The organism is Salipaludibacillus aurantiacus (genome assembly GCF_900111295.1).
In the GTDB taxonomy this organism is placed as follows: domain Bacteria; phylum Bacillota; class Bacilli; order Bacillales; family Salisediminibacteriaceae; genus Salipaludibacillus; species Salipaludibacillus aurantiacus.
Map to the genome: position 1 here is coordinate 286,510 of NZ_FOGT01000003.1, position 57,671 is coordinate 344,180.

The window sequence follows — 57,671 nt, forward strand, 5'->3', positions numbered from 1 at the left end:
TTATCATCCATTTTTGATTGCCATACTCCCATGTTAATCATCGGCTCGATCGTAATGGCCATTCCTTCTTTCAGCCTTTTTCCTCTCCCAGGCTGTCCGAAATGCGGAATATTTGGTTCTTCATGAATGGTCGGCCCGATCCCGTGGCCTGCAAAATCCCTGACAATTCCATAGCCATAAGGCTCCACATATGACTGGATGGCGGCTCCAATATCCCCCACCCGGTTTCCTGATTTAGCCGCTTCAATACCTTTATATAACGCTTCTTTTGTCACGCGGTTTAATTGTTTAATCTCTTCAGATACTTCCCCAACAGGATAGGTCCAGGCTGAATCAGCTAACCCCCCATTCAAGTCAACTACAAAATCCATCGTGAGAAGATCCCCTTCTTTTAGCGGCTTTTTACGGGGGAAGCCGTGGCAAATTTCATCATTAACAGAGGCGCATGTGGCGTATTCATAACCGTGATAACCCTTTTGTGCAGCGGTAGCCCCGAATTCTTTTAAAGTCTTCTCCACAAACTCATCCAGTTCCATTGTGGTTATTCCAGGCTGAACCATGGTCGCCAGCTTCCGATGCAGGCTAGCCACAAGTTTGCCAGCTTCTTTCATCAGTTCAATTTCACGTTCGGATTTACGTTGAATCATTACAAGGTCTCCTTTTTATAAAATATGTTTTTACTGTTTATTCCTATTAAGCATCCCAATTTCTCACAGAATAAACTATTCTTGAACAGACCGTCCTGTGAACCTCAGTCAGTTGATAAACTGCTTTACCAAGACTTATCATACCAATATCGGCTTACCCACTTCAACACTTAGATGTACACTTATAAAATGCTGTCATTCGCCCAGTTGATAACCCCTGGGAATTAATGGGGGGACAGCCCCCCCATTATTTGGTTTATAATTAATTGGACACACTTTAGTTTTTGAAAGTCAATTTAATCGGCAAGATATACAATGTTATTATTTTACAATTACTGAAAAACAGGGGGACCTATGATCAAGCTTATACCATTTACTGAAAATCATTTTCCTTTACTTAAAAATTGGCTCAACTGTACATCGCCCGAGTTTCTTCTGAAATGGGGAGGGGTGACTTTTGAGTTTCCTATAACGGATGAACAATTAAAGCAATATATACAAAAAGCTAACTTTCCAGGGAGCCCGGACTTTATTTTTACGGTAGAAGATCAGAACACCGGACGGGCTATTGGCCACATTGCGTTAAGAAAAACAGATTATCATCACAGGTCTGCCCGTCTGGGAAAAGTCCTCATTGGAGAGGCGGCCTCCCGTAATAAAGGCTTTACACCTTATATCCTTCATGAACTGCTCCGGTTTGCTTTTGAAGAGCTTCTGTTACATCGTGTGTCATTAGGTGTCTTTGACAATAACCTTCATGCTAAAAAAATTTATTCTAAATATGGATTTAAAACAGAAGGATACTTTAGAGATTACAGAAGAATTGGGGATAGTTACTGGGGAATGTACGAAATGAGTATACTCGACAGTGAGTGGCACCAAATTAACGAAGAATTGTTGGTGAATAATGAGAAATTCTCTAATAAATGACAGGGAGATTGCAGACATTGACAAGTGTTTTGCAAAAGATTAAATAACATGGAAAACCCTTGAACCTTCATGTGCGTGTTGATACGATAGGCATCGTTGAAGAAGAAAGAATCACATGAAGGAGGTTTTCTTTCTATGAAAACGAATAAGACAATCCGGTCTTTTCAAAGACTGGGAATTACTGCAGTAGCAGCAGGTGCCGTTTTATTTTCAGGTGCCCAGGTTGATGCCGCTGGAGGAGATGGGAAAGAGTTTGGCGAAAAGTTACTATATACTGGTCAATCCAACGAGCATGTTCTGGAGCTTAAAGATTTACTCTCTGAGAATGGCATTTATGGAGAACCGGAAACAGGTGCATGGAGCAGCGTTTATACTTCCGCTACTGAAAATGCCGTTAAACAATTCCAGCAAAAATACGGTCTGTTAGTCGATGGAGTTGCTGGGAATCAGACAGTTGGAGCGCTTTCCGGACTTGAAAAAGGAGACGAAGGCGAACTTGTTATCAACCTTCAGGAAGACCTTGAAACACTTGGGTATTATGACTTTGGTGTAGACGGTATTTTTGGTCCGGTAACTGAACAAGCAGTTATTGACTTGCAGGACGATGAAGGTGTTCAAGACGACGAAGGTGTAGCCGGTCCTTATACTTACGCTGCTTTATATGAACAGCTTGGAAAATATGGCTCTGCCAGTCAAGGAACAGAATCTGCAGAATCAGCCGAAGCAGAAACTTCCGAAACAGTTGAAGAATCTACTGAAGTAACTGAAACAGAAGCAACTGAAGAAGAAACATCCGAACCAGTTGAAGAATCTACTGAAGAATCTACTGAAGAAGCCACAGAAGAAACAACTGAGGAATCTACAGAAGAAGCAACTGAAGAAGCAACTGAAGAATCCACTGTGGATGTAACTGAAACAGAAGCTGCTGAAGAGGCTGCTGCTGAATCCGCCGAAGCATCAACTGAAACAGCTGATGCAGGATCAACTGAAGAAGCCACAGAAGAGACTTCTGAAGAAGCAATTGAAGAAGCTGAACAGACTGAACAGTCCACAGAAGAAACTGCCTCTGAAGGAACTGACGGAGAAACACTTACAATGGAAGCAACTGCTTACACTGCTTTCTGTGAAGGCTGCACAGGTATCACTTATACAGGTCAGGACCTAAGAAATAATCCTGATAAAAAAGTAGTAGCAGTAGACCCTAATGTTATTCCTTTAGGATCTATCGTAGAAGTTGAAGGATATGGCCAGGCTGTAGCCGGCGACATTGGAGGAGCTATCCAGGGTAACCGTATTGACCTCCACGTGGCTACTAAAGAAGAAGCATATGAATTTGGCCGTCGTGACGTAGAAGTAACTATTGTAGAAACACCATAAAACTAACATTAAACAAAAAAAGTATCCCGTTGTATTGACGGGATACTTTTTTTATGTCTGTACTTCAAGTTTTCAACGACTCTCTTTATAGTAGCCCGCTTTGTTATTGAAGGTTTTTTTCATACACTTTTAAATGCTGATAGATTAAACGCAATAAAGGCGTTTCCACTCCGGTTCGTTCAGCCAGCAACAATAAATAACCTTGTAAATGATCAGCCTCAATATGTAAGCCCTTTTCGATATCTCTCAGCATGGAAGATTTCATATTGTAACCTAACTTTTCTGTTAATCCCATTTGTTTTTCAACAATTCCTTCCGCTAAAGGAGCCCCGTTTTCAACCATAGTCAAACGTACTTCTTCAAACAGCTGCTGAAGATACGTTCTTCCCTCCAAAGTATCCAGGACAGGGCCAATTGAAGAGCGCATAAGTGAGGTCATTCCGGATAGAGTGGTGATAAATAAATATTTCTGCCACATATCCTGTTCAATAGTGTCACTAAGCCGGAAAGACGCTTCTGTGCCTGAAAAAGTCTCAGATAATTTCTTTACCCGATCCGTTTCCCTGCCGGACCATTCTCCATAAGCAAGTTCGTGCGTCTCACTCGTCTGTATTATATGGCCTTTCTCGTTTAAAGTTGATTCTATAAAACATAAGCCCCCTATAACCTGATCCTTTGAAAAGAACCGCCTCATTTCATCAAGGTGCTCAATCCCATTTAATAAAGGTATGACCGTAGTATATTCCCGCACAAAAGGTTCTACTGCTTCTAATGCTTCTTTCAAGTGGTAGGCTTTTGTCGCAATGAATACAACATCAAATGGTTCATCCCCGCTTCCTGCTCTTATTGTGCGGGGCCTCAAATGGGCATCTCCGTGCTTACTCTTTATTACAAGTCCTTCTTCTTTCAGCTGGTTCTCTCTTTTTTCTCTTACTAGAAAAGTAACGTCTTCTCCCTTTTCAAGAAGTCTTCCTCCAAAATAGCCTCCTGTAGCACCTGCACCTAATACTAAAACTTTCATTCTACTCCTCCTCATCAATTCTGTTTTACACTCATTCCACAAAGAAAGAGAAAACTCCTTTTTTGAGTTTCCTCTTCTTCAACTCATCTTATAAAGGTAGGATCTAGTCCTTTAAGACAACAGAGGCTACCTTGAGCCGCTCTCTTTTAAGCACAATAAACAAAACAATCATAAATGAAAAACCGGCAGCTATGTAAAACAGGCTGCCGCCCTGCAAATCGTAAAGGAAGGCGAACAGGAGAGGTCCAAGTATCCTCCCCATACTGTCTGCTGAAAACTGAAGACCAGACGCATAGCCTGACCGCTCGCCGCTTGCCCTTGTGATTAAGGACAGAGACAAGGTTCTGATTACGGCATTTCCTACTACAAATAAAATTAAATAAACCGCTGCGAGCACAAGGTTAAAGACAAGAGCCATAAAGAGGAAAGCTAAGCCTGAAGCCGCCTGCCCCAGAATAATCCATCTGTATTCTGTACCTGTCTTTACTTTCCGCAATAAACCTCCCTGAACCCCTGCCAGAATAATTCCGCTGATAAGAAAGAGCATTCCCATTTCTGCAGGAGTCATGTTGATCATATCAATCCCATAAATCTGAAAGACACTTTCCAGTCCGGCCAATAAAAAGGAAGCACTAAAACTCATGAGCAGTAAAAGTTTAAGCAGATTGGCGGAAGGCAGTTTTAGAGAAGGAAGCCATTTCTGCTCCGGCTCTGCTTCAACCTTCACCCAGCTGGCATCATCTAAATTTGTCCAGGCCACCGGTATAAGCAGAAGCAGGATCCCCCCTGCTAAAAAGAAAGGCACCCCATACCCGAATACACTGAGAAGTCCCCCTGAGGCAGGTCCGATAATAAACCCCACACCAATAGCCATTCCTACTAAACCCAGATTACGGTTTCTCGTTTTATCATCAGATATATCTGAAATAGTCGACATAGCTGCTGCATAAAGAGCTCCAGCAAACACCCCGCTCAGGACACGCGAAAGATACATCATCAGCAGAGAATCGAGGTATAACCCAAACAGAAAAAAACCGGCTGAATAACCTGCCAGACCTGTGATGAGAATCCGCCGCCTGCCATGGCGGTCAGCCAAATGCCCCCATGCTGGTGAAGTTAAAAATGAAGCCAGGGAATACACAGCCAGCACTCCCCCAATATGTCCGGCCCTCCCGCTCACCCCGGCAACCACTTCAGGCAAAACCGGAATGACCATTCCGAAGCCGGCATATACTAAAAATTGAATAATAAGGACCATTACTAATGTTTTCTTCATCTTCTTCCCTGTCTCCCCCTAAACTAATAAAAGTTATTACTATTACCACAGTTGAATCATATCATACTCTGTTTTTGTAACGTACGATGAATTATCTTTAAGTGATTGTGTCATTTATTTAGACCTTTCAAAAAATATATATTATCCTTAAAGATATGGATAATTATTTTCTAAGGAGGAAAAATATGACAAAATTCTATAAAGAGAAGCTGGATTTTCAGGACGTTGAATCTATCGAATCCTCTTTTCAGCAGCTTTTGAATGAGAAAACAGACTCAGCGGAAGCCTTGGAAGATTGGCTTAAAAGACAATCTTTTTTATTTGATGCGCTGGAAGAAGGTTTGACAGGCCATTACATAGACTTCCAATGCCACAGTAACTCTGAGAAAGCTAAAAAGGCATTTGAACATGACCAGCAAGTAATTGAACCTTTAGTCAAGCGGTATGAAGCCCTTCTTGATGAAAAAATTCTCTCACAACCTTCATTAGAAGCTCTTGACAAGCACTATTACGAACAGTTTATCAAGAGTAAGAAAAACGCTAAGGAATTATTCCGGGAAGAAAATATTAAGTTGGAAGTGAAAGAGGACCGCCTTGCTACCAGCTATTTTGAACATACCGGAAACCTGACGGTAAACTGGGACGGCGAAGAAAAAACGCTGAGCGAAATTTCACCTTTCACCCAGGTTTCTGACAGACCTACGAGAAAAAAAGCAGTTGAAAAGGCTGCTGAAGCATTTATTTCTATCGAACCGAAATTACAAAACATAATGGATGAGTTGGTTCAACTCCGACAGAAAAAAGCGGAAAACGCAAACCTGGATAACTATAGAGATTACATGTTTAAGAAATATGAGCGCTTCGATTATACGCCTGACGACTGCAAAAAGTTGGCTGAAGCAGTGAGAAAACATGTTACTCCTCTGAAAGAAAAGATTCAGAAAGCCCATCAGCAGGAACTAGGGACAGACATATACAGACCATGGGATACGAAAGGCGTTCCTAAAGGATTGGATCCGCTGAATCCATTTGAGAAAAGAGATGAACTGGTGGAAAAAACCGCTTCTATCTTTTCCAATATGGATAAACGTTTTGAGGAGCTGCTAACTGAAATGGATAGTCGGGGCATGCTTGATTTAACGACACGCAAAGGAAAATCACCAGGTGGTTTTTGCGCTCCTTTGCCAGTTTCAGAACTCTCTTTTATCTTTATGAATGCATCGCGGACCCACGATGATATGATTACTCTTCTTCATGAAATGGGGCATTGCATCCATAACGATTTTAAGAAAGACATTCCACTTAGCAAATACAGGGACACCCCTATGGAATCATCTGAGCTGGCAAGTATGACGATGGAACTTTTAACGATGGATCAGTGGGAACTGTTTTATAATAATAAAGAAGACCTTATAAGGGCGAAAGAAGAACAATTGAAGGGAATAATTGAATTTTTGCCTATGGGAATGGTAGTCGATCAGTTCCAGCACTGGATGTACGAAAACCCTTCCCACTCGGCAGAAGAACGCAACAGAAAATTCTTTGAACTTCAGCAGAGCCTGAATTCATCTGTCGTTGACTGGAGCGGCTATGAAAAGTGGGCGGAAACTTCCTGGCTTCGTATTCTTCATATCTTTGAAGTACCTTTTTACTTCATTGAATATGTGATCGCTCAGCTCGGAGCAGTCCAGATGTATAAACAATATCGTGAAAACCCTGAACAGACTCTGAAAAATTATAAGAATGCTTTATCTCTTGGGGCTTCTAAATCTTTAATTGATATTTATAAAGAAGCAGGCATCCGCTTCGATTTTTCAGAAGAAATGATTAAAGAACTAATGGCTTTTGTCGAAAAAGAATTACATGACCTGCGTCCATAAATCAAATAAACCGGTCAGCCTACTTGGGCGAGACCGGTTTAACTTTGTTAGTTTTCCTCTCTTTTTCTCTTTAAAATTTCCTTCTCAAGCGATTTAAAAGCTTGAATAAACTCCTCCGGATTTTTTTTTACCATATAAGAAAACACGCCCTGGCTCGTATGAATAAATAATAATCCTTCCCCTTTCGGGAGTTTACGGAAAGACATATCAAATATTTTATCCGCAGGGAATTCACGGTGCTTTGTCATTAGTTTATCTTCATATAGATATAATGTCCGTTCATCTTCTATATTCTTTTGTTCTATACTGTTTACTTCTCTTTGAACCTTAAAATAAGGCTGAGTGGCGATCAATTTCATCATTAACCTCCTTTTTTACTTGATCTGTTAATCAGGACAGGTATAAGTTGAGTTTCAAATATGTGTGTGAGGGAAAACTAATAATGCGAAAATAATCGAAATTTTTTCTATAAAAAAATATTAAAAACCTCTTCACAAATTCAGTTATATATATTAAAATGCCGATATAATGAGATATACAACGATATATCAGTTTAATCTTCCTAAACGCAATTATATGAGGTTTATTCCTGCTTTTCGACTGTTTATCGCATCACACCCATTCCCTAAGGAGGTCTTCAGAATGAGACAGACATTTTTTGGCATGAGCGTCGTCTTCTTCTTCGCAGTGGTGGGCCATTTCTTCAGTTAATTTGCCCTCCCTGCCCTTTTAGCACCCTTAATCGGGTGCTTTTTTTTTTGGTTTGTTAATTTTATTGTCATTTTAAATATTCCGGGACGCCTGCAGCAAAACCTGCAAGCTGAACTTCTCGATACACAATCTGTTTTAAAAGTCCTTTTTCACTGGGGACAAGAAGGTGAAATAAACTCCTGACATAAGTCCCTACCCGACAATCGGGGAAATGACACGTGAAAGGAACAGAAGTTTTGCTCCCTGGGTGAGACAAATTTCCCCTTTATAGATCACGATATCCTGTCATTAAACATTATTTTTCCGGCATCAGAAGTCTTGCTATTCTCCAGTCTCCTAAGCCTGTAAAACTTGAAAGTTGAGCGTGAGTAGAGAAAATCTCCCGTAAACTTGTTATAATATTTGTGTACAGCAGACTCTTATGAAAGGCTGTGATTCTGTATGGATATATTTACAGTGCCTGATCCATCAGACAGCGGAATGGGCTATGCCTATATTATTATGATCTTTGTCTTTATCGCTGCATCTTTTACAGTATATAAATTAAAAAAATCTGCACAAAAAAATAAAAAGCAGGAAGTGCCAAAAGCTTACGAAATGTATGAAGCGGAAGACAAAAAACAGTAACTCCGAATATAGCTAAAGCACGGGAAGTTTATTCAAACCCGTGCTTATTTTATTTTCTATACGTGCAGAGTTTTATTATGAAAGGAGCAGGACAGTGATGAACGAACCTTTTAAACACCACAGCAATTCCCGCTTAATTTTAAAAGAATGGTCAGAACTTTCGCCAGGTCTGATAGCTGGATTCACGACAAAGAACGGCGGGATAAGCGGCGGCCCCTTCCACACTAACAATTTAGGTTTACATGTAAATGATAATTCTGAAGACGTGGCAGCTAACCGGAGGCAGTTAGCTGAAGAATTAGGATTCCCGCTTTCTAAATGGGCTTGTGCTGACCAGATTCATCAAGACCAGATCGTTAAAGTTACAGAAGAACTTACCGGATTCGGCACAACGAATTATGATGACAGCATAAAAGGAACGGATGCCTTTTATACGAATAAAAAAAATATATTACTGACGTTGTGTTACGCTGACTGTGTACCTGTATATTTTTATGCTCCTGAGCAGGGGTTTGCAGGGATTGCACATGCCGGATGGAAAGGGACAGTCAAGAATATTGCAGGTAAAATGGTGCAGCTATGGGAAATGACTGAGAATATCCCTGCCGCTTCCATTCATGCAGCAATTGGCCCTTCCATTGACAGCTGCTGCTATATCGTTGATGACCGGGTGGTCACTCAAGTTGATGAGGCACTTGAAAACTGTCCAGCAACAAGTACGGCTCCATACGAAAAAATCAGTGAAGGGCAGTACCGCCTTGATTTAAAAACTGTAAACAAATTGCTCCTTCTTCAGGCCGGGGTACGTGAAGAAAATATTCATGTATCAACCTACTGCACCAGCTGCCAGAATGACCTTTTCTTTTCACACCGGAGAGACAAAGGAAAGACAGGCAGAATGCTCAGTTTTATTGGTGTAAAAGACGAGCAGTAATGCCCAGGCCCTCCCGTCTGCTTGATGGGGATTAGCCATAAGCCTTACCACCGCCATTCAGGGCGGTCACTTAGCACCAATGTTACTTTACTATTAATTATTAAGAAGCAAGTTGATTTTCCTGCTGACCAATGGTAATCTGGAAATAACTTCATACAAGATCCACTAGGGGTGCCTGTAAAGGCTGAGACAAGAAAGGAATCTTGATCCCTTTGAACCTGATCTAGTTTATACTAGCGTAGGGAAGTGGTGCAGCAGCTCGTGATGTTTTTAATCATGACTACCAGTTAATACATCCGTGTCCGTTACGCCATTCCTTTCCGGGAATGGCTTTTTAGTTTATAACGGCACGTCTCTTTCTCCCCGTTTTCCTGTGGATCTTGGAAATAAAAAGGAGGATATTGTTATGACTTTTACTGAAGACTTGCGTCATGAAACAGAGGAATTGTTTAAAGCCTGCTATGATCATCCGTTTGTTCAAGGTATTGGGAAAGGGGAACTCCGGAAAGAGCAGCTGCTTCATTATGTGAGACAGGACTATGAATATTTAAATGCAATGATCCAGACGCGGGCTTTAACTATGGCTAAATGCACGACACGTGAAGATATGGCTCTATTAAACGAAGGGATCTCTTTTATCTTAAATGACGAAACCCATCCCCATAATAATTTTTGTGAACAGGCAGGGGTAAAATATGAGGACCTTCAAGGAGAATCCCTTGCTCCTGCTGCCCATCATTACAGCCAGTTTATGCTCCAGGCAGCATCAAACGGGACTTTAGGTGAAGCCTTGGCAGTTGCTTTGCCTTGCCCTTGGATCTATTTGTATATTGGAGAGAAACTTATGGAAGACTTTCAGCCGGATGAAAACCACCCGTTCTATCCATGGATTTCTTTCTACGGCGCTCAGGAAATGCCCCGCATCCAAAAAACAATCGACCGCTTAGATGAACTTGCTGTAAATGCTTCAGAAAAGGAAATGGCGGATATGAAAAAACATTTTTATACAGCTTGCCGAATGGAATACATGTTTTTTGATATGGCTTATACTGTACAGAAATGGCCGGTATAGGGCCTATAAAGAAGCTGTCCCGAAAGTCAGGCTTTCGGGACAGCTTCTTATCAATCCTTACCGGAACAGCGAGACATATTTAGCCATAACTTTTGACAGCCCGCTCTCAAACAGTTTTTCACGCCAGTATAAATCCCCTGCATTTTTAACGATTTCCCCTCTTGATGGATAAGGATAGACGCTGTTTGAAACCTTACTGAAAGAATCGTCATTAGTTTTCATATAGATCAGCTGCTGCATCCAGTCACTTGCATGTCCTCCTGCCGCGTGCGCCCCCAGGATTTTCCCTTTCTTATCAGTGATTACTTTTACGACTGACAGCTTGTCCTGTTCGGCAATCATCCGGTCAACACGGCTGCAGTCCATTGAATAGACACGATAGTCACGGCCTTTTTCTTTACGAACTTCCTTTTCTGTTTTACCAAGATGAAAGATTTCAGGATCAGTATAAAAAGCCCAGGGGACATTCTCGTAAGACACTTTTCTTTTCAGTCCGAACACCGCATTTGCCACAATGGTTTTTCCTTCATGTCCGGCAGCGTGTGTAAATGGAAATGCTCCGTTAACGTCACCAGCTGCATAAATATTGGCCTGGGACGTCTGTAACGTTTCTTTTACTATTATTTCACCTTTCTTATTCACTTCCACTCCGGCTTTTTCCAATGCCAGACCTTCTGTGTTGGGCTTTCTGCCTGCAGCTATGAAAAGCGTATCGGCTTCTAATTCCTGCGAGTGTTCCCCTCTAATAACAACGAACGTTTTCCCTTCTTTTTTTATGACTTTTTCCACTGTAGAGGAAGTAAGCACAGTCATTTCTAATTTTAATTGTTCTCTTACAGGCTTGGAAATGTCCTCGTCCTCTTTCTGCAGAATTTCGGAAGCTGAATCAACAATTGTGACGTGCACCCCCAGTCTGCTGAGCGCCTGCGAAAGTTCCAGTCCTACCGGTCCTCCGCCAACCATAACCATTCGTTCCGGCAGATTTTCCATATCAAACACCGTTTCATTTGTTGCTACTTTAAGATGCTCTATCCCTTCAATAGGAGGAATCACAGGGCTGGAACCTGTGGCAATAACTATTCGCTTTCCTTTAATAATCGAACCCGAAGATAATTGAATATGATGGTTATCTCTAAAGCGTGCTCCCGCAAAAATTACGTCGATACCGAGACCACGAAACCTCTCTTCACTGTCATGCTCCTGAATAGACGCTACCGCTTCCTTTACTTTTTCTTTAGCTGTCTGCCATCCAGGTTTACCATGTACAGTTAAACCAAATCTCTTTGCTGATTTATAAAGCTGATGAACCTCTTTTGCTGCTGCAATAAGAGCTTTAGAAGGAACACAGCCGTAATGGAGACAATCTCCTCCCAATGTGTTCTTTTTTTCTATTAAAGCGACTTCAGCACCAAACTGGGCGGCTCCTGCTGCCACAGTTAATCCTGCTGAACCGCCTCCTATTACTACTATATCGTAGGTTTTCATAGTCTTCCCCCTTTTCGGCCGCCTCTCTTGCAGGCTCTGTTAAAGGTTTTTTTCCAGTACGGTATTCCCCGAATCCACGGAAAGTAGTCGGAAAAGCGGTTCAGTCTTAACAGCGCCACTTACAAATGGTTTAACCTTTTTTTTAATAATAAAGGAACTAAGCTTACGACAAGAAATAAGGACAATGCAAAAATAATGACTGTCATGTCCCCCGACGCAAAACTGGAACCAAGAAAACTGTAAGCAAAAGTAGCAGGCACTATTCCAATAATCGTTCCAATCAGAAAATGCCGAAATGAGATTTTAGAAATACCTGAAAGATAACTGATAAGATCGAAATTTAAAACAGGTATCAGACGCAGGCTTAAAATATATATAAATCCGTTTCTTTCAAGCTGCTTTTGTATTTTTTCAGCTTTGCCTGTCCAATTTTTTGCTGCAATACTTTTTCCGAGTTTTCTTGCAATCCAGAAAGAAAGGGTCGCTCCTCCGGCTGCACCTGTAATAATTAGGGCCATTCCAAGAAACGGACCAAATATTAAACCTCCTGCCAGAGATAAAATTGAAGCGGGAAACAGGACGAGGGGGCGAAAAATATAAACCGTAACAAATACTATTGGCCCGGCCCAACCGAATTCGTGAAAGACCGTTTTTATATCTTCAGGCCCCAGATTTACATAGCGCCAGTTAAACCAAAAAAGAAAACCTATAATGAAAAGAACACTGGTTATTTTTATTATCGAAACAGGTTTTATATTATACATAAACTTTAGCCCCTCTCGTAACAGGAATATAGTAAACATACCATATCCCCTCACACTAATCATTTATAATTATTCAGAATTAAACAAGGAAATTTTTACTCATACCGTCATGCATTAGCTGAAGACAAGCCCCTGGCAAGCGTCCGACTGGCGAACTGAATTCACTGCAATTACTATTTATCAGAGTAAGTACAAAAGCGAAAAACCGAACAAAAATCATATGATTTGTTCGGTTTTCTTTACTATTCTTTTGTCCCAGCCACTTAAGTCCTACACATACCTTTTCGATATCTTTTTTCCGTCATAGCAGAAAACGATTTTTCTGTCTGCCAGCACCGTTTCCATATGAACCGGCCTTCCCCAGAGCTGGTGCAGATATGGAAGAGTTTTTTCCAGATATTTTGTATCAAGCTCTACCCCTTCAAATTCATGAGTTAAATACAGCTCTCCAGCTTTTAAATAATCCCCGTTTTTTACAGTTATAAATGGGAAACCTCCGTTCACCCTGCTTGTTATAAGCTGTTCACGAACTTCTTCCCAATCTTTATCCACAATTTTATAATCTCTTCCATGTTTTTGAAATAAATACATATCTTCCTGAGCCGCTAAATCTTTTGTTAAATAATTTCTAATAAAAGAGATATCAGATTCTATTTCTCTGACTTCAAAGATTTTTTCTCTCCCGCTGCCAGGTTTGACCCCTTGCCGCTCCCTCATTTCTTCAGTCGGATTGTCATATCTTTTTTCTATGTCTTCAAATATTTTCAATCCAAGGTAATAAGGATTAATTTGGGTTTGGGAAGGCTGGACCACCCCCGCATTAAGCTTTGCGAACTCAATCGATTCATCTGATGTGAGATCCATCTCTCTGATAATCCTCTGATGCCAGTAGCTGGCCCATCCTTCATTCATAATTTTTGTTTCAAGCTGAGGCCAGAAGTAGAGCATTTCTTCGCGCATCATTGTTAATATATCTCTTTGCCAGCCTTCAAGCTCGTTACTGTAGTGCTCAATAAATAATAAAAGGTCTTTTTCCGGCTCAGGGGGAAACGCCTTTTTCTTCCTTGCAGGAAACGGCTTGTTTGTCTTTTCTTTCTGGTCTAAATTCCATAAATCATCGTACGGGCTTTCTTTCTTCTGGTCTTCTTCTTCATCAACCTCTACCCAGACATCCTCCATGGACCAGCTTAACTTGGAGCGCTGGAGCCCTGGATCAATATGTTCCTGAATAGCCAGGACCGCATCAAGAAATTTTTCTACTTCTTCTTTACCGTGTACCGTCTCATAATGGTGGACTCTTTCAGCGGTGGCCGTCATGCTTTCAACCATATCTCTTCGGGTATTTGAAAACCGGGCGTTATTCTTAAAGAAATCACAGTGGGCGAGTACGTGAGCTATTATCAGCTTATTTTGTATTAATGAGTTCGTGTCAAGTAAAAAAGCATAACAAGGATCAGAGTTAATGACTAATTCATAAATTTTACTTAAACCTAAATCATATTGAAGTTTCATTTTATGAAACTGTTTTCCAAAGCTCCAGTGATTAAAACGCGTCGGCATACCGTAGGCACCAAACGTATAAATAATATCCGCGGGACACACTTCATATCTCATCGGGTAAAAGTCAAGCCCGAAACTTTCCGCTATTTCAGTAATTTCTTCAATGGCACGGCCCAGTTCCAGTTGTCCGCTCATTTAGCTTCCTCCTTGTTTTCCGGTTATTACAACTTATGTGTGAGGCAGCTAAATGATGAGAGATTTGCCTAATCAATCACCCATTAGAATAACTTCTTCTCTCTCAAACCTTACAGGGATAACCGCCTTGAGGGTTTAAAACGTTTACCTCGCTGACTGACATCCGTTCTTATAATAAAAAAACATCCGAATCACATTCATTAAAAGATTGGTTCGGATGTCTATAAGATTGCTATTCTGTTGTCTCAGCCTTTAAGTCTTTTTCTATAATATCAACCGGGAATTTCACAAAAAATACTGTCCCGTCATCACCAGTTTCAAAATCTATTTCAGCATTGTTCCGTCTTGCAATACTGTAACAAACAGAAAGCCCCATCCCCTGATGGCCGGGTTTTGTAGATAAAAACGGCCTTCCTAATTCTTCAATTATACTGTCTGAAATGCCTGGTCCTTCATCTTTGACTGACAACACAACTTGGTCATTTTCAACCTCAGTTTTTATAGTAAGAGACTTATTACTTTCCATTGATTCCAGTGCATTGGCCGCCAAATTTAGAATGAGCTGCCGGATTTCTATTTCATCTATCAGAGTATCAGGAAGTACAGAAGCCATTTCTATTATAAGTTTTTTTTCATCCACGGCCGACTGAGCCATGATTACCGGTTTTATTTTTTGAATACAGTCATTTAAATTGTATCTATTAATTTCATTTCTTTTGTTATCAGCCAGAGTTAAAAAGTCTTTTATAATTTCATCCGTATAGTCCAACTCCGACAGCATAAGCTCAATGCTGTCAAGGTGCCCCTTAAACTCCTCTCTCATTTGAAAAACTTGCAAAAATCCTTTTACCGTCGTTAGCGGATTACGGATTTCATGTGCAAATCCGACAGCTATATCTCCAACCAGCTTAAGTTTATCTATTCTGTCTTTCTGCTTCAGCATTCGTTTGTGTTCGGATATTTCTTCCTGAAGTTTCCGGTTTTGAGCCTGGATCTCATTTGTTTTCTCTTCGACAAGATTATTCAGATAACGTTTATGTATGTCGAGTTCCCATTCTATTTTATTTTCATCAGTAATATCAGAAATAGTAAGAATTGCCCCTTTGACGTTTCCTGTATCGTCAAACAACGGAATAGCAGAATTAAGGATTGTTGCTTTCTTTCCGTCCAGCCTGATAATTTCAATGACTTCACCGAAGGTTGACTCTGCTTTTTCTACAGCTTTCACTACCGCCCATTCTCCAACAGCTATTTTTTTGCCGGTGTTTTTGTAGTATCCTTCATAATTGTCATAAATAGAATGGCGGGTCAGTTTAGAAGGGTCTCCCCCCCATATTTCAATAATTTTTGTGTTCATATGCTTAAACTCGCCCTTAGCATTTGCAACTAATACACCAAAAGGCAGGGCATTAATAATCATGTCAACATTTAAGTCTAAGTCGATGTTTCCATCCAGAAAATTACCAAACTTTCCATCCATTATTAATCCTTCCTTTACATTAACTGTCTAAGTCTATTTAAACAGTAAGCTGTTCTTTGAAGCAATACATTTTCTAATAAATTATTAAACTGTTCTTCCGGAGAAAATTACTAAACACCCCTTTTCGTGAGCAGCGACTGTTTTGCTCGGCTGAGACCCGAAAATTGAAAGCGCTTTAAAAAAATTTACAATTTATCAGAAAATTTAATTTATTTAGCTCAACTGCAAGGATGTAAGCGGTTACTATATGACTGATAGTTTTGAAATGTTAGAATTTTTAACAAATAGCTGTTGACCTTCACTGTTTTTGGCTGTATTATTGGCGTCAATATCATATTTGTTGGCCATAAGTTACACACTTGAAAGACTTAAATTTTCCCGCAACGGCCTTTTTTCATTTTTAAAATTTGGAGAGTAAAAACTCTGAAATTAGAATGAACGGAAGGCTAATATTAGTCCTTATAATTTTAACACGTTACAGCGTCTAAACTTTAAAGAAAGGAGTGGATCGGTATGAGCAGCCAGTGGATTTTTCTTGGAGGCAAATTTGTTAAAAAGGAAGAAGCCGTCGTTTCTGTTTATGATCATGGATTTCTATATGGTGACGGGGTGTTTGAAGGCATTAGGGTTTACAGCGGAAATGTTTTTAAACTGGATGAACACCTTCAGCGCCTCTTTGAATCTGCACAATCAATAATGCTAAGCATTCCATACGAGAAGGAGGAATTGGAGCAGATTATTGTAGACACGGTCAGAAAAAATAAACTGGATAGTGCTTATATCCGAGTAGTCATCTCCAGAGGACGGGGAAACTTAGGACTCGATCCTTCCTCCTGTTCTGAGCCCCAAGTTATTGTGATTGCTGAGGCGCTCGCGCTTTTCCCTAAAGAATTATATCAGCGCGGCCTGCGAGTCGGCTCAGTAGCCAGCCGGAGAAACAGGCCGGATGTACTCAGTCCTCAAGTTAAGTCGCTGAACTATTTAAATAATATACTTGTAAAATTGGAAGCTAACCAGGCCGGTGTAGATGAAGCCCTAATGCTGAATGATCAAGGGTACGTTACTGAAGGCTCTGCTGATAATATCTTTTTAGTAAAAAACAACACTATTTATACACCTCCTGTTTATCTTGGAGCACTTGAAGGAATCACCCGGAATGTTATTATTGATCTTGCTGAAAAGCATGGGTACGAAATGAAGGAAACACCGTTTACACGGCATGATGTTTATGTTGCCGATGAAGTTTTCCTTACAGGCACAGCTGTCGAAGTTATTGCTGTCGTTGAAGTAGATGGGCGAAAGATTCAGGACGGCAAACCTGGTAAAGTAACAAATCATCTATTATCAGAATTCAGAAAAGTCGTCAGAACGGACGGTGTTGCTTGCTACGAATCTTCTTCAACCGGTAAGGCTATCGTCAGCTAGTCTGAATTAAAAATTTAATATCTTTAAATCGATGATGGGAAAAAAGGTTTAAGGGACTGTATTCACAGAGAACCGGGGTCGCTGGAAGCCCGGTAATACAGCTTAATCCGACATCCTCCCCGAGTGTTATGCTGAACAAGTCAATTTAGTAGGCATAATCAGGTGTATGAACGCACCTGTTACCAAAAGAAGCAGCAGATAATCTGTCCTGCTTCATGAGACAATATTCGCGAGAGTATTGTAAAAACGGGTGGTACCGAGAAAAGTAAAGGCCTTTTCTCCCCGCTGAACATTTAAACCTGCAGAGCAGGCTCTGAATGTCACGGGAGAAACAGGCCTTTTTATATTGGACATAAATTGGACGCCTTGTCCAACTTACACTATAAGCCTATATTTTCAGGAGGGAAGATAAAGTGAAGGTAGATACTAAGCCAAAAACAAAGCCCGAAGCCGCAGTGAAAACAGGTGCAGATATTCTCGTAGAGTCATTGCTTGAACAGAAAGTGGAAACAATTTTCGGTTACCCTGGAGGGGCCGTCCTCCCTATTTATGACGCTTTATACCGGTCAGACGGGGATTTCGAGCATATCCTTACCCGCCATGAACAGGGAGCGATCCATGCCGCGGAAGGTTATGCGAGGGTAGCAGGAAAACCGGGTGTCGTTATTGCTACCTCAGGACCAGGAGCTACTAACCTGGTTACAGGAATAGCAGATGCCATGATGGACTCTCTCCCACTCGTCGTTATTACAGGGCAGGTTGCCACCTCTGTCACAGGGACAGATGCTTTTCAGGAAGCAGATGTGATGGGAATCACGACACCTATTACAAAACACAATTATCAGGTGCAATCCAGTTATGAACTTCCAAAAGTCATAAAAGAAGCATTTCATATTGCTTCCACTGGCAGACCAGGACCTGTAGTGGTTGATATTCCTAAAGATATTTCAGCAAACTTGTGTACAGAAACAGACCAGTCGGCATTTCACCTGCCTGGGTATCAGCCGACAATAAAGCCTAATCCGCTTCAGATCAAAAAACTGACAGAAGCAATTAAAAAATCGAAGAAACCATTAATTCTAACCGGTGCAGGCGTTATTCACGGGCACGCCTCCGATATTTTATTAGAAATTGCTGAAGAATACAGCATTCCTGTGACATCCACCCTGCTGGGTCTCGGGGCGTTCCCGGGTCAGCACGACTTGTTCCTCGGTATGGCTGGCATGCATGGAACGTATACAGCAAACATGGCGATCGCCGAATGTGATTTACTCATCAATATCGGTGCAAGGTTTGATGACCGTTTAACAGGGAACCTAAATTACTTTGCCAAAAATGCAACTGTCGCTCATGTAGATATTGATCCTGCAGAAATAGGCAAAAACGTACCGACTGATATTCCGATCGTATCTGATTCAAAAGCTGCGTTAGCAGAGCTTAAGAAACAGTTAAAAGAAGGGCCGGACCACGAGGAATGGATGGATCAGCTTAACCAGAATAAGATGGCTTATCCGCTTTGGTATAACAACCCTCCTGAAGAGATGGTTCCTCAGTGGCTCATGAAATCCCTCTACCACGCTACAAGAGGTGAAGCGATTGTGACCACGGATGTGGGGCAGCATCAAATGTGGGCGGCACAGTATTATTCTTTCGGACGCCCAAACCGCTGGGTCACATCAGGAGGGCTTGGCACTATGGGATTCGGCTTCCCTGCAGCTATCGGTGCCCAGCTTGCAAAACCAAAAGATCCTGTTGTCGCTATTGTAGGTGACGGTGGTTTTCAAATGACTTTACAGGAATTATCAGTCCTTCAGGAAAGAGGCCTTCCTGTTAAAATCATTATCGTTAATAACGGCGCACTAGGGATGGTAAGGCAGTGGCAGGAAGCGTTCTATGATAAACGTTATTCTGAATCGATTGTCGGGGTGCAGCCGGATTTCGTGAAGCTGGCTGAAAGCTATAACATCCGCGGCATGAAAATAGAGACACAGAAGGAATTTACAGATATTATTCATGAGGTCATGGCTTACGACGGCCCTGTACTCATGGACTGCCGGGTACTGCAGCAGGAAAATGTCTATCCAATGATTGCTCCCGGTAAAGGAATTCACGAAATGGTAGGTGTGAAACCATGAAACGAATCATCACAGCAGTCGTTCAAAATAGAAGCGGAGTGCTAAACCGTGTTACAGGACTCATGCATAAACGGCAATTTAATATTGAAAGCATCTCCGTAGGCCGAACAGAAACTGAAGGAATTTCGAAAATGACCTTTGTGGTTCACGTAGAAGACCACCAAAAGCTTGAACAGCTGACAAAACAATTAAACAAGCAGATTGACGTCCTGAAGGTCACCGACCTGTCAGATAAAGCTATTGTAGCGAGGGAACTTGCCCTGATTAAAGTAGTCAGCAACGCCCACCACCGGAATGAAATCCAAGGCATGATTGAACCGTTCCGGGCTTCCATTATTGACGTGAGTAAAGACAGCCTGTCCATTCAGGTAACCGGGAAACCGGATAAGATCGAGGCGCTCATTGATTTGCTCCGGCCATACGGCATTAAAGACATTGCACGTACAGGCCTTACAGCATTCGCTCGCGGGCACCAGCCGCAAGTGGCGGAAATGACGTCCTACTCTCTTCTTAAATAAGACATTTTTACAGGACAGTAAAAATTCTTAGAAATATATTAATAAATTTAAAAATTTCAAATTTCAAATTTCAAATTCGAAAGGATGTATTCAAATGACAAAAGTACTTTACAATCACAATATTCAAGACGAGGTTCTAAAAGCTAAAAAAATCGCCATTATCGGTTACGGCTCCCAAGGCCATGCACATGCTTTAAATCTTAAAGAAAGCGGATTTGACGTCGTAGTAGGTCTTCGAAAAGGAAAGTCATGGGATAAAGCTGTTGAAGACGGAGTTCAGGTAGAAACTGTTCCGGATGCCGTCAAACAAGCCGACGTCGTAATGGTTCTTCTTCCTGATGAACGCCAGCCGAAAATCTATGAAGAACAAATTAAACCGAACCTTGAAGCAGGAAATGCGCTTGCTTTTGCCCACGGGTTTAATATCCATTTCAGTCAGGTAGAGCCTCCGGAAGACGTCGACGTTTTCCTTGTCGCTCCTAAAGGACCAGGCCACCTTGTCCGCAGAACGTTTGAAGACGGTGCAGGCGTACCGGCCTTATACGGTGTTTACCAGGATGCAACCGGCCAGGCTGCTGAAGTAGCTCTCGCTTATGCAAAAGGTGTCGGAGCCGGTCGCGCCGGAATTCTTGAAACGTCATTCCAGGAAGAGACAGAAACAGACTTGTTCGGTGAGCAGGCAGTTCTCTGCGGCGGAATTACAAGCCTGATTAAAGCAGGCTTTGAAACTTTAACTGAAGCAGGCTATCAGCCTGAAGTCGCTTACTTCGAGTGTCTGCACGAAACAAAGCTGATCGTTGACCTTCTCTATGAAGGAGGACTTGCCGGAATGCGTTACTCTATTTCTGACACTGCCCAGTGGGGAGATTTCGTATCAGGCCCGCGTGTCGTTAATGAAGACACAAAAGCGCGTATGAAAGATGTGCTGACAGATATCCAGACAGGTAAATTTGCAAAAGACTGGATTCTTGAAAACCAGGCAAACCGGCCTCAGTTTAAAGCAATTAATACAAAAGAAAACCAGCACCAGATCGAAAAAGTTGGACGTGAGCTTCGCGAACTGATGCCATTTGTCAAGCAGCAGTCTAAAAAGAAAAAGGATGTGGTCACCCATGGCTCACGTTAACGTCTTCGATACAACTCTTCGGGACGGTGAACAATCGCCAGGCGTTAACCTTAACCAATTAGAAAAACTTGAAATTGCAAAACAATTGGAAAGGTTCGGCGTCGACGTGATGGAAGCAGGCTTCCCTGCTTCCTCACAAGGCGATTTTGAAGGCGTCCGTGAGATTGCACGCCATATACGCGGTGTTTCAGTGGCCGGATTGGCAAGGGCCAAAAAATCAGACATTGATACAGCATGGGAGGCTCTAAAGGAAGGTTCGGATCCACGATTGCATATTTTCCTTGCCACCTCCCCTATTCACATGACCTACAAGCTGAAAAAAACGCCTGAGGAAGTCATGGAAACAGCTGAAGAAATGGTACGATATGCCCGCCGGAAATTCCCTAAAGTGGAATGGTCAGCTGAGGATGCTTCCCGTTCCGACCCTGAATTCCTTGTAAAAATAATCGAAAAAGTGATAGATGCCGGAGCAACTGTCATTAACTTGCCTGACACTGTCGGTTACACTACTCCATATGAGTACGGAAAACTGTTCAAATATGTAAAGGAAAACGTCCCGAATATTGACCAGGCCATCCTTTCGGCACACTGCCACGATGATTTAGGAATGGCAGTTGCCAATTCTATCGCCGCCATTGAAAATGGCGCTACCCAAATTGAAGGAACTATTAACGGAATTGGCGAACGCGCCGGCAATGCTGCATTGGAAGAGCTGGCGGTCGCCCTTAATATCCGTAAAGACTTCTATCCTTTTGAAACAAACCTGGTTTTAAAAGAAATTAAGCGGACGAGTGATCTGGTCAGTAAACTGACAGGAATGGCGGTTCCCCGCAATAAAGCTGTTGTCGGGCAAAATGCGTTCGCACACGAATCCGGAATCCACCAGGACGGCGTACTTAAAAACGCCTCTACCTATGAAATTATCACCCCTGAGCTTGTAGGAGTACAATCTAACAATCTCGTAATGGGAAAGCATTCCGGAAAACATGCGTTTAACGACAAAGTAAAACAGTTAGGCTACGAGCTTTCAGAAGAAAAACTCGCTGAAGCCTTTAAAACATTCAAGCAGCTGACAGACCGTAAAAAAGAAGTTACCGATGAAGATCTATTTACCATTTTAACGGAAATTCAAACCTATTCAGACGATGTTAAAAGATATCAGCTTCAAGCTTTCCAAGTCCAGTATGGTTCTTCAAACCTTCCGACTGCCACAGTAGCGCTTATTGCTCCGGATGGATCAAAACTCGAGACAGCTTCAACAGGACAAGGAAGTGTAGAAGCTTTATATAACACTCTGGATTCTATGATTGAAGAGAAAATTCACCTGACAGACTTTCATTTAAGTTCAATCGGAAGAGGCCGGGATGCTCTTGCGCAGGCCCACGTTAAAATGGTCGTTAATGACGTGCCTGTAAGCGGCAGAGGCTCTTCACAAGATGTATTGGAGGCTTCGGCTAAAGCTTTCTTAAATGCTGTAAACCGGGCTTTTTACCAGCCGGCACCTGTTAAAGACAAAATGGTTCAAGCTCATACAAATTAAAGGAGGTCCACTATGAATAAAAAGATCGTTCTTCTCCCCGGAGACGGGATCGGTGTTGAAGTTATTGAATCCGCAAAACAAGTGCTTGAAGCCATTTCAGATGAATTTAACCATACTTTTTCCTTTGAAACCCATGCCATAGGAGGAGCTGCTATTGATGAATATGGCACTCCTCTTCCTGACGAAACAGATCAGGCCTGTCAGAAGGCTGACGCTGTGCTGTTAGGTGCCGTCGGCGGTCCAAAATGGGATCAGAACCCTTCACACTTAAGACCGGAAAAAGGGTTGCTCGGTATTCGCAAGTCTCTTGGTCTTTTCGCAAACCTTCGTCCGATTCAGGGTTTTGAGAACTTGCTGCATGCTTCTCCATTAAAGCATGAGGTAGTCAAAGACAGCGATTTGCTGATTGTCCGGGAATTAACCGGAGGTCTCTATTTCGGGACTCCGAGTGAACGAAGAAACAACGGCCAATCGGTTGTAGACACGCTTGCCTACGACCGCGAAGAAATTGAACGGATCGTTGAAAAAGCTTTTCAGGCAGCAAGTATCCGCAGAAAACAGTTAACATCTGTAGATAAAGCCAACGTCCTGGAATCAAGTAAACTCTGGCGTGAGATCGTCGAAGAGAAAAAAGCAGATTATCCCGATGTACAGGTCGAGCATATGCTGGTGGATGCTGCAGCTATGAAACTGATCACAAATCCTGCCTACTTTGATGTCATTGTTACGGAAAACATGTTCGGTGATATTTTAAGTGATGAAGCATCAGTATTGACTGGCTCATTGGGCATGCTTCCTTCAGCAAGTTTGAGGGAAGACGGTTTCGGCTTATACGAGCCGGTGCATGGCTCAGCCCCGGATATTGCCGGCCAGGGGCTTGCTAATCCTTTAGCAATGATTTTGTCTACAGCGCTGATGCTACGTCATTCCCTGCATCTCGAACATGAAGCAAATGTCGTAGAAGCGGCAGTGCAGGAAGTACTGGATAACAAATATCATACAGGTGACTTAAACATTAGAGGCGGCCATAAAGTAGGCACAGAAAAAATGACCCAACTGGTCGTTGACTGTATTAAATCAAATAATACCACTAAAAGCATTATGAGCTGTTATGCCTAAAGGAGTGACACACATGGCAACACCGAAAACAATCATTGATAAAATTTGGGAACAGCACGTCGTACACCAGGAAGAAAACAAACCGGACTTATTATATATTGATTTACAACTTGTCCATGAAGTGACTTCTCCCCAGGCGTTTGAAGGACTGAGGATGAAAGGCCGCAGTGTCCGCCGCCCTGACCGGACGTTTGCTACTATGGACCATAATGTACCGACTGTTGCCCGTCATATTATTAATGATCCTGTTTCAAAAAAACAAATGGAAACTTTGCAGAAAAACTGCGAGGAATTTAATGTTCCTCTTGCGGATATTGACCACCCCGACCAGGGGATCGTCCATGTGATCGGGCCGGAACTCGGCTTGACTCAGCCTGGAAAAACAATTGTATGCGGCGACAGCCATACATCCACCCACGGAGCTTTCGGCGCGCTCGCATTCGGGATTGGAACAAGTGAAGTAGAGCATGTGCTTGCTACTCAGACACTCTGGCAAGCCCGTCCGAAATCAATGAATGTAAAGGTAAATGGACGACTTAACCCTGCTGTAACAGCGAAAGACTTAATTTTGGCTATTATTGCTAAATTCGGAGTTAAATTCGGCACAGGGTATGTCGTTGAATACACCGGAGAAGCGATTCGGAACCTGACGATGGAAGAAAGAATGACAGTGTGCAACATGTCCATTGAAGCAGGTGCAAGAGCAGGCTTAATCAGTCCTGACGCCACAACTTTCGACTACTTGAAAGGGCGCCGCCATGTTCCTGAAGGAGAGGCATTTAAAAACGCCGTCGATTACTGGTCCTCCCTCGCTTCCGATGAAGGGGCAGCCTACGATGCCACTGTAGAAATTGATGCGGATGAGGTGGAGCCTCAAGTCACATGGGGAACCAACCCAAGTATGTGTATCCCGGTAAGCGGACATGTCCCGGCACCTGAAGATGGACGTTCTGCTGCAGATAAAGAAGAAATTGAACGGGCTTTGGAATATATGGGACTTGAAGCACATCAGCCTATATCTTCAGTTACGGTCGACCACGTTTTCATCGGCTCCTGTACTAATTCGCGTCTGAGTGATTTACGCCGGGCCGCTAAAGTAGTCGAAGGTAAGAAAGTCCACCCTTCTGTTAAAGCTATGGTGGTCCCAGGTTCGCAAACAGTCAAAAAGGCGGCTGAAGCTGAAGGCCTCGATAAGACCTTTACAGATGCGGGATTTGAATGGAGAGAAGCGGGCTGCAGTATGTGCCTGGCTATGAACGATGACATCGTTCCACCAGGAGAAAGATGCGCCTCCACATCGAACAGGAATTTCGAAGGCCGCCAGGGTAACGGAGCAAGAACTCACCTGGTAGCTCCTGAAATGGCAGCAGCCGCTGCTGTAGAAGGCCGCTTTGTAGATGTGCGCAGCTATTTAACCGCTCCAGTATAAATCCGAAACAGTCAGGAGGTATTATTAATGGAACCTGTAAAACATCATACTGGCCTTGTCTATCCATTAAACCGTTCCAATATTGACACCGACCAGATTATCCCTAAACAATTTTTAAAACGTATTGAACGCCAGGGTTTCGGCCAGTTTTTATTCTATAACTGGCGTTATGATAATGAAGGAAATCCCAAAGAGGATTTTTCATTAAACGACCCTGCTTATGAAGGAGCATCTATTTTAATTGCCGGTGAAAATTTCGGCTGCGGCTCCTCGCGGGAACATGCGCCGTGGGCTCTTCAGGACTTCGGTTTCAAAGTGATTATAGCACCGAGTTTCGCGGATATATTCTATAATAACTGTGTGAAAAATGGTATTCTGCCAGTTCAGCTGCCGGAAGAACAAACTTCAGAGCTCGTTAAAAAAGCGGAATCAGGCAACTACAATTTATCCGTAGACCTGAAAAATCAAGTCGTGTACGACGATACCGGTTTTGAAGCTTCATTTGAAATAATAAACTATTTAAAAGAAATGCTTTTAAACGGATGGGATGAAATTGCCGTGACTCTCACCCATCAGGATAAAATTGACGCTTTTGAACAAGCGCAAGAGAAAACCACCAGCAAATAAAAGCTGGTGGTTTTTCCGCCGTTTAATACATATAAGCCGACCCGATAATGACGAGCAGAATAAACAGGACTAGTATAAGCACAAAGCTGTCTCCATAACCCATTCCGTTATGCGGCGTATAACTCATGGCATACTTCCCCCTTTCTTAGGTCCTATCAGCTTATGCCATAACTATTCACACGGTATGGGCTAAAAATAATTAACTGATATTCAGCCTTCGCTTTTTCCTGTTTATTAGTTATAATGGAGTATTGGAATAACATTAACTTGCTGTTCATTTATAACTTTATTATAGAGAGGAATTTGTTTATGTCAGTTGACACACCGAGACGCACGTTTGCAATTATATCCCACCCTGACGCAGGTAAAACGACATTAACTGAGAAAGTGCTTCTCCTGGGCGGCGGGATTCGCAGTGCCGGAACTGTAAAAGGAAAAAAATCAGGTAAGTTTGCCACATCAGACTGGATGGAAATCGAGAAGCAGAGAGGAATCTCTGTTACTTCCAGTGTCATGCAGCTTCTATACAATGATGTGCAAATTAATATTCTGGATACCCCCGGTCACCAGGATTTCAGTGAGGACACCTACCGTACACTTACAGCTGTGGATACGGCAGTTATGGTCATCGACAGCGTTAAAGGAATCGAAGCCCAGACGTTAAAACTTTTTAAAGTCTGCCGGATGAGAGGTATTCCGATTTTAACGTTTATAAATAAACTTGACCGTGAAGGCAAGGAGCCATTAGACCTTCTTTCTGAGATTGAAGAGACGCTGGAAATGGACACTTATCCTATGAACTGGCCGGTCGGCATGGGAAAACGGCTCAAAGGAATTTACAGTATTCCCGATGACACCGTCGAAATTTATAATGATTCACATGAGAGAGAGATCATCCCTTACAAAGAGGAATCAGTACTGCAGGATTATGAACGCGAGGCTTTGGAAGAAGAAATCATGCTTCTGGAGGAAGCCGGAAATGAGTATTCTCATGAAAAAGTTCAGAACGGGACCTTAACCCCTGTCTTTTTTGGCAGTGCGCTGTCTAATTTCGGAGTACAGTCTTTTCTTGATCAATTTGTTAAACTGGCCGCTCCACCCCAGCCGCGTAAAGCTTCAGGTGAGTCCGTTCCTCCGGAAAGTCCGCAGTTTTCCGGATTTATCTTTAAAATCCAGGCAAATATGAATCCGAATCACCGTGACCGGATTGCATTTTTAAGAGTCTGTTCCGGGCAGTTTGACAGAGGAATGGAAGTGACATTGTCACGGACAGGGAAGAAAATGAAACTGAACCAGTCACATTCCTTTTTTGCTTCCGACAGGGAAACAGTAGAAAGTGCCAAGCCTGGAGATATTGTCGGCTTATATGATTCCGGAAACTTTCAGGTCGGCGACACGATTGTCGGCGGCGGAGAGCGTCTGCAATATGAAGAAATGCCGCAGTTCCCGCCTGAAAAGTTCGCTAAAGTCACTGCCAAAAATGCTCTAAAACATAAGCAGTATCATAAAGGAATCGAGCAGCTCGTCCAGGAAGGAACGATTCAGTTATATAAAACACCGTACTTTGAAGATTATATTATCGGGGCTGTCGGTGAACTTCAGTTCCAGGTATTCGAGTACCGGATGAAAAATGAATATAAAGTGGATATAGAGTTCCAGCATATGACCCACGAACTAGCCAGATGGGTAACAAAAGGAAAAGTCTCTGATGACATGACAGACAGCCGTAAAATGCTTGTTAACGACCAGCAGGGACGCGCCGTCCTCTTATTTGAAAATGACTTTGCCCTCAGGTGGTTCAGCGACAAGCATCCTGACGTTGAGTTATCTACAGGATGGGATATTTTGGAATGATTTATAAACAGAATAAAGCCTGCAGCTTTTAAACTGCAGGCTTCTTAATTTGTTACTTTTCTTTTGACTGATTTTCTCTTTCCTTCTCCCTCACACGAGCGGCACGATAATGACGCAGTGACAAACCAAAGCTTCCTTTCCACACGACCCGACCCGTTACACTGCTTGCAAATATAAATGATGGCCATGTCTTATCACCGCTTTCTTCAATTTATGAAGACATGATGGTAAATTAATTATATCTTTTATTTTCAAACTATTCAATTAATTGTAGAAAGTGCGTGAACTTTTTAATTATAGGGTAAAGAACTAACAAAGCCACAGAGCTCTTAGTAAACGATCTGATTGGAGGGAAAACATGAAAGATATATATGAACAGCTGAAAGAAGTAATAATGGCAATCCTGCCTATGGCTGTATTAATAATTATTTTACAATTTACGGTAATCGGTCTCCCTTTTGATATTTTTTTCCGTTTTATTGCAGGTGTCATCATGGTCGGACTTGGTCTATTTTTGTTTCTCGTAGGCGTACATATCGGTTTGTTACCTATTGGGGATATGATAGGGTCTGCCTTACCTAAAACAAAAAAACCCTGGTTAATTATCCTTATTGGATTTATCCTTGGCGCAGTAGTAACGATAGCTGAACCAGACGTCAGAGTACTTGCTTCTCAGGTGGATCAGGTTTCCGACGGAGCAATTTCCAATTTAGTACTTGTATATGCCGTAGCTATGGGCGTTGGATTCTTCGTGGCCGTGGCGATGGCCAGAACCATTTTCAATATTCCTTTAAAATATATACTGGTGACCGGGTATGCGGCTGTTTTCACTTTAGCTTCTTTCACCCCAGACGCATTTATACCCATATCATTTGATGCAGGCGGAGTAACGACCGGACCTATGACCGTTCCCTTCATACTGGCGCTGGGGGTTGGAGTTGCCTCAGTTTTAAGAGGTAAGCAATCCACTAGTGACGGGTTTGGCCTAGTTGCCTTAGCTTCCATTGGTCCAATAATTTCAGTGATGATTTTGGGAGTGATTTACGGATGATTAGAGTATTGTTTGAAGACATTGAGCATGTTTTAATCGAAGTAACTATGGCGGTCATTCCTTTGCTGATTTTCTTTTTCGTCTTTCAGTTTTTCTTTCTTAAACTGGAAAAAGAAAAGATAAAAAATATAGTGATCGGGATCATTTTTACTTTTGCAGGACTTGTTTTATTTTTGCAAGGTGTTGAAGTTGGATTCTTCCCTGCCGGCGAAGCAATTGGAGAATCCCTGGGAGCCCGGGAAAATACCATGTTCCTTCTTCCTGCATTGGGATTTTTATTCGGACTTGTAGCCACTTTCGCTGAACCGGCTATCAGGATCCTAAATTATGAAGTAGAAAAAGTGACAGCCGGTTCCATATCAAAAAACGTGATGTTAATTACTCTCTCTCTGGGTGTCGGTGTATCTATCGCATTGTCGATGTTCAGAATATTAGCAGGGATACCGTTATGGTGGTTTATCGTACCCGGTTACGCACTTGCCCTTATCCTTATTTTTATTTCTAAAGACCGCTTTATCTCTATTGCTTTCGATGCGGGGGGAGTAGCAACCGGACCAATGACGGTAACATTTATAATGGCTATTGCTGTAGGTGTTGCAACAGTTACAGAAGGCAGGGATCCGTTAGTGGACGGATTTGGTATGATTGCTCTAGTAGCCTTGACTCCTATCATTTCAGTGCTCATACTCGGTCTGATCTACAAACAAAAGGAGCGGATGGAACAATGAATAAACTTCGCAGAGACCACAAGCTCTTAGTCACTATTGTTAAAAAGGGCAAAGCTAAAAAAGTTATGAAAGCAGCTAAATCCGCAGGATCCGAAGGCGGCACAATTTTAATAGGCGCCGGAAGGGGCATCCACGAAAAAAAGAAAGTTTTTGGAGTTGATGCTCTCTATGAGAAAGAACTGGTTCTCAACCTGATCCCTGAAGACATTCTTCCTAATGTGCTGAATGCCGTATTAACAGAAGCCAAACTTTATGAAAAAGGAAAAGGACTGGGATTCATTATTGACATAAAAAAAACAATCGGAATAGCCCATATGAATTACGAGGAAGAAGTAAAGGAGGATATAGAAGAAATGACTGATGATATTAAACATAAAGGATTTGACCTTATAATCACCATTGTGAACAAAGGGGACGCAGGTAAAGTCATTGATGCTTCAAACCGTGGAGGCGCTGAAGGCGGAACGGTTATTAACGGACGCGGAAGCGGTATTCATGAAAAAGCTAAACTTTTTTCCATTGCTATCGAACCTGAAAAAGACGTGGTGCTCACATTGATTAAGAAAAGTTATACTAAAAAAGTTTTAAAAGCTATTGAAGAAGACGTACAAATAAATGAACCTGGAAAAGGAATTTCTTTTGTGCTTCCGGTGGAACAGACAATTGGCATTCACCACCTTATGAAAGAAGCCCCTAAATAAGGGCTCATAAGAAGAAAAAGGAGTGACACTATGCTCAAAGTAAGGGATGTCTTTACCACTATAACAAATGACTTTCCAACAGTAGCACCATCAGCGGACTTTGAGGAAATATTCACATCATTTCAAAATATGAATCCTCTATTCCGCTCAATATTCGTAATTGATATCGACTGCAGGTTAAAAGGAACTATACCAGTCTCTAAAATGATAAAAGGTTTCTCTTTGAAAAAAGGAATCCGCACGCGTCACTCTTATTCTGTTAAAAGTTTATTCCAGTTGACATCTTCTCACATGACTGCTGAAGATTTAATGGTCAAGTGTCCTATCATATATCAAGATGACTCCCTGGAAGAAGCCCTTCAATTTATGGTTGAAAATAATGTTGACGAGCTGCCTGTGCTGGATGAAAATAAGAGAATAGCAGGCCATTTAAATATTTTTGAGCTACTCCAAAATTTTGACTGAAAGGGCTGGATACATTAAGTATCAGCCCCTTTCTGTTTATCCAGGTAATTTAACTTTAGATGGCTTTTTATTAGGATAAAACGCGCTTGAAATCTTTGGAGCAAACTGAAAAAGAATGATGCCTGTGATAGCCGTGGATAAAATGATGACACTGCTAAAAACCATGAGCTCCGCAGAAGCCAAAGCGGCAATTATAATGGAAAACTCTCCCCGCTGAACGAGAGAGAAAGCGGCTCTGAGTGAAACTTTTTTAGAGAGGCCGTAAATTCTTCCTCCAACTACTCCGACTATTAGCTTAGCTACTATTCCCCAAACTATAAGAGTAATAAGAAGACCGGGCATAGGAATTCCTTCACCGAATTCAATTGTTGTTCCAAACCAGATAAAGAATATAGGCAAAGTCAAATCCCTTACAGGAACTATAAGATGTTCCAGCTGCTCCGTTTTCCTTACTTCAGCAATCATAATACCAGCAAGAAAAGCCCCCAATACTTCTGATAAGTTCAAATATAAAGCGATCCCACCATAAGCTAAAGCCGTCCCTGCCACAAAAAGTATAAAAGCATCATAATTCAAATACTTATCGAAAAATTTCTCCAGCTTTTTAAATAAAACCTGTCCCAGGATGACAGCTCCTGCTATCAGCAATATAACTTTAAATGCGATTATACTGAAAGCACCGGCAGTTAAAGCTGTGCCTGCTGTCAAGCCGACTAAAATGGCCACTAAGACGGGAGCCACAAGATCCTCAAAAATTAATAATCCTAATATAAACTCAGATTCGGGGTTAGCCATTCGTTTAGATGTTTCCAGCATTTTAGCGGTAATTGAAGAACTGGTAGCGTAAACTACTCCTCCTATTAATAATGCTTCGATGAGACCTAAACCAAATAATAAAACAATCCCCATAGTTATTCCGATATTTAAAATAACATCCAAAGTACCAGCGGGTGTAACTTTTTTTGCTACATTCATTAGCTGTTTAAGAGGAAATTCCATTCCCAGCATAAAGAACAAAAGAATAATTCCAATTTCCCCCACTAAATAAAGCAATTCTGACTCACCTATAAATGAAGCTAATACCATTCCTAATAATATATATACGATGACTTCAGGTACTTTATAGCGACTTCCAAAAACACCTATAAAAAACATCAGAAGGAATAAAAAGCCGGCCGTAAGGATCACTGGCATCTGAACATCCAATTATATAACCGCCTCTCCTGCGCATAGATCTTCAAACTGACTGATTTCCTCCTGTTTCCCAATAGCCATCAGTGTATCGCCTGCCAAGAGTACCTGATCTACATCAGGGCTCGCAATCACCTCATCAGTTCTGAAAATTCCCACCACCGAAACCCCGGTTTTTTTTCTTATCTCGGAAGCTCCGATTGACTTGTTTACTAACGGTGATTCTTTTTCAAGTTTAATCCATTCAGTTACAATTTGACTTTTAAGAAGTTTCATTTTTTCTGAATCGACAGGCTGGTAAACAGCCCCCAAAAGCTGGGCGCCTAACTCACGTGTTTCATCGGCGGTTAAATCTATGCTGAAGTCTGCCTCATCATTGTCTTTATCATAGAAAAAATACATTTCTCTCTTCCCTGTATGGTGAACTACCAGCACTATCATACTGCCTTCACCAGTTATAAATGAAATTTTTTTGCCTATTCCCGGCAAATCAGTCATTTTAACTTTCATTATTACCCTTCCTTTCGACATTAAATAAGTCTGCACAGTGTATTATATCCTATTCCATTGTCAGTTCCTACACTTACTTTAGTACGCCCCTAGCTAGTGGTCATATGAATGACAGACGGAAACCGTCATTCAGGTGGCAATATCAGCGGAGGTACTCTCTCATACGAATCTGCAAGTATTTTGTTATGTTTTGCTGGCAATTACCTTATAGAAGAAACTTATCCACTTATTGTCCTTCTTTATAATGTATAGGGTCACAGAAGAAACCGTACCGGCTTTAAACCTCTATTTTTTTTAAGCCTGCTCTATTTTCACTACATTGATGGCTGTAGTCTGATTGTGAACTGTTTGCTCATCATAATTAACTGTCGTCTCCTTTCGGATATACTTTGCTGGTTAAACATAAAAAGTATCGTAACGGCCCGGCCATTACGATACTTTTTATTCTGTAAAAATACTCTGTTTGTTTAGTCATGAAGTAATTTTTCATTTTACAGAAGTCGTCTTTTCTTCTGCTGTTGTTTCGAATTTCCTGTAAAGGTTCATAAGATGATCAAGTTCCTGGCTGTAACGAATGGTTTCTGAGGAAGTAAAACCGTGTTTGTTGGCTGAATATATCATTAATTTACGTTTAGCTTCCATTTGGACTTTTAAGGAATTTTTAAAACCCATTGTTTACAATCGCCTCACCTTGAATTACATTCGATTTAGATTCTTCTCATACAATGTTTCAGAAAATTTACAGGTAATGTGTACTTACGATATTTGTAATTTTACCATACTATTATTCATTATTTCCATTATTAAACGCCAAAAAACGAAACTTTTATTAAAATTACACAAAAGTTTATGAAAAAATAACATTTTATTTTATTACAAACTAAAAAGTTTTGCGATAATTCCTCTTTTTTCCCAAAAATGGATTAAAAAATTTCCAGAGGCCTGCATGCCTCTGGAAATTTTCTTTAAATATTATTAACTTTTTCTAAAACATTCTGTTTAATCTCGTCAATCCGTTTATGAACAAGGTCAGCAGAGTCTTCCTTCACTCCGAAATAACATTTTATTTTCGGCTCTGTCCCTGACGGTCTGAGACAGTACCAGGATCCATCTTCAAGCAATATTTTAAGTACATTGGACTGCGGGAGATCAATCGTCTCTGTGTCGCCGCTGCTTATTAAGTGCCGCACACTGGTTTTATAATCCTCAACTGCATATACGCCTTCTGAAAGGTTCCCATTAGAAATGTCATTGCGGAATTCACTCATAATCCGTTGAATCTTCTCTGCTCCTTCTTTGCCTTTAAATACGAAAGAAGCCAAATCTTCATAGTAATAACCATAAGTATCGAAAAGGCTGATCAGCCCTTCATATAAGGTCATTCCCTCCTGCTTGTAATAGGCGCACATCTCTGCGGCTAACAGGCCTGCTTGAATGGCGTCTTTATCTCTTGCAAAAGGCTCGATTAAATATCCGAAGCTTTCTTCGTAGCCGAACAGGAAGGTGTATTCTCCGCTCTCTTCGAACTGGCGGATTTTTTCCCCGATAAATTTAAACCCGGTAAGTACATCTAACGTTTTAACACCGAAAGATTCAGCGATTGTACGGCCTATTTCAGAGGTCACCACTGTTTTAATAACGACCCCGTTTGAAGGAATAAGCCCTTTTTCTTTTTTCTTTTTGAGCAAGTAATCAAGCATCAGGGCTCCTGTCTGGTTACCTGATAATACCTGGTACTTGCCTTCATTATTTTTAACGGCCAGGCCAACGCGGTCTGCATCGGGATCCATAGCAATTAATACATCAGCTCCGGTTTCTTCTCCAAGATTAATTGCCAATTCAAATGCTTCACGCTCTTCAGGATTAGGCGATTTAACCGTTGAAAATTCTGTATCAGGTATTGCCTGCTGTTCCACTACATTCACATTTGTAAACCCTGCCTTCTCAAAAGCTCTCGTCATAGGCTCTTGAGCTGTTCCGTGAAGAGGGGTGAACACGATAGACAGCTCATCTCCTGTTTGGCGGATCAATTCCTTGTCAATAAGCACCGTTTCCAACTGTGCCTGATAGCGGGCATCGATATCTTCCAAGACCCATTCCAGAAGGCCTTGCTGCTCAAGTTTTTCGGCATCTTCTGTCTTTACGTCAAGCTCATCTTCAACCGCATCAACCATGGCTATAAGACGGTCTGCCTCTTCCGGGACAAGCTGTCCGCCATCTTCTCCGTACACTTTAAAACCGTTGTATTCCGGAGGATTATGGCTCGCTGTAATCATGGCCCCTGAATGCGTATTTAATTCACGGACTGCAAAAGAAAGTTCAGGAGTAGGCCGCAATTCCTTAAACAGATACGTTTTAACGCCGTTCGCCCCGAACGTGCAGGCAGCTTCAAGAGCAAATTCTTTCGACATTCTCCGGTTATCGTGGGCGATTACTATCCCTTTATCAGCGGCTTCCTGTCCGGCGTTTTTTATAAACTGGGCCAGGCCCTGGGCTGCTTTTCTGATGGTGTAAATGTTCATCCTGTTCGTGCCTGGCCCGATCTCTCCGCGCATGCCTCCGGTCCCAAACTCCAGGTTTTTATAGAAACAGTCCTCTAGAGACTTTTCGTCATCTTCAAACTGAAGGAGCTCTTCTTTAATATTTTTATCCAGTCCTGTTTTTGATTTCCATTTCTCATACTGCTGTTTCCAATCCATTTAGTTTCCTCCTCTTTATATATAGGCAACGTTCTTAAGTTTAGTTATACGCAATTTCCTGCCTATAGTAAAGAGGTTTCACATTAATTTTTTTCTTTTGCTGCCACAGGATTTACAGCATAGAAAATTTCTTCTTCAAGACGTTCAATGTGCCGGTCACGTTCTTCCTCACTCCAGTGAAAACGGTCAGACATATACTTCAAGACTCCTATTTTATGTTGTTTAACAAAGTCTATATCAAAGAATAAGGCGCTCGTACGTCGGTTAAAGAAATCAATTGGTGAAACTACCATTTCCTCTTCGATTCCATATACGAGAGAAGCGTAGACACTTGCAGGCAGCCCGTAATGTTTGCCCTCATCTCCGGAAGTTTCTAATATCTCATATACTCTCGCTACATTGGAACCATAAAGACGGGTAAGTTTCCTGGCCTCTTTCTCACTCAGGCCAATCTCTTTTCCTTTTTTCGTCCAGTTCTCTATAAACGTTTCCAGCTGGTCGGAGCCTCCGACATCACCGCCCGACAGAACGATTTTTTCTGTGGTGCACTTTTCAGGAACTCCGAGTTCCTTCGCTGTCAAATCGACAATCCGTTCAGCCATTTTCCGGTAACCAGTCAACTTTCCTCCGGCAATGGATAAAAGGCCGGATTCTGATTCAAAAATCTCATCCTTACGTGAGATTTCTGATGCATCCTTACCTTCTTCATGAATAAGCGGACGAAGCCCTGCCCAGCTCGATTCCACATCTTCCCTTTGGAGCTTCACTGAAGGGAACATATAATTGGTCGCATCAATAAGATAGGTTAAATCATCTTCGGTCATTCGAGGAGATGCAATATCTTCAGCATAATGAGTGTCCGTCGTACCTACATAAGTTTTCCCGTCTCTTGGAATTGCAAAGACCATCCGGCCGTCTCCCTCGGTGTCGAAATAAACGGCCTGTTTCAAAGGAAAACGGGATTGGTCGATGACAATATGGACACCTTTCGTTAAATAAAGGAACTTCCCTTTCTTAGAGCGGTCTTTTTCCCTTAATTCGTCCACCCATGGCCCTGCAGCGTTAACGACTTTCTTAGCCCGGATATGGTGAATTTCCCCGCTGACCAGGTCTTTTACTTTAGCACCAGTTACTTTGCCATTTTCATATAAGAGTGACTCGGCTTTTGTATAGTTGACTGCTTTTGTCCCTCTGTGAACAGCTTCTTTTAAAATTTCGAGAGTTAATCTTGCATCATCCGTCTTATACTCGACGTATACACCGCTTCCTTTCAACGTGTCCTGTCGAAGGAGAGGTTCCTTTTTCATAGTTTCTTTCTTGCTTAACATATTTCGTCTTTCTTTACGTTTAACGCCTGCTAGAAAATCATAGACTTTTAATCCCATGGACGTGGCAAACTTTCCAAAAGTTCCCCCCTGGATAATCGGAAGCAGCATCCATTCAGGGTTAGTCACATGAGGCGCATTCTCGTAAACGATCGCTCTTTCTTTTCCTACTTCAGAAACGATTTTAAATTCAAACTGTTTTAAATATCTCAACCCGCCGTGTACGAGCTTTGTCGAGCGGCTTGATGTTCCTGCTGCATAATCCTGCATTTCAACAAGCCCGGTCGTCATGCCTCTGGAAGTCGCATCCAGTGCGATCCCCGCGCCTGTGATTCCTCCGCCGATTACTAGAAGGTCGAGTTCATTTTCACTCATCTGGTTTAAATATGATTGCCGTTGAACTGCTGAAAAAGGTTTTACCATTTGAGACATCCTTTCCTGGTGGGAAGGAGGCTATACAGAAAAAGACCACAACATCCTAAGCATGAAAGGAAATCCTTTTATGCTTAAGTGCTGTGGTCTCTCCATATCTCCAGACCTTCATCATTAATTTAAGGTCATTATATCATAGTTTTTAATTTAATTGTATTAAATAGTCTGTTTTTTCTTTTTCTTAAATGCCATCGTTGCCTCGACCGCCGTTTTCCAGCCCTCATATAATTCTTCACGCATGTCATTATCCATTTCAGTATTAAACGTTTTATCAATATGCCACTGCTGGGCGATTTCTTCTTTATTTTGCCAGAATCCCACAGCGAGTCCTGCCAAATAAGCTGCCCCCAGGGCCGTTGTTTCCTGGATCTCCGGCCGGTCAACAGGCACGTCAAGAATATCACTCTGGAACTGCATTAAGAAGTTGTTGGCGACTGCCCCTCCGTCAACTCGTAACGTTTTAACATCGATCCCGGAATCAGCAACCATGGCTTCCAGTACATCGCGTGTCTGGTAAGCAAGGGATTCAAGTGTCGCACGTATAAAATGTTCTTTCTCCGTTCCTCTCGTAAGACCGAATATCGCACCGCGAACTTCACTATCCCAGTAAGGTGTTCCCAATCCGACAAACGCAGGTACCATATAGACTCCGTCAGTTGATTCCACTCTCGACGCATATCCTTCGGTTTCCGGTGCCGATTTAAGCATTCTTAATCCGTCCCTTAGCCATTGAATCGCTGAACCAGCTACAAAAATACTTCCCTCAAGTGCATATTCCACTTTTCCGTCAATTCCCCAGGCGATGGTAGTCAACAGCCCGTGATTGGACTTAACCGCCTCTTCTCCTGTATTCATAAGCATAAAGCAGCCTGTCCCATAAGTATTTTTAGCCATCCCTTTCTCAAAGCATGCCTGTCCGAATAAAGCTGCCTGCTGGTCTCCCGCAGCCCCGGCGATTGGCACTTCTTCTCCAAAGAAATGGTAACTGATCGTTTTAGCGTATTCTTCAGAAGAAGGCTTTACTTCAGGAAGCATCGATTGTGGAACACCGAGAATATCAAGAAGTTCCTCATCCCATTTTAATTCATGAATGTTATACATAAGCGTACGGGAAGCATTTGTATAATCTGTGACGTGGGCTGTACCTCCGGAAAGTTTCCAAATAAGCCACGTATCAATGGTTCCGAATAAAAGTTTGCCCTGTTCTGCTTTTTCTCTCGCCCCTTCAACATTATCAAGGAGCCATTTCACTTTTGTACCGGAAAAATAAGCATCAATTAATAATCCCGTTTTATCCCTGAAAAGATCGTTATGGCCTTGTTCTTTCAGTTCCTGACAAATATCATCAGTCTGGCGGGACTGCCACACAAGCGCGTTATATATCGGCCGGCCTGTATCTTTTTCCCATACCACCGTGGTTTCACGCTGATTTGTAATCCCGATTGAGGCAATCTCTTTAGGTGATACATCCTGATTACTGAGTACTTCTGCGATAACCCCTAAGATTGAAGACCAGATTTCATTAGCATTATGCTCTACCCAGCCTGGCTTAGGAAAAATCTGCCTGAACTCTTTCTGGGCAACATCTACGATTTTCCCCTCTTTGTTAAATAAAATCGCTCTTGAACTAGTAGTCCCCTGGTCTAATGCTAATACATATTTCTTTTCCATGTTAATTTCCCCCTATGCTTGTTTTTGTTCAGGATTGTGATAAGTATCTTCCAAACTCTTAGGCTGTAACTCTTTTTGATCCATTTTATAAGAGATAAACAGAACAATGAAAAACAATACAATGAAAAGCCACAGAGCCGGATTTACAACTCCTTCAAATAAAGCGACGTAACTCAATGTTCCTAATGCTCCTCCTATAATCGGTCCTGCAATAGGTATCCACGCATAGGACCAGCCGGAACCGCCTTTGTTATGAATGGGCAATATAGCATGAGCAATTCTTGGTCCTAAATCACGCGCAGGGTTAATTGCATACCCTGTCGTCCCACCTAAAGACATACCAATGACGACGATTAAAAATCCAACGAGAAGAGGGTCAAGCCCACCTGCATCATTGGCACCTAATGCAAGGATACCAAATAATAATACAAATGTGCCTATAACTTCACTAAAATAGTTTGATGGTGTATGTTTGATTGCGGGAGCTGTAGCAAATACCCCATGTTTTGCCCCTTGATCTTCTGTATTTCTGAAATGAGGATAATACACACAGAAAACCAGTGCGGCACCGGTAAATGCTCCGGCTACCTGTGCCCCAATATAAGCTGGCACACTCGACCACGCAAAATCCCCAATTAACGCTAAGCCTACTGTTACTGCAGGGTTAATATGGCCGCCGCTGATTTCTCCAATCATATAAACCGACATGGCCACACCAAGACCCCAGGCAAAAGTGATTAAAACCCATCCTGTGCCTTCTGATTTTGTCCCTTTAAGGACTACCCCTGCTACGACACCTCCCCCGAAGACAATAAGCATCATCGTACCTAAAAACTCAGCTAATACAGGCGACATTCCTTTTCCCCCTCTTAAAAGATTGGAAGACAAAAGAGACCAACAGAATTCTCCCTGGCGTCAAATCACTCCAGGTGAATTTCCGTTGGTCTCCATAGTCTCCACGAAAAAATTATTAACTTGTCCTTTATTAAAACAGAGGATGTAAGCGTTGTCAACAAAAGGAAGATAATTAAAATAATTAATTATCTGATGTTCTATTAAAGTCCGTGATCCCGGTTCCAAAGTTCTTTATTAGACGTTGTCACAGCAGTTGCCCCGGCATCAATCGCAGCCTGGACTTCTTTTTCTGTCCGGATGAGTCCCCCGGCTATTATAGGCGTATTTGTTTTTTCATAAATTTCCTGAATAATATGCGGAATAATGCCAGGGAGCACTTCGATGCAGTCAGGCTGTATTGTTTCGAGCATATTGTAGCTCGACTCCAAAGCGATTGAATCGAGAAGAAACAACCGTTGTACTGTGATCAACTTCGCCTTTTTAGCTGTTAATAAAACATTCTTTCTCGTAGATATTAATCCTGCCGGCCTGATATCCCTGCATAGAAACTGGGCGCCGTACTCATCGCTTTTCAGCCCCTGAACCAAATCTGCGTGCAGCAATACTTTCTTATCATGGTCGCGCAGCATCTTAACGAGGCTTTTCAGCTGACCGATATGAGTATTTAATAGAACGATGTATTCGTAATCTGTTTGTGCTACTTTATCCAGATCCTTCAAGTCGCGTATGGCTGGAAGAATCATTGAGTTTGAGAAATGCATGGTTTCCTCCTTTTCCTTCTGTGAACTCATGTAACAGATATTATAGCAGAACACAGAAGAAAAAAGATCACATTTCTGTGTCAGTTGTACCTAAAGAGAAAACTGTCTGTTTTTCGTAAATGTCTCCTTTATCAACCAGGTAGGTTTCAGTCTCGTTTGGAGGCATTTGAGTTTCCAGGCATATCCCGTCATATTTTTTCCCTTCGCTTCCATTTAATTCAGGCTTTTGTTCAATTTGATTGCCTGAATAAACAACTATCGCAGGGTCCTCTGTTTCAACAGCCAGCGTTCTTCCGGATTTGGGATCACTCAGCCGTGCTTTTACTTTAGGCTGTTCATCTAATAAAAAGGGATGGTCAAGCCCTCCCTTAACAATTTCCAACTGCTTATCTTCCTGTTCAATTGCATCCCTGATCGGTTTTCCAGCCCGAAAATCAAACGCAGGATGCCTGTCCACATCTGTTGTTCCAATCGGAATGGAGTCTGGAGCTAACTCGTAAAATTTACTGCTGGACAATTGCAAAATATGGTCTAATACAGTCGTTTTCTTATCCCCGCTTAAGTTAAAATACGTATGATTCGTTAAGTTAATTGGTGTCTTCTCATCCGGTTCAGCCCAGTATGAAATAACCAGCTTGTTCTCATCCGTTAACTCATAGACAACTTTAAAAGATACCTCCCCCGGATAACCATCCTCACCGTCCGCGCTTACACACTCAAATGTCAGTCTCGCTTCATCCTGAATCACATCCCATATTTTCCTGGACAGTCCTTTAAATCCTCCATGCAGATGATTATTCCCATCATTTTTGTCCAGTTGAAGAGAACGTCCGTCAAAGTTGAGAATTCCTTCTGCCGTCCTTCCGGCTGTACGGCCTGCTACCACCCCTAAATAATGCGGGTTATTTTCGTAATCAGAGATATCACTGTAATTAATAACTATGTTTTCTTTTTTCCCATATTGGTCAGGGACCAGCAGCTCAATAATCGCTGCTCCGTAATTTAGCGCGGTAAGAGAGACTCCCCGGCTGTTTTCAATAGTGTAAGAAAAAATATCCTGGCCATTAAAACTCGCAACTTTCTTCTTCATTCTAACTCCCTCGTTTCTGTATGTAATTTCCGGTAATTTCCCGGTGTTAATCCTTCTTTTTTGCGGAAAGTAGCTATAAAATGGCTGACGTCTTCAAAGCCTGTCATCCGGCTGATTTCTTTCAAAGGCAGTTCCGGCTCCTTGATAAGAAATTCTTTCGCTTTCCTGATCCGAACCTGAACTAAATAGGAATAAGGACTTGTCCCCATTGTTTCTTTAAATAGTTTAGATAAATACTGGCTGCTTATGCCTGCTTTTTGTTCCATTTCCTGAAGACCAATATTTTGGCTGTAATAGTGACTCATCCAGTCAATCAATGGTTCGATACGGGCCATTTTACTCGTGAGAGAAGGTTGAAAATTAAACGCGCCATACTTTCTTAATAAAATTAAAAAATTATATATATAACTGGAAACTTCAAGAGGTAAAGCCCTTGGCTGTTTCCTAACGTTTTCCATAAGATCCATAAGCGTCTTTTGGAGTTTATTGTCTTGTGTATCTTTTAAAACGACAGCCTGATTTAATTTTAAACCGAGCAGAATCGATTCCGCTGCTCCCCCGCCAAACGTTAAATAAACCGTTGCCCATTGTTTTCCAGCTGGCTCATATTGGTGGGGAATGTTAGCCGGTAAAAATATCCCCTCCCCTTCATTAAGGGTAAATATTTCAGACCCTGTCCGGAAGTTCCCTTCCCCGCTAACCGTTTGCAGCCAATGAATATACGGATAACCCGCAGGCCTGGAAATAGTACTTTCCTGTGAGTTGTAACCAATGGTTTCAATAAACAGAGGGAGGGACTTGTCATGAGCGGAAAAAGAATATCTTCGGCTGCTGAATAAATTTTCCGGCACCTGTTCTCCCTCCCTGTAAGTTATAATAGGTCTATTTTACACAAAAACTTCCTTCATGGAAAGCGACTTATGAAAGCCCTTTTCTAAAGACTTTAAAACCATAAGGTTCAAGAAGGATTCGTTCCTCACTCATTTTACCGGAAAGCATGTCTGTTAGTCCGTTATTGTCCCTACACAGTTCAATATAAACTTCCGACTCATTAAAATTCATTAAAAAGATAAATTCTTCTTGTCCGTTTGTCCGCTTCTGGGCACTCACTCCTGCAGGGAGATCAGCATTCAACACAGGTTTAAGACTGGTCTCTGATATAACGGCAGACAGAAAATCAAGCTGGAATATACTGCAGTTACGGGAAGCAACATAGTAAGCTTTCCCTTTGCCAAACTGGTTTACCGTGAGCGCAGGGGTTCCTGCATAGAAATCATTCGAATAAGCTGCCAGTGCTTCGGCTGTCTCCAGATGAATGAGGTCACAGAGCTCTTTTGCTGTATAGCTCCCTGTAAGCCCTAAATGGTTTGGTGTCTTGAAATCAACGGCATTTGTTTCCCCATCTACGAGACTGTCAATTTCTTCAGAATAAATCCCCAGTACATTTTTCAAGGGACCTGGAAAACCTCCTAAAAAGCAGAGGTCCGATTCATTAACGATTCCTGACCAGTAAGTGGTCACAAGGGTGCCCCCATCTTTTACAAACTGTTCTAATTTCTCAGCAGCACCCGCCCTAATCATATAAAGCATTGGGGCAATGACTAATTTATACCGTGAAAAATCTGCTTCCATATCCACAATATCAGCAGGAATTCCTTTTTCCCAAAAAGGTCTGTAATGTTCTTCTACTGTTTCTTCATAATGCATGCCGATATTTCTTGGCCCCTGGGCATCTTTTAACGCCCACCTGTTTTCCCAGTCATAAATAATGGCTGCTTCAGGCTGCACACTCGTCCCGCTTATTTCATAAAGTTTTTCCAAAGTCTCCCCTGTCTTCTGCACCTCTTTAAACACTCGTGTTTTATCGGTCCCATCGTGCCCCACGACTGCTCCATGGAATTTTTCGCTGGAGCCCCTGCTTTTCCGCCACTGAAAATACTGGACAGTATCAGAACCATGAGCTATTGCCTGAATAGAGGAAAGAAGATGCATTCCAGGACGTTTAAGCTTACTGTAACTTTGCCAGTTGGTCATGCTTGGCGTGCTCTCCATAAGCATGAATGGCTGGCCGCCTTTAAAAGAGCGGTTTAAATCGTGCAAGAGGCCAACTCTTGCTGCCAGTTTGCTTCCATCCCGCGGGACATGCCAGTCCGGATAGGCATCCCACGAAATAATGTCGAGTATCTCTGTGAATTTCCAATAATTTAATCCTTCATAATCTCCCATAAAATTAGTTGTCACCGGAATCTTCGGGTTCTTTTCTCTGAGCGGTTTCACTTCATGTTTTAAAAAGTCAACTGTCTGGTCGGTTACAAACCTTTTCCAATCAAGGTTCAGGCCGTGAACCATATTTTCGCCCACAGGCGATGGGGACTCAATTTGGGACCAGTCAGTATATGTATGGCTCCAAAATGACGTCCACCAATCATGGTTTAATTTATCAAGCGACTTATATTTGGTTTCCAGCCAGGCTCGGAAAGCATCCTGGCAATAATCACAGTGGCACTCTCCCCCATACTCATTAGAAATATGCCAGCCAATTACCGCTGGATGTTGGCTGTATCTTTCTGCCAGCTCAGTGTTAATAATTGATACTTTTTCGCGGTATTTTGGCGAGGTGTAACAGTGATTATGCCTGAAGCCATGCAGATTACGCATCCTTCTCTCTGTGACTCGCAGAACTTCGGGATATTTTTGGGAAAGCCATGCAGGCCTTGCACCGCTCGGTGTAGCCAGGAATACGAATACGCCATTCTTGTAGAGCCGGTCAAGTACCTCATCCATCCACTCAAATGTAAAACGGCCTTCTTCCGGTTCGAGTGATACCCAAGAAAAAATACCTACAGACATCACATTGCATTTTGCTTTTTTCATCAGTTTCAAGTCTTCTTCGAAAATATGAGGGTAATCCTTCCATTGTTCAGGGTTGTAATCGGCACCATGAAGCAGACCGGGGGCCTTCTCGTTCAAAGGCGGGAAAACTACAGGTTCAGTCATTAGGCATGCCCCTTTCAATAAATATAAATATACTCTTATTGTATAAAGGGATGATCAGTAAGTATATATGGAGCTTCACTTCTAGAGTATAAGAATCTGAAAGTCTTCAGGAAGGCAAAAAAGCCGAACAAAATTTTTGAAGAATTTTGTTCGGCGTTCTTTTTGAGAAAAGGAGTGATTTTAGTCCGCCAATCGGACGCTTGCCCAGAGGCTTGTCTTCAGCTAAATTCAACTCAGCTTGGAACTTCGTTGAATTGGATCTTCAAACTGCGCTAATCCCTGTGGCGTCACCGCCTTCTGTCCTTCAATCAAAAAAGCTGAGGGTATTTAAAAATTGGTAAAACTAAAAGTAACCACCTTAAAAATGTCTGATAAAATTATTGTTCGTCTTTTACAAACTTGTCTTTAGTTTTGTCCCAGTTCCATTCAACAAGGTGCACCATTCTTATTCATTGGGTTTGTCCCTGTCTAGTCATTTTTAATCAATAGTCAAAATAAACTTCATACAAGTCTTTTCTCCGGTCGCGCAATTGTGTGACATTTCCTGATTTACGATGGCGCCTTAAAAGTTCCAGGTCCACATCTCCCACGACCACGGTTTCTATATTCGGATGGCATTCCCCAACAATTCCGTCTCTCGGAAAAGCAAAATCAGATGGGGTGAATATTCCTGACTGGGCATACTGGATGTCCATATTTTCCACATGGGTCAAGTTCCCCACAGTACCTGCAATCATCGTGTAAACTTGGTTTTCTACAGCTCTGGCCTGCGCACAATAACGGACTCGCAAATATCCTTGCCGTTCATCTGTACAGAAAGGAGTAAAAATTATATTAGCGCCTTTCTCTGTAGCAATTCGGCCAAGCTCTGGAAATTCAATATCATAACAAATTTGAATGGCAATTTTCCCGCAGTCAGTATCAAAGACTTCCACTTTGTCACCGCCGTGAATCCCCCAGAACTTTCTTTCATTAGGGGTAATATGAATCTTATATTGTTTCTCAATGGTCCCGTCACGCCTGAACAAATAGGCAATGTTATAAATCTTCCCGCTCTCTTCTACAAAGTGAGAGCCTCCAATAATATTAATATTGTATTTTATCGCCAGGTCTGTGAATAAATTAATATAGTCCTCTGTGAAATCTGTTAAGCGGCGAATCGCCCGGCTGGGGCTTTTTTCCTCAATAAATGAAAGCAGCTGGGTTGTAAAAATTTCCGGAAATACAACGAAATCAGACGCATAACTCGCCCCCACATCTGCGTAATATTCACACTGCTGGGCAAATTCCTCAAAAGAATTGATTTTCTTCATCATATATTGGATCGCGCATATCCTTACTGGGAACGCTGTTTTAAAATGGCGTTTTGTCGTCGGTCTGTAATCTACGTTATTCCATTCCATTAAAGTAGCGTACTTCATAGAGGCTTCATCATCTAATAAATAATTTCGGTTAATTCTTTTTAACGTAAAACCATTCATCACTTGAAAAGTTAGTACCGGGTCGAATATATTATGATGAATCACTTCTTCCACATATTGGCGCGGCGTTAATTCAGGTGAATGTTTTCTGTAGTTGGGAATTCTACCCCCAATTATAATACTTTTAAGATTTTTCTCTCTCGCCAGCTCTTTTCGAGCTTCATAAAGGCGCCGGCCGATTTTCATACGGCGGTAGTCGGGGTGAACGGCTACCTCGATGCCATATAAATTGTACCCCTCATCGTCATGGTTTGTAATATAACCTTCATCTGTTATCTCATCCCAAGTATGCTGATCATCATACTCATCAAAGTTAATTATTAAACTCGAGCATGATCCTATGATTTCTCCTTCCAGCTCTACACAAAACTGGCCTTCCGGGAACATTTCCAAATGGCTCATAAGGTGGGACCTTTTCCACGGCTCCATGTTTGGAAAGCATATTTTAGAAAGCTTAATAATATCTTCTATATCCTCATGCCTAATATTTCGTATAATTACTTTTTTTTCAAATTTGGACATATCCAGCGGGCTCATAATGTTCATCCTTTCCAGGCAGCAATCGTGATGAATATCTTTACTTAATCTAATGGATTTAGTGCTAAAAAGCAAACGATTTTACCTGTGTAAAAAAACGTACCAGCATGTTGCTGGTACGTTTTCTTTCAGAAAGGAACTGATGGTGTTTGTTATCGGCTGCCTTTTTCGTAAGGCTGGTTGAGAGCCTTTGGAGGTTCAGCCTTACCAACAAACCCGGCAAGAGCCAGAATGGTTAAAACATAAGGCAGTATAAGCATATATACTTGAGGGACATTTTCCAAGCCAGGAATCTGCTGGGCCGAGATACTTAAGGCCTGAGCAAACCCGAAGAACACAGCCGCACCCATTGCACCAAACGGATGCCACTTACCAAATATGAGGGCTGCTAACGCCATAAACCCTTGTCCTGTAATTGTCCCTCCGGCAAAGTTACCGGCTGTAGTAATTGCATAAACAGCACCACCCATGCCTCCGAACGCTCCACTCAGCATTACACCGATGTACCGCATACGGTTAACTTTAATACCCATCGTGTCTGCTGCCATTGGATGTTCACCTACTGATCGCAGGCGAAGACCGAATGGTGTTTTAAAAACAACATACCATACAAGGATGGCCAGAGCGAAGGCGATATAAGTTGTAAGATAAACTCTCGAGAAAAACATTGGACCTATAATAGGTATATCACTTAAAAACGGAACGTTGATTCTAAAAATCCTTGCTGAAATCGTATCAGTTTGTCCCTTATCAAACACTTCACGGACAATAAAAACGGTTAAACCGACTGCCAGAAAGTTAAGAGCCACACCGCTCACTATTTGATCCGCTCTGAGTGAGATCGAGGCTACGGCATGGAAAAGAGAAAAAATGGCTCCCAGCACAATTGCTACCAATATTCCCATCCATGGCGACGCAAAACCAAAACCAAGAGATTCAAAAAATAAAGTGCCGACGATACCAGCAAAGGCACCCATCACCATGAGACCTTCCAGGCCAATATTTACAATCCCTGAACGTTCACTGAACAAACCGCCCATTGCAGTAAGAAGTAAAGGGGTAGCTGCGATTAGGGCAGCCGGTACAATGGTATAAAGGATCTGTAACGTCATATCCATTTATTTCCCCTCCTTCTTGCTTTGCACACGGCTATAGATCCAGCGAATCAGATAGCTTGAAGCTACAAAGAAAATAATTAAAGCAATGATTATTTCAACAAGTTCAGGAGCAACCCCAGCTTGACCCTGCATGTTATTTGCCCCTTCTTTAAGGCCGCCAAATAAGAAGGCTGAAAGGAAAATACCAATGGAAGTGCTAGATCCTAATAAGGCAACGGCAATTCCATCAAACCCTAAATTCGTAAACCCAGGCAAAATATTAGCATAATTATAAGTTCCCAGCCCTACCATAGCTCCGCCTACCCCGGCAAACGCGCCGGAAACAGACATAGAAAGGATAATATTCAAATTTACATTCATTCCTGCATATGAGGAAGCATGCTTGTTGTATCCAACTGAACGAAGTTCAAAACCTTTCTTTGTTTTCCATAAAATAAACCACATCAGAAAACAGGCTGCTATAGCAATTAAAAATCCCCAGTGCAGACGTGAAAAGTCAGTTATAGCTGACAAATAATCTGAAGAAAGGGAAGCTGAATCGTTAATAAATGCCGTTCTCTGCCCTGACTCTAACATATAATTTCTTATAAAGTGGTTCACCACGTGCATGGCGATATAGTTCATCATAATCGTTACAATAACTTCGTGTACCTGAAACCGGGCTTTTAGGACCCCTGGTACAAAACCCCATAATGCACCTGCAAGAGCTCCGCCAAGAATTGCCAGTGGTAAATGAATAATCATAGGAGCTTCTATCACAATTCCTACAAGTACAGACACAAACCAGCCTACAATCAATTGGCCTTCAACACCAATATTCAGAAGCCCTGTTCTGAAAGCAAATGCAACAGCAAGCCCAGAAAAAATTAACGGTGTCATCCGCTGGAGTGTTTCACCAAAATAATAGATATCTCCAAATATCCCTTGAATTAAAGCGACATAACCGGTAATCGGATTATTTCCGCTGATGAGCATAATGATTCCGCCGGCAAGGAAACCGAATCCAATGGCAATCAAAGGAATCATTATTCCGAAGAGTTTTCCTTTAAACATATTTGTCATTACTTAGGCTCACCCGCTTCCTTTTTACCGCCAGCCATAAGAAGACCTAGCTCTTTTTCGTCAGTTTCTTTTGCATTAACTATTTCTACGATTTCACCTTCATATATTACGGCGATTCTGTCACTTACGTTAAGCACCTCATCAAGCTCTAATGAAACGAGAAGCACAGCACGCCCTTTATCTCTTTCTTCTATTAGCTTACGGTGAATAAATTCAATAGCTCCCACGTCGAGTCCGCGGGTAGGCTGGGCCGCAATAAGCAGATCAGGTGAACGGTCAACTTCCCGGGCAATGATTGCTTTTTGCTGGTTTCCGCCTGATAGAGAACGCGCCATTGTTTTTTCGTTCGGTGTGCGGACGTCATATTCTTCGATTAATTCACGTGCTTTTTCGTACATTTTAGGATAATTCAAGACACCATTTTTCGTATAAGGCTTTTGGTAATAAGTTTGTAGTAATATATTTTCTCCTACCGTGAATTCAAGCACTAAGCCATGTTTATGACGGTCTTGCGGAATGTGGCCTACACCTGCTTCAGTTACTTTACGTGGTTTAAAGGCCGTAATATCCTTACCGGAGACGTTAATTGTACCGCTTTTAGCTTGTCTTAAACCGGTAATGGCTTCGATTAATTCTGTCTGGCCGTTCCCGTCTACACCTGCTACCCCTATAATTTCCCCTGCTTTTACGTTCAGGTTCAGTCCGTTAACGACACCTATTCCCCTTGCATCTTCGACGTGTAAATCCTTTATGGATAGAACATTGTCTTTTGGTTTTGCTGCTTCTTTTTCTACTTCAAAACTGACTTCCCGTCCAACCATCATTTCAGCCAGGCTGTTTTCTGTGGAATCTGCCACGTCAACCGTACCAATTCCTTTACCGCGCCGAATGACTGTACAGCGATCACATACTTGCATGATTTCTTTTAATTTATGGGTAATTAAAATGATAGACTTTCCCTCATTGATAAGATTTTTCATAATTTGAATAAGTTCTTTAATTTCTTGAGGAGTCAATGCTGCTGTTGGTTCATCAAAAATAAGTATATTTGCGCCGCGATAGAGGGTCTTCAATATCTCAACACGTTGCTGCATACCTACTGAAATATCTTCAATTTTAGCATTCGGATCTACTTTTAAGCCGTAACGGTCAGATATATCAGCTACATCTTTAACCGCTTTCCGGTGATCAATAGTTCCTTTATTCACCGGTTCACTGCCCAGAATAATGTTTTCTGTAACAGTAAAAGTCTGTACGAGCATAAAGTGCTGGTGGACCATTCCGATACCCAGGTCATTTGCCACATTGGGGTCTGTGACTTCAACTTTTTTACCTCTCACCTTAATCTCGCCTTTTTCCGGCTGGTACAAACCGAACAAGACGTTCATCAAGGTTGATTTCCCCGCCCCGTTCTCGCCCAGTAATGCATGAATTTCGCCTTGTTTGACCTGCAATGTAATATTGTCATTGGCAACGATACCGGGAAATTCTTTTCTTATATTGTTCATCTCGATTACGTATTCCAATGTAAACACTCCTATCGTACTCATAAGAAAAACGTGTCTTTTTGACATGGCTTACGGCCGGACCTTTCGCCCTGCATTCCGTCTTTCTAATGACGAGAGACCGAACTGAATTCCTGTGCCAATTCTCTATAAGAGTCTTCTTTGTGTATGAACAAAGGCTAGTACAAGACTAGCCTTTAGTTCGAAACTTATTTAAAAGAAATAGATCTGTTTAAATTAAAGTGAGCTTTGGAAATCCTCATACTCTTCATCTGTTTCAGGAACGTCTATTTCCCCGTTAATAATCATTTCCTCATAGTCTTCCACTGCTTCGATTGCTTCGTCAGAGACGTTATCGCGTGTTTCCGCAATTCCAACTCCATCATCTTCCAGACCGAATTCCAGGATTTCTCCGCCAGGGAAATTACCGTTCATTGTATCTTCAGACACCTGGTATACTGCTTCGTCTACACGCTTAACCATAGAAGTTAAAATAACGTTTCCTTCATCCCATTCACCTTCGGTTAGAGCCTGATCCTGGTCTACACCGATAGCCCAGACATTTTCACCGTTACGGGCACGGTCAATTGCCTCCGTGAAGAGTCCGTTTCCAGTACCGCCGGCTGCGTGATAAATAATATCTGCGCCACCTGCATACATCGTATCAGCGATTTGCTGACCGCGGGATGCGTCATTAAAGTCCTGGGCGTATTGAACATTAACCTCAATATCAGAGTCTACGTATTTCACACCAGCTTTAAAGCCGTTTTCAAACTTTTTGATAAGAGGACTTTCAACCCCACCGATAAAACCAACCTCATTGGTCTCAGTATGCATAGCGGCAACCACCCCTACAAGGAATGAACCTTCATGCTCGGCAAAGGTAATATTAGCAATGTTAGAAACAGGCTCATCGTCGTCTCCCATTACTACAGTATCTACAATTGCAAACTGCTGATCTTCATTTTGCTGGGCCACTGTACGAATATCATCTTCCATTAAGAAACCGATTGCGAAAGTAATATCTGTCCCTTCACGAGCAAGCCTGTTTAAGTTAGGAGCATAGTCAGAAGCATCATTTGACTGGATATAATCCACGTCTGCCTCAGGGTAATCTTCACCGAAAGCCGTCAAACCTGCCCAAGCAGATTCATTAAATGAACGGTCATCTACACCGCCGGTATCAGTTACCATTTTAGAAGAGAAACCTTCATCATCCCCTGCAGCTTCATTGTTGCCTTCTGCCGTTTCGTTTTCATTATTGTTTCCCCCGTCATTGACAGGAGTTGTGTCCTCATCGCCTTCGCCGCACGCAGCAAGAAGTGTCCCGGCTGCCAGAACAGAAGACATGAGCATCATGAAACGTTTTTTCATCTGTAAATCCCCCTTGAAATTGTATTTTGTCCGCCATCAAATATGTATGTTAGATGATGACAGTTCAACCACTATTATGACATAAAATGAAGAAAAATATAATCTTAAAAACGTTTTCAAAAAGGGATTATATGTTTATTTATTGGTACGATGTCTGACAACTTCAACTGTCAAACTTCTCCTTTTATCAACGTTTTTTGATTCGTGATAAATATATCATTATTTTTAGAGATAATAAATAGTTTTTTTGAAGAAATTTATATTTTGTTTTACAATTTAATGAACCGCTTACATAAATGATTTTTTAACCCTCTTCTTGTCCAAATTATGTTAAGATTACATACAAAGACTTTATCACCAAAATGGGAGGGATGATTTTGAAAGAACTTAGTGTCCTGGTGTGTGATGATACGGAACTTGTGAGGACACAGCTGAAAGAAACACTGGCTTCTATAGGCGTCCAGACCATAATTGAAGCAAAAGACGGATCAGAAGCTGTTTCGCTTTGCAGAAAATTAAACCCCGACCTTGTGTTTATGGATATTATTATGCCGAATAAAGACGGTATCGCAGCCTTAAAAGAGATCGTCCAAATCAATCCCGGGATAAAAGTGATTATGACGTCTTCCTGCTCGCAGCAGTCTCATTTACGCAAGGCATTATACCTTGGAGCTTATACGTTTATTCAGAAACCTATAAGTGAAATTGTGATTCGGGATATACTATATAAATATTTAGACGAAAATACTAAAACAACTACAAAAGTTTGATGCGGCGTGTCTCACACATTACCTGAATGGCTGTGAGACACTTTTTTTAACTGACTTTATGATATTGGCTGATCAAACCGTTCAGCTGCAAAGTGGTAGCCTGCAGATCTTCCGAATTTGCTGCAACTTCTTCCACCTGCTGCTGCTGCTGGTCAATAGTATGTGTAACCTGTTCGATTTTTTCCGAAGCTTCCAACGCTGTTTGTGTCGTCCTTTCTATAACCTGGCTAATTTCTCCGCTTTGCCTGTTTACTTTAAAAACTGAATCAGTATTATCAGAAACAAGCTTTTCCATTTCTCCTATACGGTCAAATATTTGCTTGAAATAACTGCCTGTTTCATGTATTTGATTAACTCCCTGTCCTGCCTGAATAGCCCCGTTTGACAAAGCTTTCCCCACTTCTCCAGTATCATGCTGTATTTTATTCACAATGCTTGTGATTTCTCTTACTGCAACCGCTACTTCTTCTGACAATTTACGTATTTCACCGGCAACGACCGAAAATCCTCTCCCGTGCTGGCCGGCACGCGCTGCTTCAATTGAAGCGTTCAGCGCCAGTAAGTTAGTCTGCTCGGCAATATCTTTAATGCTCTTCACAAATCTTGAAATTTCCTGAGAGCGTTCGCCCAGCACTTTCACCTGATAATTCGATTCGTCCACTACATCACGGACGTTTTCTATCTGGTTCACTGAAGCTTCCATTTTTCTGTTGCCTTCCGTTGTTAATTCAGCAATTTCTTTTGCAGACTGATTCATTTTTTCGCTGCTTGCCAGCAGCTGATTAATTTCGTCTGAATTAATACTTACTGATTCAGATATGTCTACGAAAGACTGGCTTTGTTCTTCTATTCCGGCGAGTAATGTTTGCATACTTGAATGGACATTCAAACTGTTATCTTTGAGGTGGTCAGTAAATTCAGTAAGAAAGTCAGTTTTATTTTTAACGTTTGTGGAAGTTTCACTAATATGCCCCATCATTAAAGCAAGACGTTCCTTTAATTCATCCAGTGCATGTGAAATCTGCCCTAACTCATCCCTGCTTTCATCATGGAGGTTTTCGATATCCAACTCTCCGGAGGTTATTTTTCTGCTGTAACCGATCATGACGGATAGCCGTTTTTTTACATTCCTGCTTATAATCAGCAATAACAAAACAGCAAGTATTAAAGAAATTAAAAATGAAAACAGCAATAAGCTGGAAGACCAGTAGAGACTCTGGTGTGTTGAATCTGCTGCCTGGGCTCTTTCTTCATCGACCATTTGCCTTAACTGCTGCAAAGAATAAACATTTCTGTTTTTAATCGTTTCTCCTCTGTCTTTAATAACGTTAATAAAAACCAGATTATCTGTATCTCCCGCGACTTCATAAGCTTGACTGAAAAACAGCTCATTAATGTCAGCCGCATTTCCTCTCACAAGGTTGATAAGGCTCTGCATTTCCTCCGTATCCAGGTAGGGCTCAATTTCATGCAAAAGCTCTGTAAAAGCTTCACCATTTTCAGCAAACGCTTCTTCTACCCCGGGTTCAGGTATAAAAAGATACTCCAGCAGCAGGGCGTACCGCTCTTCAAATAATTGAGCCATATCCGTTAAAATGACTGCGCGTTCACCGCTTCTTTCCATCTCCTCTACATCCTGCTGTACATTATTCAATGCGTAAGCAACAAATAGAGCAGAAGCTAAAAATAAACCTGCTGTAAAAATAAAAACAATGCCATACTTTCGTGTCAGAGAAAAGTGTTTCATGTTTAATTTTCTCATAAGGTCCCTTCTTCCCCCAGATTTTGAAATCGTTTTCATTATATCATGGTTCTTTTTGCATGTGTATATTATCCTAATCAACACCATAAAAAAGGAGTATATAAAAGCAGGACTTTTATATACTCTGGCATAATTTGTTTTTATTTTTTTATATCGGGAATGCATATGATAAAAGCAAGATATAAATCAACAGAGGAGGGTTATTCATATGGAGATAAAATTCAGTAAAGATTATTACAAATATAAATGGCACTGTTTTTGGGCCATGTGGTATGAAGCGAAAGGGTATTATTACGGCACCGAAAAATATACAAGTAAGATAACCAGGCACGAGGAAAAAGCCTCGAAGGCTTTAATGGGACACCAAAACAACATTCCTGAAGAGCCGGTTAATAATGAAGAAATTCCGTATAATTCTGATTCGGTGAATAAAAATAAATCCTTAGAAACAGCCGCTTCATCTGACTGAGTTATCCGATATATATACAGCTATAATAATTGATATTATCCCTGCAGACAGCTTACCTGCTGCCATCGGCACTACCATATGCGGTTCGAGGGCAGCAGTAAAACCTAAATGACCGCCCAATACAAACGCCCCGCTGACAGAAAAAGCAACATTGATTAATTTTCCTTTATTATCTAATTCATGTAATTTTTTATACATAGGAATGCTGTGTGCCAATGAAGCAGTGAGCCCTACCCAGGCCATGTCACCTATTCCGCTTCTCTGAATCAGCGGTTTGAAAAATGGAATGGCTTTCTCTTTAAGGAAATGAACGAGTGGAAAAGCACCTGCTAAAGCTAATACAATCAGCCCGATGATTTCCATGGATTCTTTAAAAGGAGTCAGCCCGCTGATCAGCACGCTCCCTGTTAACTCCTGTACTGCTACAATTCCGAGCACAACAGCCGAAAAACCAATAATGCCTTTCCCCAAAATAATAAAACACTGAATCATTAATTTATCTGCCCATAAAAGTCCGGCAATAATTATTCCTGTAAATAAGATAATAGGAATTAACTGCTGAAGAAGAAACAAAGGTGAAAAACCTGCTATAACCCCAGCTATAAAAGCCCCTGCAGGGACTGGGATAAGTCCTATCATGATCCCTTTTGCCAAAAAAGGGTATTCTTTTTTGCCTACAAGTCCTAAGGCTACTGGTATAGTAAATACAAACGTAGGGCCAAGCATTGTAGAAAGAATGATACCGGAGAAAAGACCCGCTTCCTCGCTGCCAGCCAGCTCCAAAGCTAAAGGATAGCCTCCCATATCTATGGCCAGCAGCATACCGGGAAAAACTGCGGGATCAGCGCCCATGATCGAAAAAACCGGCGTAATAACCGGTCTGACTATTTCTGCTATAACCGGGGCCGAGGAAATCATACCTACCATCACCAGAGCAAGAGGCCCCATCGCATGAAACCCTTCATCAAACGCCTTTCCGTATCCTTTTTTGTAACCCGTGGTTTTATCTGCAATTCCAACAAACATAAAAAAAATCAGGGTCCAGATAATTATTGAATTGATCCACATTGTTTTCCCCCGGATATTTAAGTATTAAAAATAAACCACTTATCCGTGTGGAATAGTGGTCATTTATAAAGTCACAGATTAACGGCCAGCTTTAGAAAAACCGAATGCATGTACACCTCTTCCCTCTATCCATCGGATTAATTTCAGCAGTCTTCAAGGTAAAGGGGAAGACGAATTGTAAATTTAGTACCTACGCCTTCTGTACTTTCAACTTCTATGTCGCCATCATGATCTTCTATGATCTGGTAAGAAACCATTAGACCCAGTCCGGTCCCTTTTTCCTTAGTCGTAAAAAAAGGCTCACCAACACGGGACAGCATAGATTCAGGAATCCCGCATCCTTCGTCAATAATCTCTACCACCGCAAATGTCTTCTCTTTTTTCAGGCAGACCGTTATTTTTCCATTGTCCATTGCCTCAATAGCATTTTTAATAAAATTCATAAAAACCTGCTTAATCTGGTTGCTGATACAGCGGATTCTCAGATCTTCCGTCTCTTCTTCTATATAAATATAAATATTTTTAATAATCGCCTGAGTATTCAGGAGTGTAACGATATGGTCAAGCAGCGAGTTTAATGAGCAGACTGCTTTGGCTGAAGTCTGGGGTTTAGATAAGATAAGAAGCTCATTCAAAATTTGTTCTATTCGGGCAAATTCAGAATTCATAATATCGAAATACTCCTGTTTGCCCTCCCCGCTCATCTGGATTAATTGAAGAAACCCTTTCAGTGATGTCAGCGGGTTGCGTATTTCATGGGCGATTCCAGCAGCCAGCTGCCCAACGGCAGATAATTTTTCTGACTGGTAAAGCAGTTCTTCTGATTTCTTCTTTTCTGTCACATCCCTGAATGTAAACACTGTCCCTACCACTTTTTCGCCCATTACCATAGGCGTCATGACGTATTCTATAATCAAAGGCTTTCCGTCTTTCCTGAAAATAGACACATCGTTTTTACGGACTACCGTCTCTTTAGACAAATCGCTGACATCCGGGCATATATCTCTTAACATCACATTTTTATCTTTGTTAAAAAGCCGGCCAAGCGTATATTCATCCAACTCTTCCTTTGAATAACCTGTCATTTCAGCTGCTGCCTGATTCCACATAATGACGTTAAAATCATTATCAAAGCTTGCAATCCCTTCTTTAACCGATTCCAGAATCAATTCATTTGTTTTGAAAACTTCTCGGTATTTCTCCAAGCTTTCCCGTTCTGACGTTATATCTTTAATAATGCCGTAGACACCGATAATATTTGACTGAACAATAATTGGCAAAGCTGTAATTAAGAGATGGAATGGTTTAGTAACATTCCCCGAAAAATTACATTCCGCTGCTTGGGGTTTTCCGTTAATTGCATAGTTAAACAGGCTTTTAAGGATATGTTTCTTACTTTCCGGAACAAACTCTAAATAATTGCTTCCTAGCAATAGTTTCTCATTTATTGGAAATAACTTTTGAAACGCTGAATTCACCGCAAGCATATTACCATCCATATCAACTGAGCATACAGCGTCAGGATGCTTTTGAAAAAGGGTCCGGTAGCTTTCTTCCACCACTTCCATCGCTAAATGTTTTTGGGTAATATCCTGAAAGACAATTAACAGCCCTCCTTGTTTCGGATAGGCCTTAACATGGAACCACGTATCATTAGCTGAGTAGTACTCATCAAACTCTACCGGCGTCTCGTTCATAAGGGAATGGTAAAAAGCTTCATAGAAGAACGTACGGACGAGACCTGGAAACTCCTCCCATATATTTTTTCCAAGCAGATAATTTCTGTCTTTTCCAAGGTACTTTTTTGCTGATTTGTTTATGTATTGAATTTCCCAGCGGGAATTAAGATACATAACTCCATCAGACAGAAGATCCATCGTACTTGCAAAAGAAGATACGACCCCTTCCCGGTCTTCTTCTTGTCCTATAAGCGAGAGAATATCATTTTGCAATATATGATGTTTATCAGCTTTCATGCTTGTCACCCCTATGGTCCATATGAAAAACGTGACTTATCTTAAAGTTTATTGGCGAAAATTTTTGCTGAAGCGCATACAAATTTTAAATAAATGAAAAATTATACTTTCTGATAAGTACAATAAGAGTCAATCTATTCCTATCTTACCAAAAAATTATAATTAATTATGATTTTTTTTAAATTTTTACAGATTATTTCTCGGTTTATCTCCGCAAAATCCGATAAAAAACACGGTTTTTCGATAAAAACCGTGTCATAATTTGCTATTCTATATTCCAGCTGACCGTTGAAGGCGTTTAGCAATTTCCTGAAACATATCTTCCGTAATCCCAGGCGCAAATTCCTCAGGTACCTCTTCAAGGTCGGGGACAGGGCCTCCTTCAGGGGTTCCCTGTATCA

General features: G+C 41.6%; 50 protein-coding genes and 1 riboswitch (2 of these 51 only partly in view). Of the genes, 21 read left to right on the plus strand and 29 right to left on the minus strand.

What is annotated here, in order from left to right; all coding sequences use genetic code 11:
• Positions 1-647, minus strand: the 5' portion of a protein-coding gene (map, locus tag BMW59_RS05290) for a type I methionyl aminopeptidase (RefSeq protein ID WP_093048320.1). Its footprint begins 124 nt before the window's first position; 647 of the gene's 771 nt are visible here — the first part of the coding sequence; it begins with the start codon at positions 645-647; its stop codon lies off the left edge, out of view.
• A gap of 354 nt (positions 648-1,001) precedes the next feature.
• Between map and BMW59_RS05295 the strand changes: the two genes are divergently transcribed.
• Together BMW59_RS05295 and BMW59_RS05300 are read left to right on the plus strand one after the other, a co-directional pair.
• A complete protein-coding gene (locus tag BMW59_RS05295) occupies positions 1,002-1,577 on the plus strand; it encodes a GNAT family N-acetyltransferase (RefSeq protein WP_093048323.1) in 576 nt (191 codons plus the stop codon).
• A 135-nt stretch (positions 1,578-1,712) separates the two neighbouring features.
• The gene (locus BMW59_RS05300) at positions 1,713-2,954 is read left to right on the plus strand and encodes a peptidoglycan-binding protein (protein WP_093048326.1); all 1,242 of its coding nucleotides are present in this window, start codon (positions 1,713-1,715) and stop codon (positions 2,952-2,954) included.
• A gap of 103 nt (positions 2,955-3,057) precedes the next feature.
• On the opposite strand, the gene BMW59_RS05305 is transcribed toward BMW59_RS05300, so the two are convergent.
• Together BMW59_RS05305 and BMW59_RS05310 are read right to left on the minus strand one after the other, a co-directional pair.
• The gene (locus BMW59_RS05305; RefSeq protein WP_093048329.1) at positions 3,058-3,975 is read right to left on the minus strand and encodes a ketopantoate reductase family protein; all 918 of its coding nucleotides are present in this window, start codon (positions 3,973-3,975) and stop codon (positions 3,058-3,060) included.
• A 103-nt stretch (positions 3,976-4,078) separates the two neighbouring features.
• Positions 4,079-5,251 carry an MFS transporter gene (locus tag BMW59_RS05310; protein WP_093048332.1) on the minus strand — a complete coding sequence of 391 codons (1,173 nt, stop codon included), beginning with the start codon at positions 5,249-5,251 and terminating at the stop codon, positions 4,079-4,081.
• 185 nt (positions 5,252-5,436) lie between these two features.
• On the opposite strand from BMW59_RS05310, the gene BMW59_RS05315 reads away from it, so the two are divergent.
• Positions 5,437-7,131, plus strand: coding sequence for a M3 family oligoendopeptidase (locus tag BMW59_RS05315; RefSeq protein ID WP_093048335.1), 1,695 nt, complete (start codon positions 5,437-5,439; stop codon positions 7,129-7,131).
• 47 nt (positions 7,132-7,178) lie between these two features.
• Here the strand turns inward: BMW59_RS05315 and BMW59_RS05320 are convergent, their stop codons facing one another.
• On the minus strand, positions 7,179-7,490 hold the full coding sequence (locus BMW59_RS05320; RefSeq protein ID WP_093048338.1) for a hypothetical protein: 312 nt from the start codon (positions 7,488-7,490) through the stop codon (positions 7,179-7,181).
• A 793-nt stretch (positions 7,491-8,283) separates the two neighbouring features.
• Between BMW59_RS05320 and BMW59_RS05325 the strand changes: the two genes are divergently transcribed.
• From BMW59_RS05325 to tenA, 3 genes are all read left to right on the plus strand, one after another.
• Positions 8,284-8,469 (plus strand): hypothetical protein, encoded by a 186-nt coding sequence (locus BMW59_RS05325; protein ID WP_093048341.1) that lies wholly within the window; start codon positions 8,284-8,286, stop codon positions 8,467-8,469.
• 97 nt (positions 8,470-8,566) lie between these two features.
• Positions 8,567-9,403, plus strand: coding sequence for a peptidoglycan editing factor PgeF (pgeF, locus tag BMW59_RS05330; protein WP_093048344.1), 837 nt, complete (start codon positions 8,567-8,569; stop codon positions 9,401-9,403).
• Between the two features lie 157 nt (positions 9,404-9,560).
• Positions 9,561-9,665, plus strand: a riboswitch (TPP riboswitch).
• 144 nt (positions 9,666-9,809) lie between these two features.
• Positions 9,810-10,475 (plus strand): thiaminase II, encoded by a 666-nt coding sequence (tenA, locus tag BMW59_RS05335; RefSeq protein ID WP_093048347.1) that lies wholly within the window; start codon positions 9,810-9,812, stop codon positions 10,473-10,475.
• Positions 10,476-10,532: 57 nt separating this feature from the next.
• Here the strand turns inward: tenA and BMW59_RS05340 are convergent, their stop codons facing one another.
• From BMW59_RS05340 to BMW59_RS05355, 4 genes are all read right to left on the minus strand, one after another.
• Complete coding sequence (locus tag BMW59_RS05340) at positions 10,533-11,960, minus strand: dihydrolipoyl dehydrogenase family protein (protein ID WP_093048350.1); 1,428 nt, start codon at positions 11,958-11,960, stop codon at positions 10,533-10,535.
• A gap of 119 nt (positions 11,961-12,079) precedes the next feature.
• Positions 12,080-12,724: a TVP38/TMEM64 family protein gene (locus tag BMW59_RS05345; protein WP_177174192.1), complete on the minus strand. Its 645-nt coding sequence runs from the start codon at positions 12,722-12,724 to the stop codon at positions 12,080-12,082.
• A 270-nt stretch (positions 12,725-12,994) separates the two neighbouring features.
• Positions 12,995-14,419 (minus strand): SpoVR family protein, encoded by a 1,425-nt coding sequence (locus BMW59_RS05350; RefSeq protein WP_093048357.1) that lies wholly within the window; start codon positions 14,417-14,419, stop codon positions 12,995-12,997.
• Positions 14,420-14,651: 232 nt separating this feature from the next.
• Positions 14,652-15,899 (minus strand): two-component system sensor histidine kinase NtrB, encoded by a 1,248-nt coding sequence (locus BMW59_RS05355; RefSeq protein WP_093048361.1) that lies wholly within the window; start codon positions 15,897-15,899, stop codon positions 14,652-14,654.
• A 513-nt stretch (positions 15,900-16,412) separates the two neighbouring features.
• Here BMW59_RS05355 and ilvE point away from each other — a divergent pair.
• The 8 genes from ilvE (at position 16,413) to leuD (ending at position 25,818) form a co-directional block, all read left to right on the plus strand.
• Positions 16,413-17,324, plus strand: a complete 912-nt coding sequence (ilvE, locus tag BMW59_RS05360) for a branched-chain-amino-acid transaminase (protein WP_093048364.1) — start codon at positions 16,413-16,415, stop codon at positions 17,322-17,324.
• 413 nt (positions 17,325-17,737) lie between these two features.
• Entirely contained in the window at positions 17,738-19,459 is a 1,722-nt protein-coding gene (gene ilvB, locus BMW59_RS05365) for an acetolactate synthase large subunit (protein ID WP_093048367.1), read from the plus strand.
• Positions 19,456-19,977, plus strand: coding sequence for an acetolactate synthase small subunit (gene ilvN, locus BMW59_RS05370; RefSeq protein ID WP_093048370.1), 522 nt, complete (start codon positions 19,456-19,458; stop codon positions 19,975-19,977). Before ilvB ends, ilvN begins: the two co-directional genes overlap by 4 nt.
• A gap of 94 nt (positions 19,978-20,071) precedes the next feature.
• Complete coding sequence (gene ilvC, locus BMW59_RS05375) at positions 20,072-21,103, plus strand: ketol-acid reductoisomerase (RefSeq protein ID WP_093048373.1); 1,032 nt, start codon at positions 20,072-20,074, stop codon at positions 21,101-21,103.
• Positions 21,090-22,643: a 2-isopropylmalate synthase gene (locus BMW59_RS05380; protein ID WP_093048376.1), complete on the plus strand. Its 1,554-nt coding sequence runs from the start codon at positions 21,090-21,092 to the stop codon at positions 22,641-22,643. Before ilvC ends, BMW59_RS05380 begins: the two co-directional genes overlap by 14 nt.
• 12 nt (positions 22,644-22,655) lie before the next feature.
• Positions 22,656-23,762, plus strand: coding sequence for a 3-isopropylmalate dehydrogenase (leuB, locus tag BMW59_RS05385; RefSeq protein WP_093048380.1), 1,107 nt, complete (start codon positions 22,656-22,658; stop codon positions 23,760-23,762).
• A 13-nt stretch (positions 23,763-23,775) separates the two neighbouring features.
• Positions 23,776-25,191 (plus strand): 3-isopropylmalate dehydratase large subunit, encoded by a 1,416-nt coding sequence (gene leuC, locus BMW59_RS05390; protein ID WP_093048383.1) that lies wholly within the window; start codon positions 23,776-23,778, stop codon positions 25,189-25,191.
• Between the two features lie 27 nt (positions 25,192-25,218).
• Positions 25,219-25,818 (plus strand): 3-isopropylmalate dehydratase small subunit, encoded by a 600-nt coding sequence (gene leuD, locus BMW59_RS05395; protein WP_093048386.1) that lies wholly within the window; start codon positions 25,219-25,221, stop codon positions 25,816-25,818.
• Positions 25,819-25,840: 22 nt separating this feature from the next.
• Here the strand turns inward: leuD and BMW59_RS05400 are convergent, their stop codons facing one another.
• Positions 25,841-25,945, minus strand: a complete 105-nt coding sequence (locus BMW59_RS05400) for a YjcZ family sporulation protein (protein ID WP_093048389.1) — start codon at positions 25,943-25,945, stop codon at positions 25,841-25,843.
• A 182-nt stretch (positions 25,946-26,127) separates the two neighbouring features.
• On the opposite strand from BMW59_RS05400, the gene BMW59_RS05405 reads away from it, so the two are divergent.
• The 5 genes from BMW59_RS05405 to BMW59_RS05425 all read left to right on the plus strand — a co-directional run bounded on the left by BMW59_RS05405 (position 26,128) and on the right by BMW59_RS05425 (position 30,617).
• Positions 26,128-27,672: a peptide chain release factor 3 gene (locus BMW59_RS05405; protein WP_093048392.1), complete on the plus strand. Its 1,545-nt coding sequence runs from the start codon at positions 26,128-26,130 to the stop codon at positions 27,670-27,672.
• 358 nt (positions 27,673-28,030) lie between these two features.
• On the plus strand, positions 28,031-28,723 hold the full coding sequence (locus BMW59_RS05410) for a DUF1538 domain-containing protein (protein WP_093048395.1): 693 nt from the start codon (positions 28,031-28,033) through the stop codon (positions 28,721-28,723).
• The gene (locus tag BMW59_RS05415) at positions 28,720-29,451 is read left to right on the plus strand and encodes a DUF1538 domain-containing protein (RefSeq protein ID WP_093048398.1); all 732 of its coding nucleotides are present in this window, start codon (positions 28,720-28,722) and stop codon (positions 29,449-29,451) included. Before BMW59_RS05410 ends, BMW59_RS05415 begins: the two co-directional genes overlap by 4 nt.
• Positions 29,448-30,152, plus strand: coding sequence for a P-II family nitrogen regulator (locus tag BMW59_RS05420; protein ID WP_093048401.1), 705 nt, complete (start codon positions 29,448-29,450; stop codon positions 30,150-30,152). The genes BMW59_RS05415 and BMW59_RS05420 overlap by 4 nt, the downstream gene beginning before the upstream one ends.
• A 30-nt stretch (positions 30,153-30,182) precedes the next feature.
• Positions 30,183-30,617 carry a CBS domain-containing protein gene (locus BMW59_RS05425; RefSeq protein WP_093048404.1) on the plus strand — a complete coding sequence of 145 codons (435 nt, stop codon included), beginning with the start codon at positions 30,183-30,185 and terminating at the stop codon, positions 30,615-30,617.
• A 36-nt stretch (positions 30,618-30,653) separates the two neighbouring features.
• Here the strand turns inward: BMW59_RS05425 and BMW59_RS05430 are convergent, their stop codons facing one another.
• The 16 genes from BMW59_RS05430 to BMW59_RS05505 all read right to left on the minus strand — a co-directional run bounded on the left by BMW59_RS05430 (position 30,654) and on the right by BMW59_RS05505 (position 51,225).
• Positions 30,654-31,823 (minus strand): cation:proton antiporter, encoded by a 1,170-nt coding sequence (locus tag BMW59_RS05430; RefSeq protein WP_245732952.1) that lies wholly within the window; start codon positions 31,821-31,823, stop codon positions 30,654-30,656.
• Positions 31,824-32,318, minus strand: coding sequence for a cation:proton antiporter regulatory subunit (locus BMW59_RS05435; RefSeq protein ID WP_093048407.1), 495 nt, complete (start codon positions 32,316-32,318; stop codon positions 31,824-31,826).
• A gap of 486 nt (positions 32,319-32,804) precedes the next feature.
• Positions 32,805-32,990, minus strand: coding sequence for an aspartyl-phosphate phosphatase Spo0E family protein (locus BMW59_RS05440; RefSeq protein WP_093048410.1), 186 nt, complete (start codon positions 32,988-32,990; stop codon positions 32,805-32,807).
• Between the two features lie 293 nt (positions 32,991-33,283).
• Positions 33,284-35,017, minus strand: a complete 1,734-nt coding sequence (locus BMW59_RS05445; RefSeq protein ID WP_093048414.1) for a phospho-sugar mutase — start codon at positions 35,015-35,017, stop codon at positions 33,284-33,286.
• An 83-nt stretch (positions 35,018-35,100) separates the two neighbouring features.
• Positions 35,101-36,765 carry a glycerol-3-phosphate dehydrogenase/oxidase gene (locus BMW59_RS05450; protein WP_093048417.1) on the minus strand — a complete coding sequence of 555 codons (1,665 nt, stop codon included), beginning with the start codon at positions 36,763-36,765 and terminating at the stop codon, positions 35,101-35,103.
• Between the two features lie 165 nt (positions 36,766-36,930).
• The gene (glpK, locus tag BMW59_RS05455; RefSeq protein WP_093048420.1) at positions 36,931-38,445 is read right to left on the minus strand and encodes a glycerol kinase GlpK; all 1,515 of its coding nucleotides are present in this window, start codon (positions 38,443-38,445) and stop codon (positions 36,931-36,933) included.
• Positions 38,446-38,457: 12 nt separating this feature from the next.
• Positions 38,458-39,300 carry an MIP/aquaporin family protein gene (locus BMW59_RS05460; protein ID WP_093048423.1) on the minus strand — a complete coding sequence of 281 codons (843 nt, stop codon included), beginning with the start codon at positions 39,298-39,300 and terminating at the stop codon, positions 38,458-38,460.
• A 200-nt stretch (positions 39,301-39,500) separates the two neighbouring features.
• Complete coding sequence (locus BMW59_RS05465) at positions 39,501-40,061, minus strand: glycerol-3-phosphate responsive antiterminator (RefSeq protein WP_093048426.1); 561 nt, start codon at positions 40,059-40,061, stop codon at positions 39,501-39,503.
• Positions 40,062-40,128: 67 nt separating this feature from the next.
• Positions 40,129-41,151, minus strand: coding sequence for an aldose epimerase family protein (locus tag BMW59_RS05470; protein WP_093048429.1), 1,023 nt, complete (start codon positions 41,149-41,151; stop codon positions 40,129-40,131).
• Entirely contained in the window at positions 41,148-42,002 is an 855-nt protein-coding gene (locus BMW59_RS05475) for an AraC family transcriptional regulator (protein WP_093048432.1), read from the minus strand. The genes BMW59_RS05470 and BMW59_RS05475 overlap by 4 nt, the downstream gene beginning before the upstream one ends.
• 67 nt (positions 42,003-42,069) lie before the next feature.
• Positions 42,070-44,148 (minus strand): beta-galactosidase, encoded by a 2,079-nt coding sequence (locus BMW59_RS05480; protein WP_093048435.1) that lies wholly within the window; start codon positions 44,146-44,148, stop codon positions 42,070-42,072.
• A gap of 482 nt (positions 44,149-44,630) precedes the next feature.
• On the minus strand, positions 44,631-46,166 hold the full coding sequence (locus BMW59_RS05485; RefSeq protein WP_177174193.1) for a GNAT family N-acetyltransferase: 1,536 nt from the start codon (positions 46,164-46,166) through the stop codon (positions 44,631-44,633).
• Between the two features lie 152 nt (positions 46,167-46,318).
• On the minus strand, positions 46,319-47,284 hold the full coding sequence (locus tag BMW59_RS05490) for an ABC transporter permease (protein WP_093048438.1): 966 nt from the start codon (positions 47,282-47,284) through the stop codon (positions 46,319-46,321).
• Positions 47,285-48,337, minus strand: a complete 1,053-nt coding sequence (locus BMW59_RS05495) for an ABC transporter permease (RefSeq protein WP_177174194.1) — start codon at positions 48,335-48,337, stop codon at positions 47,285-47,287.
• A gap of 8 nt (positions 48,338-48,345) precedes the next feature.
• On the minus strand, positions 48,346-49,872 hold the full coding sequence (locus BMW59_RS05500; RefSeq protein ID WP_093048443.1) for an ABC transporter ATP-binding protein: 1,527 nt from the start codon (positions 49,870-49,872) through the stop codon (positions 48,346-48,348).
• Between the two features lie 216 nt (positions 49,873-50,088).
• Complete coding sequence (locus BMW59_RS05505; protein WP_093048446.1) at positions 50,089-51,225, minus strand: BMP family lipoprotein; 1,137 nt, start codon at positions 51,223-51,225, stop codon at positions 50,089-50,091.
• A gap of 377 nt (positions 51,226-51,602) precedes the next feature.
• Here BMW59_RS05505 and BMW59_RS05510 point away from each other — a divergent pair, with 377 nt between their 5' ends.
• The gene (locus BMW59_RS05510; protein WP_425441254.1) at positions 51,603-51,995 is read left to right on the plus strand and encodes a response regulator transcription factor; all 393 of its coding nucleotides are present in this window, start codon (positions 51,603-51,605) and stop codon (positions 51,993-51,995) included.
• A gap of 46 nt (positions 51,996-52,041) precedes the next feature.
• Here the strand turns inward: BMW59_RS05510 and BMW59_RS05515 are convergent, their stop codons facing one another.
• Positions 52,042-53,742, minus strand: a complete 1,701-nt coding sequence (locus BMW59_RS05515; RefSeq protein WP_177174195.1) for a methyl-accepting chemotaxis protein — start codon at positions 53,740-53,742, stop codon at positions 52,042-52,044.
• A gap of 223 nt (positions 53,743-53,965) precedes the next feature.
• On the opposite strand from BMW59_RS05515, the gene BMW59_RS05520 reads away from it, so the two are divergent.
• Positions 53,966-54,226, plus strand: a complete 261-nt coding sequence (locus BMW59_RS05520) for a hypothetical protein (protein WP_093048455.1) — start codon at positions 53,966-53,968, stop codon at positions 54,224-54,226.
• Here BMW59_RS05520 and BMW59_RS05525 read toward each other — a convergent pair.
• The 3 genes from BMW59_RS05525 to BMW59_RS05535 all read right to left on the minus strand — a co-directional run.
• The gene (locus BMW59_RS05525) at positions 54,215-55,294 is read right to left on the minus strand and encodes an ethanolamine utilization protein EutH (RefSeq protein WP_093048459.1); all 1,080 of its coding nucleotides are present in this window, start codon (positions 55,292-55,294) and stop codon (positions 54,215-54,217) included. The genes BMW59_RS05520 and BMW59_RS05525 overlap by 12 nt on opposite strands.
• Before the next feature lie 143 nt (positions 55,295-55,437).
• Entirely contained in the window at positions 55,438-57,270 is a 1,833-nt protein-coding gene (locus tag BMW59_RS05530) for a PAS domain-containing protein (RefSeq protein ID WP_093048461.1), read from the minus strand.
• A 270-nt stretch (positions 57,271-57,540) separates the two neighbouring features.
• A protein-coding gene (locus tag BMW59_RS05535; protein ID WP_093048464.1) for a manganese catalase family protein crosses the window boundary here: on the minus strand, positions 57,541-57,671 show its final stretch. 763 nt of this gene lie beyond the right edge of the window; the window shows 131 of its 894 coding nt (coding positions 764-894); its start codon lies off the right edge, out of view; it ends in the stop codon at positions 57,541-57,543.

What these genes read in the sequence shown, in the direction of transcription:
- BMW59_RS05295 (WP_093048323.1), top strand. Translation starts at nt 1,002, where the DNA reads ATGATCAAGCTTATACCATTTACTGAAAATCATTTTCCTTTACTTAAA.
- BMW59_RS05300 (WP_093048326.1), top strand. Translation starts at nt 1,713, where the DNA reads ATGAAAACGAATAAGACAATCCGGTCTTTTCAAAGACTGGGAATTACT.
- BMW59_RS05305 (WP_093048329.1), bottom strand. Translation starts at nt 3,975, where the DNA reads ATGAAAGTTTTAGTATTAGGTGCAGGTGCTACAGGAGGCTATTTTGGA.
- BMW59_RS05310 (WP_093048332.1), bottom strand. Translation starts at nt 5,251, where the DNA reads ATGAAGAAAACATTAGTAATGGTCCTTATTATTCAATTTTTAGTATAT.
- BMW59_RS05315 (WP_093048335.1), top strand. Translation starts at nt 5,437, where the DNA reads ATGACAAAATTCTATAAAGAGAAGCTGGATTTTCAGGACGTTGAATCT.
- BMW59_RS05320 (WP_093048338.1), bottom strand. Translation starts at nt 7,490, where the DNA reads ATGAAATTGATCGCCACTCAGCCTTATTTTAAGGTTCAAAGAGAAGTA.
- BMW59_RS05325 (WP_093048341.1), top strand. Translation starts at nt 8,284, where the DNA reads ATGGATATATTTACAGTGCCTGATCCATCAGACAGCGGAATGGGCTAT.
- pgeF (WP_093048344.1), top strand. Translation starts at nt 8,567, where the DNA reads ATGAACGAACCTTTTAAACACCACAGCAATTCCCGCTTAATTTTAAAA.
- tenA (WP_093048347.1), top strand. Translation starts at nt 9,810, where the DNA reads ATGACTTTTACTGAAGACTTGCGTCATGAAACAGAGGAATTGTTTAAA.
- BMW59_RS05340 (WP_093048350.1), bottom strand. Translation starts at nt 11,960, where the DNA reads ATGAAAACCTACGATATAGTAGTAATAGGAGGCGGTTCAGCAGGATTA.
- BMW59_RS05345 (WP_177174192.1), bottom strand. Translation starts at nt 12,724, where the DNA reads ATGTATAATATAAAACCTGTTTCGATAATAAAAATAACCAGTGTTCTT.
- BMW59_RS05350 (WP_093048357.1), bottom strand. Translation starts at nt 14,419, where the DNA reads ATGAGCGGACAACTGGAACTGGGCCGTGCCATTGAAGAAATTACTGAA.
- BMW59_RS05355 (WP_093048361.1), bottom strand. Translation starts at nt 15,899, where the DNA reads ATGGATGGAAAGTTTGGTAATTTTCTGGATGGAAACATCGACTTAGAC.
- ilvE (WP_093048364.1), top strand. Translation starts at nt 16,413, where the DNA reads ATGAGCAGCCAGTGGATTTTTCTTGGAGGCAAATTTGTTAAAAAGGAA.
- ilvN (WP_093048370.1), top strand. Translation starts at nt 19,456, where the DNA reads ATGAAACGAATCATCACAGCAGTCGTTCAAAATAGAAGCGGAGTGCTA.
- ilvC (WP_093048373.1), top strand. Translation starts at nt 20,072, where the DNA reads ATGACAAAAGTACTTTACAATCACAATATTCAAGACGAGGTTCTAAAA.
- BMW59_RS05380 (WP_093048376.1), top strand. Translation starts at nt 21,090, where the DNA reads ATGGCTCACGTTAACGTCTTCGATACAACTCTTCGGGACGGTGAACAA.
- leuB (WP_093048380.1), top strand. Translation starts at nt 22,656, where the DNA reads ATGAATAAAAAGATCGTTCTTCTCCCCGGAGACGGGATCGGTGTTGAA.
- leuC (WP_093048383.1), top strand. Translation starts at nt 23,776, where the DNA reads ATGGCAACACCGAAAACAATCATTGATAAAATTTGGGAACAGCACGTC.
- leuD (WP_093048386.1), top strand. Translation starts at nt 25,219, where the DNA reads ATGGAACCTGTAAAACATCATACTGGCCTTGTCTATCCATTAAACCGT.
- BMW59_RS05400 (WP_093048389.1), bottom strand. Translation starts at nt 25,945, where the DNA reads ATGAGTTATACGCCGCATAACGGAATGGGTTATGGAGACAGCTTTGTG.
- BMW59_RS05405 (WP_093048392.1), top strand. Translation starts at nt 26,128, where the DNA reads ATGTCAGTTGACACACCGAGACGCACGTTTGCAATTATATCCCACCCT.
- BMW59_RS05410 (WP_093048395.1), top strand. Translation starts at nt 28,031, where the DNA reads ATGAAAGATATATATGAACAGCTGAAAGAAGTAATAATGGCAATCCTG.
- BMW59_RS05415 (WP_093048398.1), top strand. Translation starts at nt 28,720, where the DNA reads ATGATTAGAGTATTGTTTGAAGACATTGAGCATGTTTTAATCGAAGTA.
- BMW59_RS05420 (WP_093048401.1), top strand. Translation starts at nt 29,448, where the DNA reads ATGAATAAACTTCGCAGAGACCACAAGCTCTTAGTCACTATTGTTAAA.
- BMW59_RS05425 (WP_093048404.1), top strand. Translation starts at nt 30,183, where the DNA reads ATGCTCAAAGTAAGGGATGTCTTTACCACTATAACAAATGACTTTCCA.
- BMW59_RS05435 (WP_093048407.1), bottom strand. Translation starts at nt 32,318, where the DNA reads ATGAAAGTTAAAATGACTGATTTGCCGGGAATAGGCAAAAAAATTTCA.
- BMW59_RS05440 (WP_093048410.1), bottom strand. Translation starts at nt 32,990, where the DNA reads ATGGGTTTTAAAAATTCCTTAAAAGTCCAAATGGAAGCTAAACGTAAA.
- BMW59_RS05445 (WP_093048414.1), bottom strand. Translation starts at nt 35,017, where the DNA reads ATGGATTGGAAACAGCAGTATGAGAAATGGAAATCAAAAACAGGACTG.
- BMW59_RS05450 (WP_093048417.1), bottom strand. Translation starts at nt 36,765, where the DNA reads ATGGTAAAACCTTTTTCAGCAGTTCAACGGCAATCATATTTAAACCAG.
- glpK (WP_093048420.1), bottom strand. Translation starts at nt 38,445, where the DNA reads ATGGAAAAGAAATATGTATTAGCATTAGACCAGGGGACTACTAGTTCA.
- BMW59_RS05460 (WP_093048423.1), bottom strand. Translation starts at nt 39,300, where the DNA reads ATGTCGCCTGTATTAGCTGAGTTTTTAGGTACGATGATGCTTATTGTC.
- BMW59_RS05465 (WP_093048426.1), bottom strand. Translation starts at nt 40,061, where the DNA reads ATGCATTTCTCAAACTCAATGATTCTTCCAGCCATACGCGACTTGAAG.
- BMW59_RS05470 (WP_093048429.1), bottom strand. Translation starts at nt 41,151, where the DNA reads ATGAAGAAGAAAGTTGCGAGTTTTAATGGCCAGGATATTTTTTCTTAC.
- BMW59_RS05480 (WP_093048435.1), bottom strand. Translation starts at nt 44,148, where the DNA reads ATGACTGAACCTGTAGTTTTCCCGCCTTTGAACGAGAAGGCCCCCGGT.
- BMW59_RS05485 (WP_177174193.1), bottom strand. Translation starts at nt 46,166, where the DNA reads ATGAGCCCGCTGGATATGTCCAAATTTGAAAAAAAAGTAATTATACGA.
- BMW59_RS05490 (WP_093048438.1), bottom strand. Translation starts at nt 47,284, where the DNA reads ATGGATATGACGTTACAGATCCTTTATACCATTGTACCGGCTGCCCTA.
- BMW59_RS05495 (WP_177174194.1), bottom strand. Translation starts at nt 48,337, where the DNA reads ATGTTTAAAGGAAAACTCTTCGGAATAATGATTCCTTTGATTGCCATT.
- BMW59_RS05505 (WP_093048446.1), bottom strand. Translation starts at nt 51,225, where the DNA reads ATGAAAAAACGTTTCATGATGCTCATGTCTTCTGTTCTGGCAGCCGGG.
- BMW59_RS05515 (WP_177174195.1), bottom strand. Translation starts at nt 53,742, where the DNA reads ATGAAACACTTTTCTCTGACACGAAAGTATGGCATTGTTTTTATTTTT.
- BMW59_RS05520 (WP_093048455.1), top strand. Translation starts at nt 53,966, where the DNA reads ATGGAGATAAAATTCAGTAAAGATTATTACAAATATAAATGGCACTGT.
- BMW59_RS05525 (WP_093048459.1), bottom strand. Translation starts at nt 55,294, where the DNA reads ATGTGGATCAATTCAATAATTATCTGGACCCTGATTTTTTTTATGTTT.
- BMW59_RS05530 (WP_093048461.1), bottom strand. Translation starts at nt 57,270, where the DNA reads ATGAAAGCTGATAAACATCATATATTGCAAAATGATATTCTCTCGCTT.